This window comes from Bradyrhizobium sp. A11, assembly GCF_042077125.1.
GTDB lineage: Bacteria > Pseudomonadota > Alphaproteobacteria > Rhizobiales > Xanthobacteraceae > Bradyrhizobium > Bradyrhizobium japonicum_B.
In genome coordinates this window covers 3,475,840-3,528,626 of sequence record NZ_CP149509.1, presented here as the reverse complement: position 1 = coordinate 3,528,626, position 52,787 = coordinate 3,475,840, and the positions used below count along the sequence as shown (strand labels likewise).

Genomic DNA, 52,787 nt, shown 5'->3' with positions numbered 1-52,787 from the left:
TAAGCAGCGAAGCCGAGGCCGACCGCAGCGCCATAGACCACGGTGTCCATCGGGTTGGCAAAGGTCCGCCGCTTGGTCGAGGAGATCAGAACGATGGCGATCACCTTGACGGCTTCCTCAGGCAGCGCGACGCCGAAGATCGAATGCATGGCCAGCGCCGCCCAGGGGTCGTCGGGGGCGGCGACCATCTTGGCGAAGGGGGCCCGGGCAAGGCCAAGCAACGAGATGCTGGCCGCGCCCAACAGGAACGCGGTCCAGACCTGAGCGGGCGGGCCGGGTCGTTCTTCAGCGGCGATGACAAGCCACAGCATCAGCAGCGCCGGGGCGATGGCCGCAGTTCCGATGACGGTGGGCAACGCTTCGATCAGGTACATCGGCGCCGAAAATAGGTTCCCTTGATCCGCTAATCTACATTCAGCGATGCGACCATGTGTCATGCGCTCGCTGTCGGCTCACTTAACGCACGCGACAGCTGCCGTTCATCTGCCGCCGCCTGCCGGGCTGGAGAATGCAAGCGTAATCAATTGCATCCCAACACCTGTTCGTCAGCCATGGCAACGGCGATGTCTGACGGGATCGGAGCGCGTTGGCAAATCAGATCAATGATATGCGCAGGTTTCTTTGAGTCACCGGGCAGCTTGCTCCGGCTGTCGTGGCGGAGCGCAGAAACCAGGCTGGTCCCCAGATGGGACGGCCGGCAGGCCCTCTAGTTGCGGTTGGGGTCCCTGCGGGGCGGCGAGCCGGTCCGGTGCGACCGCGCCTGTTCCAGTTCCCAGAAGACGCGTACGAGGCACGTGCCGAGGCAGAACACGATGAGCATCAGCAGGAAGACTTGGTCGATGGCGGGGATGTGCATCATGACGATTATAAAGCAACGCCCATGTCATGCGTTCCCGCACCGGCCGGCGGTTTTCCGCCGTCAGTGGGTTGTGAACGGCGGCGGCGCTTCGGGGGCGACGTCGAAAGCACCGAGATGGAACTCGCCGCCCGGGGATGTGTCGGGGTCACCCGGCTGCGCCAGCAACGTGAACGCGGCCTGCGGGTAGAGCTTCCAGATCTCCAGATCGCCGGCGGTGATGGTGAGCCAGCCGAACGTGTACATGTAGCGTCCGGGCTCGGTGACCCGGCCGACCCTGTCCCAAGTGATCTTATCAACGGTGATCTTATCAACCGTGGTCTTGTTGACTGCCATCCGGTCCCCCGATCGCGAGTCCGCAAATGACGTCCGGCGTAAGGCACGGACCGTCGAAAGCTGATCCCGCAATGGGGCCGCGATAGGGCAGCGATGCGGAGGCGAGAGGGCCGGTCCGCCTCAAGCCGACTGCTGCAGCGGCGAGCGCGCAATGAGGTGGACTACGTCGTCACGCGCCTGCTTTTCGGCGAATTTGACCGCGAAGCCGTTGTCGAATTTGCGGATGACCCGCCCCACGCAGGCGCCGACGGCCAGCGCGGTTCCTACCGGCGGGTCGTACTCGCAGGATATGGCGACGCCGGCCGTGGAGACGTCGATGATGAAGCAGGGATGTGTGCTGCCGTCGGCGAGCGTCAGGAGGCTGTGCGAGACCTGGGGAACGAAGCGCGCATCGCGCCGCAGCTCCTGGATGCTGTCGTCCTTTTGCTTCTTCTCCAGCCAGGTCAGCTTTTCCGACATCCAGGCGCGCCGCGCCCGCGTCATGTCGAGCTCCATCAGGAAGCCGGCTTTCAGCGTCGCGCTGATGGTGCACTGGAATTCGCCGAAATCCTGGAAGTAGGACGTGAGCCGCTCGCCGACCTTGCCGACGACAGGCACGTCCACGATCATGCGGAAGGGCGAGACGCGCTTGGTGCGGCAGGCGAAGGTGCGCAGTTTGCCCTCGCAATCGTACCAGCGCGGCAGCGAGTAGCTGCCGTTCACGGCGACGTCCACTGCTCGTTGCCTGAGGAACTCTGTGACGGACATGCGCGCCAACCGTGTTTGGGATCGTTCCCGTAATTCCACGGTAGCGGTCAGATTCTAAGTAAATGATACCTGCGCTCAAAAGCGGGGGTAAATTTCCGGTAAACGCACGGCTCGGTCGCGCCGGAAAAAGCGCGGCATAAGGACCCGGTTTGTCGGAAGCTTTCTCACAACCTCGTCATTGCGGGCGCGGCGGTAAAAGCGCTGCCTAGGATGATCCGAACAGCACGAGCAAGGCCAATGCGCCGAAGGCCACGGCGAACTGGATCGTCATCCAGGTCAGGCCGTTCGGGCTGATCTCCCATCCCAGTTGCCGCAATGCGCGCCGCAATGCGAGTGCCGTGAATGCTTCGACGACGGCGAGCAGGAGGGCGATGCCGGCGAGGAAAGACCAGGAATCCGCCGGCGGCATCCACGGCGCGAGCCAGACAGGGACGGAGCCCTTCAAGGCGGCCAGCAACGCGAACCATCCGAACCAGAATGCGGAGCGCTTGACGATGTCTGCGCCGATCGTTTCGGGCTCGAGCCGGATACCGATCCTTGCCAGCGCGCTTTCAATGCGCCCGCCGTCGGTCAGGAGGATGAACGCCCCCAAATAGAGAGGGACGCGCGATTGGAAGAGCAGGGCGGCGACACCGAACAGGATGACGTGGCCGACGATATCGTCGAGGAGCTCCCGGGTGATCCGGCCTGAAGGCGCCGGCGCGGGCGGCGCGAGATCGGACTGCGGTCGGGCGCGGGCCATGTGCGCCAGCATCTTGGCGCGCAGGTCCGATGGAGGCGGGCGCGGATGGCCCAGCCACGGCGGAAGCTCCGGCGTCATTGCGGACGCGCCGGACGAACCATCAATTTCGGGGAAGTGCTGCGCCATGGGCCAAGACCGGTTCCAACCGACATTGGTCGGTGGCGAGCGGCGGGGAGGTTCATGCGGAAGCTGCGGAAATTGCCGTTCGACCGTGGCAGCCGAGGGGCTCATCGCCCGCGCACTGGCGCTCCCTAGCGGAATCGAACCGCTCTCTCCACCGTGAAAGGGTGGCGTCCTAACCGATAGACGAAGGGAGCAAACGCAGGGCCTTGCCGTTGTTTCCGGCACGGCCGCTGGCCGGCCGAACAGGGCCCGGCGGCTTGCAGCGGGCGAACGTATAGTGGCCTTTCCGCCTCCGGGCAAGCCGGTCGGGGCCGGTCTTTTGGCCCCGGTGGACAGCGCCGATCCGGCGATAATCGGCCGGCAATTGCAACGGTTTCTTAGGGGGCGCCGGGTAGCGCTGGACAGGGAGATCTCTCGCCGATGCCACCGCCGAAAAAGCGCGCAGCCCGCAAGCTGCTGTCGAAGCACGCCTGGATCACGCTCGACGGCGGCTTCGCCGCGCGGCATTGCCTGGTCCAGGACATCTCGGATTCCGGCGCCAAGATCACCCTGGATGAGGACGCCAGCCAGCTCCCGGGCGTGATCCGGCTCGCCTTCGCACGCGATTCGCGCACCGGGCGGAGCTGCCAGGTGGTCTGGCGCCGCGGCAAATCGGCCGGCATCAAGTTCATCTGATCGCGGGTGCGTCCGCCCCGATGGCGCGCTGCGCCGGTCCGGGCTAGAACGCCGCCATGCGCACCAAGCTCTTGATCCTGATCTCGCTGCTCGTCACGTCCGCCGCCGCGGCGGAGGCGCTGCGCCTGCCGCCTGCCGAGCGGCCCCAGGCGGGCGCGACCACCGCGCCGCTGAAGAGCACGGCCGGCAAGGCCCGAGCAGGCGCCTGCGCCTCCTATGGCCCGCGCTTCGTCATGGTCGAGGGCACTGGGACCTGCGTGAAGATCGAGGGCTCGAGCCGCATCGACACCACGGTCAGGCGCTAAAGGCCGATGTCGCCGGATCTCATCCGCCTCGACCTCATCGTTCCCGTCGTGATGTATTGCGCGCTGCTGTGGTGGGTCGGCCGCGGCCTGAGCTGGACGGCGCGGCTGGCGACCGCGGCGGTGACCCTGGTGCTGATCGTCTGCGTGCTGCTGGTCGAGCGCGGCTGGCGCTAGGCCCAAGACGAGCTAGGCCCATCAGACTAGGCCCAGGACAAAAAACGCGAAAACAACCCCATGCACAGTAGCCGTCAAGTGCCGAGCTGACGGCGGGGGCTTACGCCGCGCCGCCGGCTCACGACATCGGCGGTGCGACATGCTGTGCGAATCCGGGCCGTTTGCCGAGCTCGGCGAGCCAGCGCGTCAGGTGCGGCTGCGCCGGCCGGCTGATGCCCTCGACCCCGAGCCAGCGCCGCGCATAACAGCCGACCGCGATGTCGGCGAGCGTGAATGCATCGCCCTCCATGAACCGGCGTGAGGAGAGCAGGCGGTCGGCAATCGCCCAGACCTCGGCGGCGGCGTCGGCATCGCGCTGCACTTGGATCATGTCGCGCTCGGCGGGCGCCGTGCGCACGATGCCCCAGAACACCGGGCGGTCGACCGGCTGCACCGTCGACAGCGTCCAGTCCAGCCAGCGGTCGACCGAGGCGCGCTGCTTCGCCGCTTCGGGATAGATCGGCGTGCCGCTTCCATGCGCGAGGCAGAGGTAGCGCATGATCGAGTTGGATTCCCACAGCACGAAGTCGCCCTCGACCAGCGTCGGGATCCGCGCGTTGGGGTTCATCGCCAGATACTCGGCCTCGCGCGTCCTGCCGTAACTCATGCCGGCATCGATACGCTCATAGGGCAGATCGAGCTCGGTCAGGCACCACAGCACCTTCTGCACGTTGACCGAATTGGCGCGGCCCCAGATCGTCAGCTTGGTGTCAGGCATGAAACGTCTCCCGCGGCGTTGTTGCTTGTCGCGGGTGATAGCGGATTTCGCCGCCTTGAGCGATGCGCGATGCATCGCGCCTCTCATGCAAAAAGCTCCGCACAAGGCGGAGCTTTCATTGCAAACGTCAACCTGACGGTCAGCGGCCGAAGAACAGCCACAACAGAATGATCACCGGGATCGGCACGCCAAGCATCCAAAGCAACATGCCTCTTGCCATTGTATTCTCCTCCAATCGCATCACTGGAAGATGAACGCTGGCGGTAGCCACTTGTTCCCTGCCGCAACCTACCAATGGCCGGTGTTGGGCATCGACAGCCAGGGCTCCTGCGGCGGCTTCGGATCGCCCTTCTGCAACAGCTCGATCGAGTGCAGGTCCGGCGAGCGGACGAAGGCCATGTTGCCGTCGCGCGGGGGACGGTTGATGGTGACGCCGGCCTTCATCAGCTTCTCGCAAGTGGCGTAGATGTCGTCGACCTCATAGGCGAGATGGCCGAAGAAGCGATCCTCGCCGTAGGTCTCCTCGTCCCAATTGTAGGTGAGCTCGACCAGCGGCGCGCCGCGTGTCGGCGGCTGCTTCTTCAACGCCTCGAGATCGTCCGCCGAGCACAGGAACACCAGCGTGAACCGCCCCTTGTCGTTCTCGATCCGCCGCACCTCCTTCAAGCCCAGCGCATCCTGATAGAACTTCAGCGCAGCATCGAGATTGCGCACGCGCAGCATGGTGTGGAGATATCGCATGGTTGTTGCTCCCTGGAACGGACGGAGGGTTTTGTCTTGGGCCCGGACGGCGGGTAGGAAATAGCAGGAAACGGGCAGGAGGGGCAGGGGGCCGCGGCAAATGTGCGTGAAGGGCGCCGGTTCGGCTCGGACTGCATCACGTTCGAAGCAGTGCCGCCATCTCTTTCCAATGATAGATCCGCACCTTCTCGGTTTGATGCCGCGCGGCTTTGGCGATGGCGTGCGCGATGTCGTTGCCGGTGAGCCCGCGATAGCGGTCGGCCGGGCCAACGAGCAGCGGATTGAGCACGCCCCAGATCGCGATGATGAGGCGTTCACGCGGGCGGTCCTCGTCGCGCGCGCCCAGGATCATCGACGGGCGAAAAATATGCGTGTGCTCGAAATCGAGCGAGAGAATGTCGCGCTCCACGTCGCCCTTGGTCCTGAGATAGAACACGCTGGAAGCGGCGTTGGCGCCGACGGCCGTGACCAGAAACACCGACCGCGCGCCGTTCGCCCTGGCGATCTCGGCCGCCAACACCGGATAATCATGATCGATCTTGTAATACTCGGCCTCGTCAGGCGTGTGCTTTCCTGTCGTCCCCAGCGCGATGAAGATCTCGTCCGCAACCAATTGCGGCTTGAGGGCGGGCAGGGAAGCGAGATCGCCGATCAGCACCGTGAGCTTCGGATGGCTCACCGCCAGCGGCTTGCGGGCCACCGCGACAACCCGCGAATAGTCGGGGCTGTCCAGGAGGTCGCGCAGCAAATGCGAGCCGATGAAGCCGGTTGCGCCGAAGACAAGTGCGGTCTTCATTCAGGACACCGTTGTGCGTTGATTGCCTGATCGCTTGTTGAAAGTCGGGGGAGTGAGGCACGAGGGTTGCCGCCGAAGAACGTGCGTGAGCTCGCAGGACGAGCAGAGCACTTGCGAGACCCATCATGTTTCGTCACGCAACAAGGCCATCGATGGGTTTGGCTTCGCTCTACCCATCCTACGAGCTTGGTTCGGTAGCAGTAAAGCCGCTCAGAGCGCCTAGGCCGAGCCGAAGTGCTCTAATCGTCAGTCATAATCAAAACGCGAACCAGGCCAGCACCGCGATGACCGGGAGAATGGCCACGCCGAAAAGCAGCAGGGGTGCGGGTTCGTTGCCCGTGCGGTCGCTCATGATAGCCTCCTAAAGGACAGCCCCGCAGCGGCGGCGCCACGGGGCTGTCAGTGCCGACACACAGGGGGGAGAATGCCGGCACTGCTTAATCGGTGAATTCCGATTGGCCGGACTTGTTCCTAAGCGCGCTGTGCCGAGATCCGAGGGACGCTCCGATGTAAAAGGCCACGATCACTCTGGCTCGGCTTCGTCGTCACCGTTCTCGAGCTGCGCCCGATATTCCTGCGCAGCTTTCAACAGAGCTTCTCTGATTTCGCCATCCGCAGTTTGCGCGGCGAGAGCTTCCGCGCGGTCGGCCTGCTGCTTGAGGGAGTCCCTGGTCATGGCTGGCCAATTCGGCCGGCAGCTCACCAGTTCCTCACGCCGCCTTCTCGACACCCTTCGCAATGATCTCGACTTCGAAACAGCCCATCTCGCGGAGCTCGGCGGCCTTCTTCTCGGCCGCTTCCCTGGTGTCGCGTTTCAAGATGATCTGGCCCGCTCCGTCGCGGGCGCAAACGAAATAAGGCATTTTCGATTCCCAATTTCGTTTGCATACACACGGCACCGCATTTCGGCAATTCCCGCGCCTATTTGTCCAGCCCGGCCTTTTGCCGCATCTTGTCAATCAGCTCCGAGGCCTCGGCCTTGGTCAGTTCGTCCTCTGGCGGGCTCTCGTGTGCCTGCTCGGCGAGGGTCTTGAGGTAGGATTCCTGAGCTCCGGTTATCGGGTCCTCTCCGGAAACCCAGTCCTTCGGTTCCTTCCGGGTGTTGTCGGCCATCGCGCATCTCCTTTCTGTCTCCGTACAACGTCGGACTCGACTCTTCGTTCCTCTTTTGTTCTTATGAGCCAGCTCCAAAATTCGCGAGGCGGAACAATGCCGGACCTAGACTATGTCAGGCGGGAGATCGAACGGATGCGTATCCAGATGGGAAGGCACAGGAGGGAGATCCTCCAGCTGCAGCGGGCCGGCATCGGCACGGCCTCGGCCGAAGCGCTGCTGTCGCGGATGGAAGCGAAGGTCGAGAGTCTTTGCGCGCAGCGGGACGCGCTGAAGGCGGCGGAGCCGCGCGCGGCCAAGGGCAGGGTGCTCGGCGGGAGGACATGGTGAGCAGGCGATGGTTCGATGACGAGCGAGAGCTGTCGCCTTTTCTGACCGCGCTCGAGGACGTTCGCCGACGGGCAACGCGGGAAGGGTGGTGCTATGCCCACGTCCAGGCCATCATCGTGGCGATCGACCAGTACGCGGAAGCCGCGACCGGCAACCGCGAGTATTTTCTCAACAAGCCGGTCTCGATTGGTGACAGCCGGAAGGCCGGGGATATTCGGTGAGGAGATCGTGGGCAGCGGCTAAATTTAACCCGCCGTCGCCGAACCCCGGTTCCACCGGCGCGACCAATTCTATGCTGCAAGCCCTGCTCAGCGCGATCGTGGAAATTCTCCTGTCGGCCGCATGGAGTGCAGTCATCAGGTTCTTCGGCCTGGAAAATGCCGTCGAGATCGCGACGGCTGTCCTCGGCCTCGCCTGTATCGTGATCGGCTCTGCGGTGCTGCTGCTGGGGCACGGATGAGGAGAGCTTCGTGAAGGCGATCACGCTGCTTGCGGTGGCGGCCATGTTGCTGCTGGAGGCGTTCGGCCCGACGTCGAGCGTCGGCGGCTCGATGAGCTTCATGCTGGTCTTTGTCGTCGTGACGCTGGCGGTCGCGATCTACGAGGCGTGGTCGAACGAGCGCGGCGTGATGGGATGGATCGTCAATCTCTTCGCATCAATCGTGGGCGGCCTGACGGCGGTTGCCCTCATCGGAATGGGCATGGAGGCCGTGCTGCCTTACCTTCGCCTCGAAGGCTCGCTCGCCTCGTCGCAACAGCCGCTGAAGTACGCCGTCGTTGCGATCATCGCGATCTTGATGGTGCTGGGATCGTGGCTCCCCCTCCGGGTACTGAATCGGCTCCGTTGATAACACCCTCAGACGCCCCTGGGACGACAGCCGAGGCAGCCATCCCCGACGCCTGCAGCTAGGCCGCGATCCGTTGCTCGACCGGGGCCGTCAGCAGCTTGAGCGCTTGCGCATGTTGCAGGTCGGGGACCGCGATCGCCGTGTGGCTGTAGGCCGCGTGGCTCCCTGACCTTGCGATCCCATTTAGGATCTCGCTGCCCTTGATGACATGGAGGCCCATGCCGTCGTCGGCGGGGAAGATCGCCAGGACCACGTCATAGGCCGCGATGACGGCTTTGAGCGCTTCGGCCTTGTCCTCGGCGAGCTCGACAAAGACACGAACATCGGCCGCGAGTTCACGCAGCTCGTCAAAATCAAGCACTGTGGGATACTCCAACGCAACAAGACTGAATGGAGCTTGGCCGCGTTAGGTTACTGAAGCGTCAACAACGCGCGCCCGGCCACAAGTTTCACGACGAGGTGACGTCAGGCTCCAAAGCGCGACGCGACGAGAAATGAATCGCCGTCGCGCTTCAGGTTGTCGTTCAAGCATGATCGTTCCGGACCACCGCTGCGCAGTTTTCCGGATCATGCGTTAGCGCTTGGCATCCACCTTGCGCAGCCGGGCCTCCGCGGCCTCGTCCACGAGGCTCAAGGCGAGGCCGTCATAGCTCAGCTTGAGCCCGCGGCCGACGATCCAGGTCCATCCGTCGCGGTCCTTGATGGCTTGCGCGTTGAACTGGTCGGAGATCGATTTGACGGCAGCATCCTGCGGTCCCGGATTGTTCACCGTCGCATTGACGCGCCAGATCGGGCGGCTGGGATCAGCCTCGTCGCTGTCAACCGTGACCTTGGCGCCGTTGATATCGCATTCGAGGGTAGAGGAGTTGCGACCCTGACGGCAGAGATAATGGCGTCGACTGACGAGCTTGCTGGTCTCCTCGGATGTCATTCCGGGCGAGAAGCCGAAGATGTCGGACTTCTTCACGACGGCGAGGGACGCAGGTTTCAGGAAGCTCGGCTGGAGCGCGACGAGGGCGGCGACGGCCACGACGATCAAACCTGCGATGACGATAGCGACCTTCATGAGCACCCCGCGACAAACCCTCAAGCCATTATAGCAGCCGGAGACGTTCTGCCAGGCGCGCAAAGCGAAAACCCCGCCTGGGGGAAGCGGGGCTCTCTGGTGGGGTGAAGCTTGGGGACTTCAATGATAAGACGCGCCAGGGACAAAATGGTTCAAAACGAAAGTGGCAGGCCTGCGCCAGCTTACACAGGAAGTCGGGAACCCCGCTGAGCCGCAGCTTGCGTTTTCGGCTTCGATGGGTTCTAAGCCCGTCACTTCATGACCTCAGGCATGAAATCAGCCAGCGCGCCCCCCGCGCTTCAGGCCGCGTCCACAGCAAAAATTGCTCGCGCGCACAAAAGGAATTCAGAGATGGCGAAGATGACGAAAACCCAATTGATTGATGCGATTGCCGAGGGCACGCAGCTCTCGAAGAACGACGTGAAGTCGGTGATCGAATACATGGCCACCGTCGGCTACAAGGAGCTCAACGAGTCCGGCGAGTTCGTCATTCCCGGCTTCGTGAAGATGTCGGTCGTCAACAAGCCGGCGACCGAAGCCCGCATGGGCGTCAATCCCTTCACCAAGGAGCCGATGCAGTTTGCGGCCAAGCCCGCGAGCAAGTCGGTCAAGGCCTCGCCGCTCAAGGTGGCCAAGGACGCCGTCTAGGACGCTGGCGACATCGTTGCAGCGCGCTCTTTCGCAGGACGGCGCCGCGATCAAGGGCTGAAGACCAAAGTGGTGCTCGGCATCCGCGATGCCGAACATCGCCACGATGATCAGGACAAACAAGAAAACCCCGCGCTTTCGCACGGGGCTCTTCCGACTGACGACGTTGGGATTTCAGCGCCTGGCCGTCAGCCGTAGCTCAAACTTAAAGTTGAAAATCCAAAAATCAACAGCGCCGCGGGTGACGGAGTATGTTCGTTCACCGCGGCGCTGCCATATAACTGGGCGCTGAAATCCCCAGCTTCCATGGGTCCGCGCTGCGCCGAAAAGGTTCAAAGCGACGTGCCGGGAAAATCGCGCTGGACTTTTTGTTCCCTCTTTGTTCTAATGCGCCTCCTTTGGATCGACCGCAAGGAGGCGACTCATGACCGTCGAAAAGCAGCGCGAAGTGATCAGGCTCTGGAACGAGCTCAGGAGGCTCGAGGGTCCGGCCGCAGAAGAGCTCCGCATTCAGATCCTGGAATGCTTTTCGGAGAAGGGCAAAGCGAAGCGGGCGGCCTGATCTGCGCGCAGAAGCCGCCTGCGGGAACGACGTGCAGGAACGAAGCTGTGCCGTCAGCGTTCGGCCTGCATGACATGTCCGCGATGCGCCCAGCCGATGACGGCGGTCTCCGCCAACAGCTTTCGATGTGAGCCATGCCGCGAGATCGTCGTCGTGTTTGCGGCCGTCTCGAAATTCTTGCCGCCGAAGATCGTGCCGGGGAGTCTTGCGGCAGACGACTTTGCGGCGCGCGCTTTCATCGATCGTTAGGAATCGCGTCGCGCTGTTTTTCCGATTCCGATTCGTTCTTTGAGAACGAAAAGGAGTCGAAGCTGGAACGAAGCCGGTCGGCAAGCAGCGCTGTCGTAACTCTGCTTCGCATGAGGGAACGCAACGCGTCGCGATGGCAACGCAAGTTCCTAACGATCCTTTGCGCGGAAGCCGATAACCCTATTCGGTTAGGTTAAAAGCCCAATTGCGTTGCGCTTGTCGCCGCATCGGGTAGGTGTCTGGCAACGACAAGCAAGAAACGGCTTTGCAACAAGCAATTTTGTCATGACACCTTTTTCACAGCCTTCCTTTTACCAGGGCGACCGCCACACCTACCGGCGCGTCGCCATCGTCGGCACGCTGTTTTGTCTCGCATTCGTGGTGGTCAGCTTTTCGTTGCGGCCGCAGGTCGAGGACACGCGCGTTGCGGTCAAGGCCGACCGGCTGGTGCGCACGGCGGGCCAGCCGGCGCATGCCAATTGAGCGGCGCGCGCCAGAGAGAGTGTCGTACCCAATTAGCGCTCGTCGCTGTAGCTGCGATTGCCAGCCGGCACTTCCGGACATGTGGTGCCGCGCGAGGCGAGCGCCAGGAAGCCGGCATAGCCGGACAGGTTGAGCAGCACTTCGAGCCATGCGGGCATGTCGGCCTCTTCCGTTCTGCGTGAAGAGAGTTCAATGTCCGCGCGCAATCCCGGTTCCCTGCTTCCGCGGAATAGCAGCTCAAACCGGAGAGGAGGGGTCCAGGCGGCGGCCGAGGGTCGCAACGGATTCGCTCGACGGCTGCTCTTTCAGGAACTCGGCGATGGCCCGCGCCAGCTCGCGGTCACTCATCGGCGTCGGCGGCGGATGCAGCGCGCCATTACCGAAGTTGCGCACGATCTCGTCGTAATGCCGATCGTCGGATCTGGGAACCAGTTTACGGATGCGGGCCAGCAAAGCGGATAAGGGCAAATCTTCCTCCTCGGTCGTTCGCCCCGTTGGCAGCCATCGCCGTGTGCTGCCATCTGTTCCCGTGAAACTGAAAACCCCGCCGGCATCGTGGAGATGCCGACGGGGTCTTTCGTGCTGTCGCCTCAACCGGATGGCGGAGGCTCCCGCACTTGGAGAGGTAATGCGCGCCCGGCGATTTCGTTCCGGCCGACTGCATTTTGTTTGCAGCGGCCGGTTCCGCACCTGCGCGCAACTATCGCAGGCGCGCGTCGTTAATCCCGGCAAGACGCGAAGGAGGAGAGCATGAAGAAGACATTGGCAGTTCTGGCCACCGTCGCAGCCGTCGGCGTGACCGCGGTTGCAGCCCCTGCGCCGGCCGAGGCACGCGGGCGCGGCATCGGCCCGGGCCTCGCATTTGGCCTCGCCGCCGGCGCGATCACCGCGGGCGCAGTCGCAGCATCCCCGTACGGCTATTACGGCCCCCGCTACGGCTATTATGACCGCCCCGCCTATTATTACGAGCCTGGCCCCTACGGCTATTACGGCGGCGGACCGTACCACCGGCACCATCACCACTGGCGCCATTGGTAACACCCGACAAGCGAAAAGCCCGGAGCGATGCTCCGGGCTTTTTTCATGCGCAATGATCAGAGGCGCGTTACGGCCAAAGCGAGGGCCGTTCGACTTTGCGGGCATTCTCCAGCGTCGACACGAAATACTCCTCGCGCTCGCGCTTGAATTTTTCCTGCGTGGCACGGAAGGCGGCGACACGGGCGGCGATCTCGTCGCGCTCACGGGCTTTGCGTTCTTCGTCTTCGGTCATGGCCATCCCCTCGGGTTACTATTGAACTCAAGCACTGCCGCCGCATCATCTTGAGTCGCATTCACACATCCATTGATGCTCCCGAATGGGGCGTCAATGGGGAGGCGGCATTGCAGGATTGTGATATGCGAAGGCCGGAAAAAATTGCCGAGTGCATCGCGTTGGCGCTTGATAAGAGCGTCAATGATCTTGCCGCTTGCGCAGCGAGCTGCCAGGGCAAAAACGAATCGGGAGGCCGCGATTGATTGCATCGGATCTTCAAAGCGGCGTCGAACGGCTGGGCGACATGATCGCCGAGGCAAAGGTGATCGTGCCGTTCACCGGCGCCGGCATCTCGACCGAATGCGGCATTCCTGATTTTCGCTCGCCGGGCGGAATTTGGACGCGCTACCGTCCGATCGAGTTCGGCGAATTCGTCGCAAGCCAGTCGGCTCGCGACGAATCCTGGCGGCGCCGTTTCGCGATGGAGGAGGTGTTCGCGGCGGCGAAGCCCGGCCGTGGCCATCGCGCGCTGGCCTCGCTCTATCGCGCGGGCAAGGTTCCCGCCGTCATCACCCAGAACATCGACAATCTGCACCAGGCCTCCGGCTTCGCCGGCGAGCACGTGATTGAACTTCACGGCAACACCACTTATGCGCGTTGCATCGGATGCGGACAGGCCTATCCGCTCGACTGGGTGAAGCGCCGCTTCGACGAGGCCGGCGCCGCGCCCAACTGCACCGCCTGCGACGAGCCGGTGAAGACCGCCACGATCTCTTTCGGCCAGATGATGCCCGAGGACGAAATGCAGCGCGCGACCGCGCTGTCGCAAGCCTGCGACCTCTTCATCGCGATCGGTTCCTCGCTCGTGGTCTGGCCGGCGGCGGGCTTTCCGATGATGGCGAGGAACGCCGGTGCACGTCTGGTGATCATCAATCGCGAGCCGACCGAGCAGGACGACATTGCCGACCTCGTCATCCGTCACGACATCGGCGAAACGCTCGGGCCCTTTGTCGGCAATTGAGGCATCAATTTGATTCGCGGCTGTGCAAGCTGTTCATAGGTTCCGGCGAATCTCTTTTTTGTCTATGCCTCGCAACCGGGAGTGTTATCTTTTGAGTCGAAAGATTCGCGTCGCGTCCAATTGAGAACATTCTCTTAAGACGCGTGATTCGAGCGCCGCCGGTGGGCGGGTTGCATGGCAGCGTGGGGTCCGGGGTTATGGGGTCGTCGGACGGATTTGAGTCCAAGAAGCTCGGGGTTCCCGGGCAGGGAGTATCGTCCGGGCGGGGCACGCCGGGCGAACACGGCGGTGCCGGCCGCGACAGCGGCCTCAATCCCTTCAGCGGGTTGGGCGAGGCCAGCGCCAACCTCGTCGAAGTCCACGGCGTCATCAAATGGTTCGACGCCTCCAAGGGCTACGGCTTCATCGTTCCCGACAATGGCTGGCCGGACGTGCTCCTGCACGTTACCGTGCTTAGGCGCGACGGCTTCCAGACCGCCTATGAGGGCGCCCGCATCGTCGTCGAGTGCATCCAGCGCGCCAAGGGTTATCAGGCCTTCCGCGTCGTCTCGATGGACGAATCGACTGCGATCCATCCGGCGCAGATGCTGCCACCGCGCACCCATGTCACGGTCACTCCGACCAGCGGGCTGGAACGGGCCCAGGTCAAATGGTTCAACCGGCTGCGCGGCTTCGGCTTCCTGACCTGCGGCGAGGGTACGCCCGACATCTTCGTGCATATGGAGACACTGCGCCGCTTCGGCATGACCGAGCTCCGGCCCGGCCAGTATGTGCTGGTCCGCTTCGGGCCCGGCTCCAAGGGCATGATGGCGGCCGAGATCCATCCCGAGACCGGATCGCCGGGACTGCAGTCGCACTGAGCACGGTAAGACGTGCCGACCGGATCCGTTCGAGCCTTCAGGTCCCGCAATCGTGAGCAGAGGCGCGCCGGCAGGCCGGCGCGCCTCTGGCTTTTCCGGCGACCGCCGCTTAAGGACTGACTCCAGTCCCACGCCTCGAGTGTCCCCCATGAATCCTGATCGAAAGGCCGTCTGGTCCGCTCTGAAGGGCTGGCTCGCCGCCATCCTCATCGCCGCCGGCTGTGTCGTCGCCAACGCGCCCGCCGGCGCCGCCAGCTTCCAGCCGCTGGAGATCGTCACCAGGAACGGCGTGCAGGTGTTCTCGGTGGAGATGGCAACGACCGCGGAAGAGAAAGAGACCGGCCTGATGTACCGCAAGGAGCTGGCGGACGGCAAAGGCATGCTGTTCGACTTCAATCCCGAGCAGGAGATCTCGATGTGGATGAAGAACACCTATGTCTCGCTCGACATGATCTTCATCAGCGCCAACGGGCGCATCCTGCGCATCGCCGAGAACACCGAGCCGCTGTCGACCAAGATCATCTCGTCCCGGGGGCCGGCCCGGGCCGTGCTGGAGGTGGTGGCGGGAACGGTGCAGAAATACGGCATCCGCGTCGGCGACCGCGTCGGTCATCCGCTGTTCGGCAGCAAATAGGGCGGGCAGGCGAGGGGCATTGGCAGCCCTGCTGGCACCAGTTTGTGAGCTTGCTGGCGCCTTTGGAAGCGTGTATCGACGGGGCTTAGCCGGACATTCGGGGTATAGCGCAGCCTGGTAGCGCGGCAGTTTTGGGTACTGCAGGTCGTTGGTTCGAATCCAGCTGCCCCGACCAGTCCCGAGGTTGAATCCCTTTCATTTTCCTTGCGATTCTAACTCCGCCTCAGGCGAACCGGACCTGTACCGCGCAAGGCGGGCTGCAAGCCAATGGCCAGGCGGCGTCAGGCGCCGGCGTCGAGCGAAGCCGGTCAGAATGACCAAGACGTCATCGAACCTTGCTGGCGTCGCCGCAGACATATCGGTGTTGGGGATTTCAGCGCCCAACGTCTAAACGCAACGCCGCCAAGCGATGGATATTCCGCTTGCGCGGCGTTGCGCTTTTCAGACGGCTTGTCAGATCCGGCCGGTCAGCCCGCGGCGTACCAGCCGGCGGGAAACGGCACGAAGGGCCAGATCGTCTGGTTGTCGTTGGCGGCTTTCGGCGGTTCCGGGGTAACCGTCTCTGCGGCCGGCGCAGACCACGCCCAGCGCAGCACGACGCGCAAGCATGCATATTCCAGATTCATCGTGGTCGTCCCCGCCCGTCAATGATCTTCAAACATCCAACCCGTTACAAAGTTCGACGTCAGTTCAAAAATGCACCTGCGCGTAAGCCTGCGCTCGTTCTCAAATCGCGTGCAATTCTAGAAGAGCCGGCTGCGGCATTCAACCGACCGCGCAGCTTCATCCCAAGAAGTAAGGTTGATCGGTTAGGTTAAAGCCGAGCGGTTGTTGCGGCCGTTGTTCGGGCTGCTATCAGATCGGACCCGGCTCGCGATGTGCTGCCCTCCATTCCTGCGACACCGATCACGGCTCGTCGCGGCGCGCATCAGGTGAGTTCTGCGTCAGCGAGTTCTGCCCATGTCCTTCGATCGCAACCTCAAGACCGCCGGTCCGCAGTCGGGCTGGAACGAGATCTGGCACCTCTGGACCGTGATCGTGCCCCGCCGCTCGATCAATGGGCAGCTCGTGTACGGCAAGGTCTGGCGCCGCCATGACGGCCGCGATTGGATCTACAAGAAATTCACCGAGTTCGACAGCGAGGAAGCGGCCTGAAGCGCGATGAGCGGGGATTGACCGCTCATCACGCCCAGGATTCGTGCTGAGGCCGAGTGGCGTTCGCCAGCCTATCCCCGTGCCTGCACGCGCGGCAGCGGCAGTTTGAAGTGACGTTTCGCATAGGCGACGATTTCGGCGTCCGAGGGATGATCGGCCGCTTCCACCGCCGCAATCCGCTTGGCGAGATCGGGAGCGTTCGTGCGGATGTAGCTTGCGAGCTCCGTCTTGGCGCTGGCCGGACCGATGATGAGGATCTCGCCGGCATCGGCGATGGCCTTGCTCACTTCGGTGTAGAACGCCTTGTCAGGAGCGGCATGGCCGCTGCCGACCACGTTGGCCTTGTGATGGAGGTGACGCGTCGCGAGGTGCGGATGCAGCGTGACTTCGTCGGAGCCGCTCAGGCCGAGATGAAAAATCCTGGCTTGCGAATGGTCGATCCATACCACGGCGTGAAAATGAGAGGGCATGTGCTTTTGGCCTTGTCCGAGGGGAGGCCGCCGACATCGGAGCGGCGGCGCGTGTCGTGACGACATTATGCCGGCCGGCGCAGCCCCCGGTTGACCCAGGTCAATCGATGGCTCAAGCCGCCAAGGCGACCGCGCGCTCCGCGAACAGCGCGCCCCGAACGGCGGGGCGTTCCCGGCTCAGGCCCGCCTATGCCGCGCTTGCCGCCGGCTTGGGCGGCGGCTTCAGCGGCTTGTCCTGCTTCTTCGACCACGAGATGTAATAGGCCACCGTCGTCATGATCGCGATGCCGGCGACGCTGACGAAGATCTGCGCGAGCAGCGAGCCCGAGCTCATCGACAGCTCGAAATGGCCGACGAAGGACAGGAACACGCCGACGCAGAACACGGCCAGCGATTGCTGGCCGCAGACGATCAGCGGATCGAACACCTTCCATTCGAGCCCCGGCCATTCCTTCGGCACGAAGCGGATCACCAGGATCACGATCACGACGAAGTGGATGAAACGGTAGGGCGCGAGGTTGGTCTTGTCGTTCGGGTTGAAGGCCGAGAACAGCCATTCCGGGAACATGCCGCCGAACGTGGGGAAGCGGCCCGCCATGGTCATGACCAGGGCGAACACGAGATAGCCGAGACAGAGATAGAGCGTGATCGGCGCGTTGATCAGCGCCATCGAGCGCCGCGCGCCGCCCAGCGCACACCAGGCGCCGAACACGAACAGCACCTGCCAGGCGTACGGGTTGAAGTACCACTGGCCGGCCGGATAGGCGTTCAGATTCCAGCCGAAGTGGCGCGCCGTCAGCCACAGCACGATCGCCAGCACCATCGTCAGATCGGGCTTGCGCAGCATGAACCACAGCACCGGCGGAAACAGGCCCATCAGCACGATGTAGAGCGGCAGCACGTCGAGATTGAGCGGCTTGAAGCGCAGGAACAGGCCCTGGCGCAGCGTCTCGGTGGCGTTGTCGACGAGACCGGCGACGTTGAACTCGTTGATCATCTCGCTATCGCCGAAGCGCAGCGCCAGATAGCTGATTGAGGCGATATAGATCACGAACAGGATGATGTGGGCGACGTAGAGCTGCCAGACCCGCTTGGTCAGCCGGGTGGCCCCGACGATGAAGCCGCGCTCCAGCATCATCCGCGCATAGACGAAGGAGGCCGTGTAGCCGGAGATGAAGACGAACAGATCGGCGGCGTCGGAAAAGCCGTAATTGCGCGTCGTGATCCAGTTCACGACGTTGTCGGGGATGTGGTCGAGGAAGATCGCCCAGTTCGCGACGCCGCGAAACAGGTCGAGCCGGAGATCACGGCCCTTGTCGGGGAGGGTGGCGTTGACGTTCAGGAAGGCCATGCGAGGGCAGCTCTCGAAGGGGGCGGGCAGGCTGAGATCGGGGAGACAGTGCGGCCGGGCGGGATCCCGGCGCGGCAGGCGGGTACGCAATTGTCACGGTGCAGCATAATGACTATACCGTCGCAGGGGCCACGGGGGCCGGAATCACCAAGCAGTTCCCAACCGGTTTTCTCTATACTATCCCTGAGGTTTGCACCAACTGCCACCCTGACGCATCGAAATGAACGAAAGACGAAAAACGAGGCCCGGACCACCCATGACCGCACGCATTTTCAAGCCCGCCAAGAACGCGATGCAATCCGGCCGGTCCAAGACCAAGGAATGGCAGCTTGACTATGAGCCGGAGCAGCCGCGCGCGGTCGAGCCGTTGATGGGCTGGACCTCGTCGGGCGACATGAAGCAGCAGATCACGCTGCGCTTCCACAGCAAGGAGGAGGCGGTCGCCTATTGCGAGCGCAAGGGCATCGCCTACCAGGTCATCGAGCCGAAGGAATCGGTGCGGCGCCCGGTTGCCTATGCCGACAATTTCTCGTTCCGCCGCGGCGAGCCCTGGACGCACTGACCACTTGCCTCCGCGCACGCTGAATTCCTCATGCCCGGGCTTGTCCCGGGCATGAACGTTTTGGGGCCGATGAAAAAATGAAGATGGCGAGGGCAAGCCTGGCCATGACGCTGAGAGGTATTCTGCTTGTACTCGGGGGTGCCATGCGCAGCTCCAGCCCCTTGGCACCCCTTCCGCCGCGTGCTTCGCTGGTTCGCATGACACGACCATGGCGAGGTTAGGGGATGGCCGGGCGGGACCAGCTCGACAGCGTCGATTTGAAGATACTCTCCGAGCTGCAGCAGGACGGACGGGTGCGCAACAACGAGCTGGCGCTGCGCGTCGGGGTATCCGCGCCGAACTGCCTGCGGCGGCTCAAATCACTGTTCAGCCGCGGCGTGATCCGGGCGGTGCGGGCCGTGCTCGACGAGCGGCGGCTCGGCTATGAGGTGGTCTCGTTCGTCTCAATCCAGCTCGGCAGCCAGGCGCAGCCGGTGCTGGAGGCGTTCGAGAGCTCGATCGCCGCGATCCCGCGCATCCAGCAGTGCTGGCGGATTTCCGGCGATACCGACTATCTCCTGAAATGCGTGGCGCCGAGCGTCGAGAGCATGCGCCAGCAACTGCTGCATTTCGCGGCCATGCCCGACGTGAAGAACGTCCGCAGCTTCCCTGTGCTGGGCGTTGCCAAGGACGTGCCGCTGCCGCTGCAGGACGTTGCGGCAGCGTCTTCTTAGCGATACCGGCCGCGAAACTCGCGGGGGCTCGCGCCGGTCCAGGTGCGGAACGCGCGGGAGAAGCTCTTCTCGTTGCGGAATCCGGCGATCTCCGCGATCCGCTTGATCGGCGTGCGGCCCCGCATCAGTTCCTGTTTTGCCAGCTCGAACTTCGCCTCTTCCTTGAGGTCGCGCAGCGAGGTGGCCTCCTCGCGCAGGCGGCGATGCATGGTGCGGGTGGAGAGCGCAAGCTCGCTCGCGACGTCCTCGGCGCCGAGGCTGCGCCCGCGCGCATTGCGCAGCACGCGGCGGACCCGCTCGACCAGCAGCCGGTCGCGCCGATAGGGCAGCACGGTCAGCCTGAGCGCGCCCTTGAGCATGTTGTCGAGATCGACGGCGCTGCGCGTCAGCGGCAGCGACAGATAATGCTTGTCGAACACGATGCGGGCGCGATCGGCATCGAAGCGGATGTTCCGGCAAAAGATGGTCGGATAGACCGAGACATGGCCGGGCTCAGCGTGCGGGAATTCGGCCGCGCGCAGCGCGATCCTGGAATCGACGGCCCAGCAGGAGAAGCCGAGCACGTAGCGGAGCAGCGTGACCAGGCAGAATTCGCGCAAATCGCCGAGATTGCGCAGCTCCCGGATCGAGACCTCCGCGGTTTCCTCGCCGACCTCGAGATCGAGCAGCACGTCCTCGGTGAGCAGGCGGTGATGCCGGCACCAGCGCTTGAGCGCGACCTCCAGCGTCGGCGCCGTGATCGAAGCGCGGCACAGCATGCCGTAGGTGCCGAAGGGCAGGCGCCGCGAGAACCAGCCGAGCGCCTCGTCGTCGAGCTCGCGCATGGCATGGCCCGCCAGGGCCTCGAACTGGATGGCCGTGATCCGCCCGTCCGGAGAATTGACAAGGTCTGGCGCTATCTGAGCCCGCTGCAACGCTTCAGCCGGGTCCAGTCGGTAACGCGCATAGGCGGCAACCACGCCGCGAACGAAGGCGGCCGGAGTGACGGCGCGGCGCGGGACCGCAGTTGCGGCTTGGAAGGGCATGAGGAAAATCCTCGCCAAGTTTGGCGGAAAATGCAACCTTTTCGACCGCAAGAGGGCCCTGACCCCGCTAGGTTCGGTGCCCAAAACACGGAGGAATCGCTTTGAACATTCCGAGCATCGATTTCGACCTGGGCGAAGACATCACGATGCTGCGCGACACGTTGCGCGCCTTCGTGGAGGCGGAGATCACCCCCCGCGCCGCCGAGATCGAGAAGGCCAACCTGTTTCCGGCGGACCTGTGGAAGCGCTTTGGCGACCTCGGCCTGCTCGGCATGACCGCGCCGGAGCAATATGGCGGCTCCAACATGGGTTATCTCGCCCACGTCGTCGCCATGGAGGAGATTTCGCGCGGCTCGGCTGCGGTCGGGCTGTCCTATGGCGCCCATTCCAACCTCTGCGTCAACCAGATCCGTCGCAACGGCAACGACGCGCAGCGCCAGCGCTATCTGCCGAAGCTGATCTCCGGCGAATATGTCGGCGCGCTCGCGATGTCCGAGCCCGGGGCCGGCTCCGACGTGGTCTCGATGAAGCTGCGCGCCGACAAGCGCGGCGACCGCTACGTGCTCAACGGCTCCAAGATGTGGATCACCAATGGCGGCGATGCCGACGTGCTGGTGGTCTACGCCAAGACCGATCCGGAGGCCGGCCCGCGCGGCATGACCGCCTTCCTGATCGAGAAGGGCTTCAAGGGCTTCAGCCACGGCCAGCATCTCGACAAGCTCGGCATGCGTGGCTCCAACACCTATCCCTTGTTCTTCGACGAATGCGAGGTGCCGGAGGAGAACGTGATGGGCAAGGTCGGCGAGGGCGTCAAGGTGCTGATGTCCGGCCTCGACTATGAGCGCGCGGTGCTGTCCGGCGGCCCGCTCGGCATCATGGCCGCCTGCATGGACGCGGTGGTGCCCTACATGCACGAGCGCAAGCAGTTTGGTCAGCCGATCGGTGACTTCCAGCTGATGCAGGGCAAGCTCGCCGACATGTATTCGACCTGGCAGGCCACGCGCGCGTATGTCTATGCCGTGGGGAAGGCTTGCGACCGCGCCGACCACGCGCGTACCTTGCGCAAGGACGCGGCGGCCGCGATCCTCTATTCCGCGGAGAAGGCGACGTGGATGGCCGGCGAGGCGATCCAGGCGCTGGGCGGCGTCGGCTACACCAGCGAATTCCCCGTGGGGCGCCTCTGGCGCGACGCGAAACTCTACGAGATCGGCGCGGGGACGTCCGAAGTCCGCCGCATGCTGATCGGCCGCGAGCTGATGGCCGAGACGGCTTAAGTCTTTCACCCATTGGAATCAAAATGCCGCTTCATTCCAGCATCGATCCGTCTTTGTCAGATTTCGCGCGCAATGCCGAGGCGATGCGCACCCTCGTTGCGGATTTGCGCGAGAAGCTTGCCCAAGTCGCCGGCGGCGGCGGCGAGGTCTCGCGCAACCGCCACACCGCGCGCGGCAAGATGCTGGCGCGCCAGCGCGTCGACCTGCTGGTTGATCCCGGCACGTCGTTCCTGGAGCTGTCGCCGCTCGCGGCCTACGGACTCTACGGCGGGGACGTGCATTCGGCGAGTGTCGTGACCGGAGTAGGACGCGTTGCCGGGCGTGAATGCGTCATCGTCGCCAACGACGCCACCATCAAGGGCGGCACATATTATCCCATGACCGTGAAGAAGCACCTGCGCGCCCAGGACATCGCGCGGCAGAACAATCTTCCCTGCGTCTACATGGTCGATTCCGGCGGCGCCTTCCTGCCGCTGCAGGACGAGATTTTTCCCGACGAACGGCATTTCGGCCGCATCTTCTACAATCAGGCGCAGATGTCCTCGCAAGGCATTCCGCAGATCGCGATCGTGATGGGCTCCTGCACCGCCGGCGGCGCCTATGTGCCGGCGATGTCGGACGAGAGCATCATCGTGCGCAACCAGGGCACCATCTTCCTCGGCGGCCCGCCGCTGGTGAAGGCCGCGACCGGCGAGGTGGTCAGTGCCGAGGAGCTCGGCGGCGCCGACGTGCATTCGCGCCAGTCGGGCGTCACCGATCACTATGCCCAGAACGACGCCCATGCGATCGGCATCGCCCGGCGCATCGTCGGCACGCTGAAGCCTACCGCGCGACCGAACCTGAACATGCATAAGCCGCGCGATCCGCTGTTCCCGGCGGAGGAGATCTACGGCGTGGTCCCGGTCGACGGCCGCAAGCCGTTCGACGTGCGCGACATCATAGCGCGCGTGGTCGACGGCTCCGAGTTCGACGAGTTCAAGAAACTCTATGGCACGACGCTGGTGTGCGGCTTCGCCCATATCTGGGGCTATCCGGTCGGCATCATCGCCAACAACGGCATCCTGTTCAGCGAAAGCTCGCTGAAGGGGGCGCATTTCATCGAGCTGTGCTGCCAGCGCGGCATTCCGCTGGTGTTTTTGCAGAACATCACCGGCTTCATGGTCGGCAAGAAATACGAGGCCGGCGGCATCGCGCGCGACGGCGCCAAGCTGGTGACGGCGGTTGCGACCGCCTCGGTGCCGAAATTTACCGTTGTTATCGGTGGTTCCTACGGCGCCGGCAATTACGGCATGTGCGGCCGCGCCTACTCGCCGCGCTTCCTCTGGATGTGGCCGAACGCGCGCATCTCGGTGATGGGCGGCGAGCAGGCTTCGATGGTGCTGAGCCAGGTCCGCCGCGACAATATCGAGGCCAAGGGCGACAGCTGGTCGAAGGAAGAGGAAGACAAGTTCCGCGAGCCGATCCGCGCGCAATATGAGAGCCAGGGGCACCCGTACTACGCGACGGCGCGCCTGTGGGACGACGGCGTGATCGACCCGGCCGACACCCGCCTCGTGCTCGGCCTTGGCCTCTCGGCCGCATCGAATGCACCGATCGAACCGACGAAATTCGGCCTGTTCAGGATGTGATGCGATGGACCGCTCAAAGCTCTACCGGCGTTTTCGCACCCTCCTGATCGCCAATCGCGGCGAGATCGCCTGCCGCGTCATCCGCACCGCGCGCGCCATGGGCCTGCGCACCGTCGCGGTCTATTCCGAGGCCGACCGCGACGCGATGCATGTCGCGCTCGCTGACGAAGCCGTGCTGCTCGGGCCCGCGCGCGCCCGCGACAGCTATCTCAATGTCGAGCGCCTGATCGAGGCCGCGCGCAAGACCGGCGCCGAGGCCGTGCACCCCGGCTACGGCTTCCTGTCGGAGAATGCCGAGTTCGCGCAGGCCTGCTATGATGCAGGCCTGGTCTTCGTCGGCCCGACCGCCGACATGATGAATGCGATGGGCTCGAAATCAGGCTCGAAGGCGCTGATGGAAAAGGCCGGCGTGCCTCTGGTGCCCGGCTATCACGGCGAGGCCCAGGACGATGCGACGCTGGCGAAGGCGGCCGAGAAGGTCGGCTTTCCCATCCTGGTGAAGGCCTCCGCCGGCGGCGGCGGCCGCGGCATGCGTATCGTGCGCTCGGCGGACGAGCTTGGACCTGCGATCGTCAGCGCCAAGCGCGAGGCCAAGGCCGCGTTCGGTGACGATCGCATGCTGATCGAAAAATATGTCGACAATCCCCGGCATATCGAAGTGCAGGTGATCGGCGACAGCCACGGCAATCTGCTCTCGCTGTTCGAGCGCGAATGCACGCTGCAGCGCCGGCACCAGAAGGTGATCGAGGAGGCGCCGTCGCCGACGCTCAACGCCGCGCAGCGCGAGACGGTCTGCGCCGCCGCGCGAAAGGCAGCCGGCGCTGTAAACTATGTCGGCGCCGGCACCATCGAGTTCGTCTCCGACGGCAAGGACGTGTTCTTCATCGAGATGAACACGCGCCTCCAGGTCGAGCATCCCGTGACCGAGCTGATCACCGGAATCGACCTTGTCGAGTGGCAGCTCCGCGTCGCCTTCGGCGAAGCGCTGCCGCTGAAGCAGGACGAGATCCGGCTCAATGGCCATGCCGTCGAGGCGCGCGTCTATGCTGAGAACCCGACCAAGAATTTCATGCCCTCGGTCGGCAGGATCTCGACGTGGCGCCTGCCGGAGGAAACCGGCGGCTTGCGGATCGATGCCGGCTACCGCGAAGGCGATATGGTCTCGCCGTATTATGACGCCATGCTGGCCAAAATGATCGCATGGGCGCCGACGCGGGATGTCGCGGTCGAGCGGCTGAACCGCGGCCTGGAAGAGTCCGACGTTCGTGGCATCGTCACGAACATTCCGTTCCTGTCGGCGCTGATGACGCATCCGAAGGTACGGACCAATGCGATCGACACCGGTTTCATCGAGCGCGAACTGGCTGTGCTGACACAGGCCGCGCCGGCGCCGGGCGAGCTCGAGCTGTGCGCGGCGGTCGCTGCGATCGTCAACGGCGAGCGACGGATGGCGGAGGCGAATTCGCCCTGGCAAACCTTCGGCTGGCAGCCGGTCGGCCGCAGGCAGCGCAGCTTTGCCTTCCGCGTCGGGCACGGGCCGGAGCAGAAGATCATCCTGAACTACGGCAGCGGGCCATCGACGCTGGTGCTCGGCGATCGCGAGCTGGCGTTCGCGATTGCGCCACGGGACGGCGGCTTCGATCTGACGCTCGACGGCGTGAAATCGCATGTCGCGGCCGTGATCGACGGCCACGAGCTGTATTTGCGCACGCGCAACGGCCGCTTCGATCTGCACTGGGTCGATCCGTTCGGCGGCGAGAGCGAGGAGCATGTCGGCGAGGACAAGATCGCCGCCCCGTTGCCGGGGACGGTCGTTGCCGTGCTGGCCGAGGAGGGCGCCAAGCTCGACAAGGGCGCACCGATCCTCACGCTGGAAGTGATGAAGATGGAGCAGACGCTGCGCGCGCCCTATGCCGGCGTTCTGAAGTCGATCAAGTGCAAGGTCGGCGACATCGTGCAGGAGGGCGTCGAGCTCGCCGTGGTCGAGCCTGCGGGAGAGTGACATGAGCGATTCCGTCCGCATCATCGAAATGGGGCCGCGCGACGGGCTTCAGAACGAGAAGATTCCGGTCAGTGTCGAGGCCCGCATCGCCTTCATTGAGGCGCTGGTCGCGGCCGGCCTCGATACGGTCGAGGTCGGCGCCTTCGTCTCGCCCAAGGCGATCCCGCAGATGGCAAGCTCCGACGCCGTGCTGCGCGGCGTTGCCCATGTGACCGGCGCCGAATTCCACGTTCTGGTCCCGAACGAGAAGGGCTACGACGCCGCCCGCGCCGCCGGCGCGAGGGTCGTCTCGGTGTTTGCCGCAGCCTCGGAGGGCTTCTCGCGCGCCAACATCAATTGCACGGTCGCGGAGTCGATCGAGCGCTTCAAGCCGGTGTTGGCGCGCGCCAAGAACGATGGCGTCCCGGTTCGGGGCTATATCTCCTGCGTGCTGGGCTGCCCGTTCGACGGTGAGATCAAGCCGAAGGCGGTCGCCGATCTCGCCAGCACGCTATGGGAGCTCGGCTGCTACGAGATCTCGCTCGGGGACACGATCGGCGTCGGCACGCCGACCAGGGCCAAGGAGATGCTGCGCGCGGTTGCCGCCAACATTCCCGCAGCCAGGCTCGCAATGCATTTCCACGACACCTACGGCCAGGCGCTTGCCAATCTCTATGCCGGCTTGGAGGAGGGCGTCCGCGTCATCGACAGCGCTGCGGGCGGCCTCGGCGGCTGTCCCTATGCGCCAGGCGCGACCGGAAACGTCGCGACCGAGGACGTCGTCTACATGCTGGAGGGCATGGGCGTCAGGACGGGTGTCGACATGGACAAGCTGCTGGCGGCGACGAACGCGATGGCCGGTGTGCTAGGTAAGCCGCCGGTGAGCCGCGTGGCCTCGGCCCTGAACGCGAAGAAGAAGCGGGCGGCGACTTAGCTTCGTAGGGTGGGCAAAGGCGCGTAGCGCGTGCCCACGATCTTTCCGCGATCATTGGTAGGAGGTGGGCACGCTGCGCTTTGCCCACCCTACGGCAGCGCTATCTGCTTCCGTCCGGTCCCATCACCAGATCCGGCAGGCCGGTCGAGATCTCCGGCACGAGGCACAGCAGCAGCACTGCGAGCATCATCAAGAGCACGAAGGGCAGGGTGCCCCAGATCACCTCGCGCAGCGGGATGTCCGGCGCGACGTTGCGGATGACGAAGATGTTGAGGCCGACCGGTGGATGGATCAGCCCCATCTCCATCACGATGGTCATGACCACGCCGAACCAGATGATGTCGAAATTGGCGGCGCGGAGCGGCGGCAGGATGATCGGCGCGGTCATGAGAATAATTGAGACCGGAGGCAGGAAGAAGCCGAGCACGACAACCATGACCAGGATCGCGAACAGCAGCTCCCAGCGCGGCAGGTGCATCGCGACGATGGATTCGGCGACCGACTGCGAGATGTGCAGATAGCTCATCACGTAGGAATAGAGCAGCGACATGCCGATGATCATCATCAGCATGGTCGATTCCCGGATCGTCGATCTCATGATCGGGGCGAGATCGCTCGGCCGCCACACGCTGTAGATCGCCGCGATCAGCGCTAGTGCCAAGAGGCCGCCAAGCCCTGCGGTTTCCGACGGCGTGGCGTAGCCGCCATAGAGCGCGATCATCACGCCGGTGAGCAGCAGCACGAAGGGAATCACGCGCGGCAGCACGCTGAAGCGTTCGGCCAGCGTGTATTCGTCGCGGGCGAGGATCGGAGCTTCCGGGCCGCCGTTCTTGTAGATCGCTTCGGCTGCCGCATATTCCCGACGGAAACGGAACACGGCATAGAGGCCGAAGAGCAAGACCAGCAGCAACCCCGGCCCGATGCCGGCGAGAAACAGCCGTCCCAGCGACTTTTCAGCCGCGACCGCGAACAGGATCATGGTGATCGAGGGCGGCAGCAGGATGCCGAGCGTGCCGCCGGCGGCAATGATGCCGGCCGCAAAGCCGCCGGAATAGCCGCGCTTGCGCATCTCGGGAATGCCGGCCGAGCCGATCGCCGAGCAGGTCGCGGGCGAGGAGCCCGCCATCGCCGCGAACAACGCGCAGGCGAACACGTTGGCGACGCCGAGACCGCCGGGCACGCGGTGCAGCCAGGCATGCAAGGCCGAATAGAGATCCTGGCCGGCGCGCGACTTGCCGATCGCTGCGCCCTTCAGGATGAAGAGCGGGATCGACAGGAGCGTGATCGAGGCCATTTCCTCGTAGACGTTCTGCGTCACCGTATCGAGAGAGGCCGAGGGCATGTAAATGCCCATGAACACGACCGCGACCGCGCCGAGCGCGAACGCGATCGGCATTCCCGAGAACATCACCAGCAGCGTCGCAACGCCGTAAGCCACGCCGATACCGAACACGCTCATGAACGCTTGGCTCCGGTGAAGGGCAGCGCAAGCTGCACGAGGATCTGGATGCAGAGCAGGCTCATGCCGAGCGCCATCAGCGTGTAGGGAATGGCGAGCGGCGGCGACCACATCGAGTTCGAGACCTGGCCGTCGACATAGGCCTCATGGGCCAGCGTCCAGGACTTCCAGGTGAAGAAGGCGCAGAACAGGAACGTGGCAAGGTCGACCAGCCAGAGCCGGACTTTGTTGGCGAACGGCGACAACAGGCCGACGAAGGCCTCGATGCCGATGTGGCCGCGGTGCTGCTGTACATAGGCGGCGGTCATGAAGGTCGCGCCGACCAAGAGGAACACCGCAGCCTCGTCCTGCCAATAATTGGCGGCCTTGTACAGCGCGCGGCTGAGCACGCTGTAGCTCAGGATCGCGCAAGCGGCGACCAGCGCGATCGCCGCGAACACCACGATGACGGTATTGAGGATGGCAAGACCGCGATCGACCGCTGCCGCAAGGCCCGTCCTTGCGACAGCGTTGGCCGTGTCGTCACGATCCGGAAGCGGACCGTGGCTCATGCAGCGACGTCGTTGGCAAGCTTGAGCAGGTTTGCACAGGTCGCGGTCTTGGCGCTGTAGTCCTTCCAGGCGGTGTCGCGCGCGATGTCGCGCCACTTGCCGACGGTCGCGGCATCGAGCGCCGAGACCTTGGCGCCGGCCTTTTCGTAGACCTTGGCGACCTCGATGTCGTCATCCTGCGCACCCTTGCGCCCGAACGCTTCGAGTTCGGTTCCGACGGCGAGCAGGATGTCCTGATGGTTCTTGGGCAGCTTGTCGAAGATCGCCTTCGACATCATCAAAGGCTCGAGCATGAACCAATAGGAGGCGCCAGCGCCCGATGTCAGGGACTTCGCCACTTCTTCGAGGCGGAAGGAGATCAGGCTGGTCGAGGAGGTGATGCCGGCATCGCAGGCGCCGGTCTGCATCGCCGCGTAGATTTCGTTCGACGGCACCGACAGCACCGAGGCGCCGGCGGTCTGGAGCACCATGTCCATCTCGCGCGAGCCGCCGCGCACCTTCAGGCCCTTGGCGTCTTCCGGCGCGACGATCGCCTTGGAACGGCTGGCGACGCCACCAGCCTGCCAGACCCAGGTCAGCAGAATGATGCCCTTGTCGGCGAGGAAGTCCGTCAGCGCCTTGCCGACCGGCTCCTTCTTCCAGCGCAGGCCCTGGTCGTAGGTGGTCACGAGGCCCGGCATCAGGCCGATATTGGTCTCCGGCACCTCGCCGCCGGCATAGGGCATCGGATAGAGACTGATGTCGAGCGCGCCCTTGCGCATTGCCGAGAACTGAGCGTTGGTCTTGATCAGCGAGGAATTCGGATAGATCTCGGCCGCGATGTCGCCGTTGCTGCGCTTGGCCACTTCGGCGGCGAACATGCGGCAGAGCCGGTCGCGGAAATCGCCCTTGTCGATGGTGCCGCCCGGGAATTGATGCGAGATCTTCAGCGTGGTCGCGGCCTGGGCGGTGCCGGTGCCGAAGCGGAGGATGGCGGGTGCGGCGACGGCGGTCGCAATCAGATGGCGGCGCGTGAGCATGGTGTGATCCCCTGGAACGCTTCTTTGAATGATTCTTGTTTGAAGGTTTCTTGCTGGCGTGATTGGCGGGTCATGTGTGACCGGTGCGTAGGCCCATCCTAGCCGGTCTTTCACCCGATATCCTCTCAACTGATAGTTCGAGATGGAACGCCGCCGCAAGTGCCGGCTGTGCTGCGCTGCACACATCCGGTTGCTCTGAAACGACGGATCGCAGGCGGGCTCGCTGAAATTTATCGGCAGCCGCGTAACAACGCAGGCCTTCCATCCGTTGAGCTTGAATAGCGGCGCATGTGTCGCTGACAAACATGACCTCGAAGGGAAGATGATCCATGACCATTCGCACCCGCATCGCGCTCGGCGTCTCGGCTGCCGCTCTCTCGCTCGGCCTTGCGCTGTCGCCGGCCGCTTTTGCCCAGGACAAGATGGGCAAGGATGACGGCATGATGAAGAAGGACACGATGTCCAAGGACGGCATGATGAAAAAGGACACCATGTCCAAGGACGACGGCATGAAGAAGGATCACATGTCGAAGGACGGCATGAAGAAAGACGACGGGATGATGAAGAAGAACTGATCGTCGCCCGTTCGCGATCGAGGCGTTTGGCATAAGCAAACGCGCGCTCGAACGTTTGGGGCGGTCGGCTGGACCGCCCCAAATCATGTCTTGCCTCAATTTGAACTGAACGTGACCTGCGAAGGTCACGCGTCAAATGACTTGCGCTTGTTTACTTGCGCTTGGCCTTGCGGGCGGCGTAACGCGCGTCGCGCTTGGCCTTCTGCTCGGCTTCGAGAGCCGCGGCCTTTTCGGCAGCTTCCTGGGCCTCGCGCGCGAGCCGCGCAGCTTCGGCGGCCTTGGCCTCTTCCTCCAGACGCTTCTTCTCGGCCTTTTCGGCCTCGCGCGCAGCCTTCGCCTCGGCGCGCTTGGCCGCGAGTGCTTCACGCTCGGCGCGCTTCGCCGCCACCGCGGGATCATCAGGCCCCGGTTGGGATTTGAATTTGTTCAAAAGATTTTTGCGGGCTTCCTGCGCCGCCTTTTGCCGGTCTGTGAAGCCGGGTTCCCTGAATCCACTCATCGACGAGCCTTGTCTTCCTCGCTTTCGATCCTACATCACTGCCTGTTGGTACGTCGGCTGGGCATAGCAGGCGCCGCGCGACACAGAAGCGTGTACATCGCTGCGCGTCGCGAAGCCACCTATAATCGCAGCCGATCAGGTCGACGAAAATCGCCATCCCCCGACGATCCCTCGTAGCCCCGAAAAACTGCCGAATTGTGATGTCCCTCATAAGGGATCACGAGGGCGACGCCTAGCGTCCGCCGCGATACGGAGCACGGGTATGCCGATCTCGAGATTAACCCTGAAGACGCTCTCAATTGCGTTCGCCATGGCAGCCTTGGCTGGTGCCGTGCTGCTGCTCGCGCGGCCGCAGCCCATCGAGAGCGCCGTTCTGGGCACCGACTGGGAATGCACGCAGACCGCCTTCGTGCTCACGACTTGTGCACCGCGGGCGATCCCGGCGGTCGAAACCTTGCGCAAGGAGGCGGCCAGCGCGACCCGGGGCTGAGCCTCTGGAGCCGCGCAAGCGGCCCACCACGATGTGACGGGACGTCGCAGAGGTGATAAGCCGGCCTGCCCACGCGACCAGGTAGCCATGTCCACCTCCAAGCCCGATCCGGGCGAGAAGCCGAAATCCAGACCGAAACCTCCATCCGGCAACAACCGCCGCGGCGCGATCGCCGGCCTGGTCATTGCGATCGCGATCCTCGCGATCGGCTGGTGGCTCGCCCGGGACCTCACCGCGGCCAGCAAGATGCAGGACTGCCTGATGTCCGGGCGAAGCAATTGCAACGTGATCGAGCCGGCCCGCTAGAAGCTTCCAGCGGGGCTCTTCGCCGCCCGTTGGGGCCGAAAAATTGCCGTCATCTTAATGATTTGTAACGGGACTTCGCCGACCAAAGCAGGTCAGCTATATCAGCCGGCATCAAGCCCGGCGCGCTCCGAATCGTCGATCGCGCCAGGCACCACGGCAATTGCGAGAGCAATCGAAAGAGCAGGGGGTCAAGCACGCATGAGTGCGTCCAGCCGCATGAAGATCGTCATTCCCTTGGTTTCGGCCATGTCTTTGCTGGCGCTGCCTGCGCAGGCCCAGGACGCCAGGCCATCGAGGGACGCCGGCCAGCCTCCGGCCGGCCCCGCCGCCGGGGCGCCGCCTCCGAACAAGTCGGACGCGCGCAAAGGCCCGCAGCAGGCGGCGCGGCCCGCGCCGCAGTCCGGCGGTCAGCCCCATGCGATCCCGGGACCGCGCGCGGCCGGCGGCCCGCCGCCGGGACGCCATGTCGACCGCGGGCCGGCTCCGGCGCGTGACTGGGGCGGACATGCGTATCGCGGCCACCACGCCTGGGAGGGCGGGCGCTGGCGCCACGAGGTTCACAACGGCCGCTCCGGCTGGTGGTGGGATGTTGGCGGCGTCCGGTATTATTATCCGCAGCGCATGGCCGGTCCGCCCGCCTACATTTCCGAGGAGTACTACGACGACGTGCCGGTAGCCTATGCTCCGCCGCCGCCTCCGGTCGCCTATGCCCCGCCACCGCCGCCTCCGCCACCGGCTGATCCCGGCGCCAGCGCGCTTGGCGGCGCCATCGTCGGCGGCTTGCTGGGCGGGCTGATCTCGGGCAACGCAACGGGCGCTGCCGCCGGCGCGGTCCTCGGCGGCGCAACCGGCGCCATTACCGGCGCCGCCGCCGCTTCCCAGCCTGGCTATTACTGGGCACAGGGCAATTGCTACTACCGCTATCCGAGCGGCCAATATGTTCAGGCCGATCCCCGCGCCTGCTATTGAGCTGCCCTAACCGGATCGAGGCAAAGAGGCGGGCCCACGGCCCGCCTTTTTCGTGTGCGCCCGGCAATTGCATCCAATAGGCGCTGGCGCTCGTTGCCGCCTCACGCAAGTCTCAAAGAAAATTGTCGGGATGATTCGCGGGGACGGGGACATGCTGGATGCAATCCAGATCAGCTTGGCGCTTTGGGCCATGATCGTTTGCGGTGGGATCAAGCTTGGGCAGGCGCTGGACTGCCTGTTCTAGCAAAGGCCCGCTCGCGTTGCGTCAAGCGACGAGCCAGTTGAAGAACGCCATTGCGCCCCAGACCAGGCCGGCGATCCAGGCCAGCATCACGATGCCGATGGTCCCGAGATAGGCGATGCCGAGCAGGTCGCCCCTTTGTCGCCGCGTCCGGACGTTGGCTGAGGCTGCTGCGTCTTGTGTCATGACGGAAAACACCATCGATGCCTTCGCGCTCCTGGAAGCGTCGAGACATTATTAGCCGAGACGCCGGGCCAAGACTGTGATGCCGTTCACAGATCGTCGGAATGAATCCCAGCCTCATGGCTTCGCAATCAGCGCTTGCAATGGCGCCGCGGACCGGCGTCACCCCGCAATCATACGGACGAAATTGCCATGCGCTGGTCCAGATGGCGAGCTAGGGTCGGCCGCATGTGTACCAGGTACGATCCACAGCGTGAGGCCGAGGCCGCAATGAAGCGGGCCGCGGCGTCGGAAGGCGCCGACCGGCAACGCCTGATCCAACTCGCTTTGGCCTGGCATGAACTCGCGCGCGACCGGCGCGACGAGCGGGCGGACTGAAGACATTTCCAGCGAAATTGGCAGGGCTGGACGAGGTCGGTCGGCGCTCGATCTGCATGAGAAAGCCCCGTGCTCGGGGGGACAAGCACGGGGCCCTTCAAAGCCGATCGGGGCTGGCAGATCGGCACCACTTGATTTCCTGCCATCAACGCGCCGGTCGCGGTCTCGTTCCGCCCGACCACATCAGATTTGTTGGCCGTGATTGGATGCGCGAGGGAAGCCCGCTGCGCCGCGTTCAACGAGGGACATCCGTTCCTTGCGGCCGGACGCCGGTGACGTTGAATGCGTGAACGAGCGGGTTGGATGAAACGCGGCATTAAGAAATGCGCCGCGCTGATTTTTCCGGTTGCGATTCGTGCTGCGGGAACGGAGCGGAGTCGGACCGTGAACAAACAAAAAGCCCCCGAAGGGGCTTGAGGTTTAGGCGGCTTCCGACTTCGGGACCGCGTCGGCATTCACCGAAAGCTTGACGACATCGCCCTCGACGGCACCGACATATTTGGTGTCGATGTAATGGTGATGGTCCTTGTGGCCTTCCGGGCTGTCCTTTCGCGTCAGCTTGATCCGGTTGCCTTCGACGCGGTCGACGGTGCCGACATGGGCGCCGTCCTTGCCGATGATCTTCATGTGCTCTCTGATGTCAGCCATGTGGTCCTCCTTGCTGAGGTCTCAACTGCGAACATCGACGTTCGTTGCACCGGCGCGCGTTGGACCCAAGGCGGTTTCAGCACGTTGAGATCCGATTGGATCCGCCAAGAGGCGCATGGAGACCATTCAGGCCTATCTGGAACGCAAGCACAGGGAACTCGGGCTGTTGAACGACTGCCTGAGGCATCGGCTTGATTTGTCGCGTCCGCGATCGGTCGACGAGGTCATCAGCGCCAAATTCCAGCTCACGGCGGCGCTGAGGGCGGAGCACGAGCTGCACGAATGGAAGGCGACGGAGACGGCCTGGTCGCACACGGCCGATCCCGTCAGCGGACCTTTCGAATTCAGCTACGATTACCAGCGGGCCGATCTGACGGTGCGCGGTCCTTCCTTCTATGAGCTCGATTGCAGCCGCGCGAGCACGGCGATCTACACCGCGTCCGGCATGGCCGCGATCTCCGCCGTGCTGCTGGCCTCCGCGCAGATCGTCGAGAAGGCCGATATTCTGGTGCTTCCGGGCTCGTACGGCGAGACGCTGGAGCTGATCCGGGGCTTTGTCCCTCATTTGCGGCTGGTGGCGCTAGAACTGCCACTGGGCGATGCGCTTCCTCGGACGAATTCGCCGCGGATTCTTCTGTTGGATTCCTGCTCCGTCGCGGGCGCTTTCGAGGCGGTGCTACGTTGCAAGGGTTCCGGTCTCGATCTCCTGATCTGCGACACGACCTGCTTTGCGGGCAGGTCGGGCCGGATCCGTCGCGTCCGGAGGTGGGCCCGGCAATACGATATTCCGCTGGTGCTGGTGCGCAGCCATAACAAGCTCGATTCGCTCGGGGCGGAATATGGCCGCCTCGGCTCCGCGGTTTTCGTGGACGGCAATGAGCCACGGACGGAGCATCCCTGGGCGCGTCTAGCCTGCGAAACGCGCAACGCGGTGCGACTTCTCGGCGGCGCGGCGTTGCCGGCGCACTTCCCGCCCTTTGTCGGCAGCGCGGCCTATTGGGACCTTACGCAGCGGCGTGTTGCGGCGATCCTGCGCAACGGCCGCAGCATGGCGCGCCATTTTGCTGCGAAGCTCCCGGAGCTCTCGGCCGAGCTTCATTTCGCCCACGGTCTCTACGTCACCCTCCGGGCCAGGCGTCCCTTCGACGAGGCGAGCGCAAGGCAGGCCGCCGAGGACATGAGCAAGAACCTGCGCGCAGAAGGCTTCCCGATCCGCCATGCCGGCAGCTTCGGCTTCGATTTCGCCGCGACCGAGTGGTTTCACGACGCGACCACGGACCGGTACAGCGTCCGGGTGGCGGTCTCGGATTTGCCGACGGAGGTGTGGGGCGATCTCACCGTGGCCATCGCGCGGTGGTGGCGGGACCATCAGTCGGCGCGCGCCGGCGAAGAATGAATGTCTAGCCGACAAGCCCAGGAGGGCGCCTCGATCAGTCGAGCGCCAGGCAATGCTCGAGTTGCGGCTTCTCGTGGCCGCGGCGCGACCACTCCTGAACCGCGAAGGCCAGGTGATGATGGCCCATCCCGGCGCCAAAGATGGACGCCTGAGCCACCTTGATCGGCTTCGTAACCACGTTGGTGTTCACCAAGCCTGCGTCGACTGCCAGATACGACATCGCGGCGATCGCCACCGCAGATGCGATCGCCATTCTCGTTAATTCGGATTGCTGCATCAAGAAACCTGTCGGGCGCATTCTTGCCCGGCGCATAGATAGGAGTGATCGGCCCGGTGCAAAGGCCGGAGGATGGTTACCCACGCGTTCGTGAACAGCGGTTGATCTGGCAACGAGCTGGCGATCCCGGCAGGATTCGAACCTGCAACCCTCAGAGTAGAAATCTGATGCTCTATCCAGTTGAGCTACGGGACCCACTTCAGCCGCCCCGGTTTGGGGCTGGCTGTTCATCTAGCATGCCATTATGAAAAATATCGTCCTTCGCCAAGCCTGAACCGAACCGTTTTCCTGAATGCCGCGACAAAGCGAGACGGTGGCATGTCAGGGTGCCGGGTCGAGCGGCAGCGCAACGGACGATGGATCACATCGCCGGGAGCGCTGAAAAGCTTCCGGGACGTGGCCGCCGGACGACGGGTCGGGTATTGCGGCGCCCTTAGGACGGCGTGCGCGGCGGTATCTCGATCGGTCTCCTCTGGGCTTGCCCTATCATGGCGAATGCGACGATTTACAGCTTTGGTTCCATCGCCTTGAGTCCGTCACCTTTCCGCGCATCTCATGCTGCCTGCGGGCGGCTGTCCGCGATTTCCGGGAGTCCATCATGATCGGTCTTGTTCGCGCCGTCACACTCTGCGCCACGCTGGCGCTCGGCCTTTGCGTGGCGCAAGCCGCGGACAAGGCGTTCAAGCGCGACGACCTCGCCGATGCCGCGATCAAGCTGGAGGCCCAGATCAAGAGCGAGGCGGGACCGGTCGCCAGGACCAGCGCGACGCTGAAGACGGACGCCGACGCCGCTTTCCGGCGCAACGATTATCGCAGCGGGCTGTCGGTGCTCGGCCAGATCGCGGCCACCACGCCGGAGGACACCGGCAACTGGCTGCGACTCGCCAAGGTCATCTTTCAGATCTCGCCGAAGAGCTCGAGCGAGCAGACCTTCCTGCTGGAGCGCGCCTCGACCGCGGCCTACATCGCCTACATGCGCGCCGGCAATCCGGGCGAGGAGGCCGACGCGCTCGCCGTGCTCGGCAAGTCGCTGGCCGAGCGCAAGCTGTGGCGGCCGGCGCTGGATGCGCTGCGGCTGTCGCTCGACATGCGCGAGGTTGCCGACGTTCGCGGCCAATATGAGAAGATGCGCGACGAGCACGGCTTCCGGCTGCTCGATTATAGTGTGGACTCGGATTCGGCGAGCCCGCGCGCCTGCTTCCAGTTTTCCGAGGAGCTGGCCAAGCGCACCGACTTCGCACCGTTCCTGGCGCTGGCGGGGCAGGACAAGCCGGCGCTGTCGGCCGAGGGCAAGCAGCTCTGCGTCGACGGGCTCAAGCACGGTGAGCGCTACAACATCAATCTGCGCGCCGGCCTGCCGTCCACGGTGAAGGAAGGCCTGCCGAAATCGGCCGAGTTCAACATCTATGTGCGCGACCGCAAGCCGTTCGTGCGCTTCACCAGCCGGGCCTATGTGTTGCCGCGAACCGGGCAGCGCGGCATTCCCGTCGTCAGCGTCAACACGCCCGCGGTCAGCATCAGCGTATTCCGGATCGGTGACCGCAACCTGATCAACACGGTGATCGACAGCGACTTTCAGAGGATGCTGTCCAAGTATGAGCTCACAGGTCTCGGCGACGAGCGCGGCGTCAAGGTCTGGTCCGGTGAGCTCGCGACCGCGACGACGCTGAACCAGGACGTCACCACGGCATTCCCGGTCGATCAGGCGCTCGGCGAGCTTCAGCCGGGCGTCTACGTGATGACGGCCGCGGCCAAGGGCCCCAGCTCGGAGGATTATCAGCTCGCCACGCAATGGTTCATCGTCTCGGACCTCGGCGTGTCCGCCTATTCCGGCAATGACGGCATCCACGTCTTCGTCAACTCGCTGGCCTCGACCGATCCGGTCGGCAAGGCGGAGGTACGGCTGGTCGCCCGCAACAACGAGATCCTGGCGACCCGCAAGACCGACGACAGCGGCCATGTGCTGTTCGAGGCCGGCCTTGCGCGCGGCGAGGGCGGCCTGTCGCCGGCGATGCTGACGGTCACCGGCGAGAAGGCCGATTATGCCTTCCTCAGCCTGAAGTCCTCCGCCTTCGACCTGTCCGATCGCGGCGTCTCCGGCCGTGCGGCGCCCGCTGGCGCCGATGCCTTCGTCTATGCCGAGCGCGGTGTCTACCGCTCCAGCGAGACCGTCTATCTCACCGCGCTGTTGCGCGACGGGCAGGGCAATGCCGTCACCGGCGGGCCGATGACGCTGGTGATCGAACGCCCCGACGGTGTCGAATACCGCCGGGCCGCGTTGGCCGATCAGGGCGCCGGCGGCCGGACGCTGGCCGTGCCGCTCAACTCGGCCGTGCCGACCGGGACCTGGCGGGTGCGTGCGTTCACCGATCCGAAGGGCTCCTCGGTCGGCGAGACCACCTTCATGGTCGAGGATTACGTCCCCGACAGGATCGAATTCGACTTGTCCGCCAAGGACAAGCTGATCAAGGCTAACGCTCCAGTGGAGCTTAAGGCGGACGGCCATTTCCTCTATGGCGCGCCGGCCTCGGGGCTTGCGCTCGAAGGCGACATGCTGATCGCGCCCGCGGCCGAGCGCCCGGGCTTTGCCGGCTACCAGTTCGGCGTCGCCGACGAGGAGACCAATTCGAACGAGCGCACGCCGCTGGAGAACCTGCCCGAGGCCGACGCCAATGGCGTTGCGATCTTCCCGGTGACGCTGGACAAGCAGCCGGCCTCGACCCGGCCGCAGGAGGCCCAGATCTTCGTCCGCATGGTCGAGACCGGCGGCCGCGCCGTCGAGCGCAAGATCGTGCTGCCGGTCGCGCCCGGCGCGGCGCAGATCGGCGTCAAGCCGCTGTTCGGCGACAAGAACGTCACCGAGGGCGACAAGGCCGAGTTCGACGTGGTGTTCGTCTCGCCCGAGGGTGAGCGGCTGCGCCGCGACGGCCTGCGCTACGAGCTCCTGAAGATCGAGTCGCGCTACCAATGGTATCGCCAGAACAATTACTGGGAGTACGAGCCGGTCAAGTCGACCTCGCGCGTTGCCGACGGTGACGTGACCATTGCGGCCGACAAGCCCGCGCGGATTTCCCTTACCCCCCAGCCCGGCCGCTACCGGCTCGACGTGAAGTCGAGCGACGCCGACGGCCCGGTGACCTCGGTGCAGTTCGACGTCGGCTGGTATTCCGACGGCAGCGCCGACACCCCGGACCTGCTGGAGACCTCGATCGACAAGCCGCAATATTCCTCCGGCGACACCATGACGGTGTCGGTCAATGTCCGCAGCGCCGGCAAGCTGACCGTCAACGTGGTCGGCGATCGCCTGCTGACGACGCAGACCATCGACGTCAAGGAAGGCACCGCCCAGGTGAAGCTCCCGGTCGGCAAGGACTGGGGCACCGGCGCCTATGTGGTGGCGACGCTGCGCCGTCCGCTCAATGTCGCGGCTCAGCGCATGCCGGGCCGTGCCATCGGGCTGAAATGGTTCGGCATAGACAAGCAGGCCCGCACCGTGCAGGTGAAGCTGTCGCCGCCGGCGCTGGTCCGGCCGAATTCGGCGTTGAAGATTCCGGTCAAGCTCGAAGGGCTCAATCCGGGTGAGGACGCCAAGATCGTGATCGCCGCGGTCGACGTCGGCATCCTCAACCTGACCAATTACAAGCCGCCGGCTCCGGACGATTATTATCTCGGCCAGCGCCGCCTGAGCGCCGAGATCCGCGATCTCTACGGTCAGCTGATCGACGGCATGTCCGGCACGCGCGGCCAGATTAAGTCCGGCGGCGATGCCGGTGCCGGCGAATTGCAGGGCTCGCCGCCCACGCAAAAGCCGCTCGCGCTCTATTCCGGCATCGTGACCGTCGCCGCTGACGGCACCGCGGAAGTCAGCTTCGACATTCCGGAGTTCGCCGGCACCGCCCGCGTGATGGCGGTGGCGTGGACCGCCACCAAGCTCGGCCGCGCCAACACCGACGTCGTGATCCGCGACCCTGTCGTGCTGACCACGACCCTGCCGCGCTTCCTGCTCAGCGGCGACCACGGCACGGTCAACCTGGAGATCGACAATGTCGAGGGCCAGGCCGGCGACTACGTCATCAACGTCAAGACCGGCGGTCCGGTGAAGATGACGGGCAATCCAGCGACCACCGTCAAGCTCGCCGCCAAGCAGCGCAATGCGTTCTCGCTCGCGCTCGACGCCACCGCGGCCGGGCAGGCGACGCTCGACGTCGACATCAAGGGGCCGAACGGCCTGACGCTGGCGCGGCACTACGCGTTCGACGTCAAGGCGGCGACGCAGGTACTGGCGCGGCGCTCGATCCGGACGCTTGCGAAGGGCGAGAGCCTGACGTTGACCTCGGACATGTTCTCCGACCTCGTTCCGGGCACCGGCAGCGTCTCGGTCTCGGCGAGCCTGTCGACCGCGCTCGACGCCGCGACGATCCTCAAGGCGCTCGACCGCTACCCTCACGGCTGCTCGGAGCAGATCACGAGCCGCGCCATGCCGCTGCTCTATGTCAATGACCTTGCGGCCGGCGCGCATCTCGCCATGGACACCGAGGTCGACCAGCGCATCCGCGACGCGATCGAGCGGCTGCTGGCGCGTCAGGGCTCCAACGGCTCGTTCGGCCTCTGGTTCGCCGGCGGCGATGACGCCTGGCTCGACGCTTATGTCACGGACTTCCTGACCCGCGCCCGCGAGAAGGGTTTTGCGGTGCCCGACGTGCCGTTCAAGAGCGCGCTCGACCGCATCCGCAACTCCGTCGTCAATGCGAACGAGCCGGAGAAGGACGGAGGGCGCGAGCTCGCCTACGGCCTCTACGTGCTCGCGCGCAACGGGGCCGCGCCGATCGGCGATCTCCGCTATCTCGCCGACACCAAGCTGGCCAATCTCGCCACGCCGATCGCGAAGTCGCAGCTCGCGGCGGCGCTCGCCCTGGTCGGCGACCGCAACCGCGCGGAGCGGGTCTATGGCGCCGCGCTCGACAGCCTCGCGCCGAAGCCCGTCCTGGAGTTCGGACGCACCGATTACGGCTCGCAGCTTCGCGATGCCGCGGCTTTGGTGTCGCTTGCCAGCGAAGGCAACGCGCCGAAGGCGACGCTGACGCAGGCGGTGTCGCGGGTCGAGACCGCGCGCGGGCTGACGCCCTACACTTCCACGCAGGAGAATGCGTGGCTGGTGCTGGCGGCGCGCGCGCTGGCCAAGGAGAACCTGTCCATGGAAGTGGACGGCCAGCCGGTCAAGACCGCGCTCTATCGCAGCTACAAGGCGGATGCGTTGAGCGGCAAGCCACTGAAGATCACCAACACCGGCGATGCGCCGGTGCAGGCCGTGGTGTCGGTCTCGGGCTCGCCGGTCACGCCGGAGCCGGCGGCGTCGAACGGCTTCAAGATCGAGCGCAATTACTTCACGCTCGACGGCAAGCCGGCCGACATCAGCAAGGTCAAGCAGAACCAGCGCTTCGCGGTGGTCCTGAAGATCACCGAGGCCAAGCCGGAGTACGGCCACATCATGGTGTCGGATTATCTGCCGGCTGGCCTGGAGATCGACAATCCGAAGCTGGTCTCGTCCGGCGACAGCGGCACGCTGGACTGGATCGAGGACGGCGAGGAGCCCGAAAACACCGAGTTCCGCGACGACCGCTTCACGGCGGCGGTCGACCGGGCCTCGGACTCCAAGTCGGTCTTCACCGTCGCCTATGTCGTGCGCGCGGTCTCGCCGGGCAAATACGTGCTGCCGCAGGCCTATGTCGAGGACATGTACAATCCCTCGCGCTATGGTCGGACGGGCACGGGCAACGTCGAGGTGCGGGCGGCGAAGTGAGTGAGATGAGCGAGGTGACGCCGCGTACACAATCGTCATGCCCGGGCTTGTCCCGGGCATCCACGAACTTTGCTGCGGCTGGCGAGAACGTGGATGGCCGGGACAGGCCCGGCCATGACGGAGTGCGGGGCTGGGGCCATCGCGTCCTCTCCGTCCTCGCGTTCACCTTCATCCTCGCCATCATCGGCTTCGTCGGCTGGGTCTACTCCCTCGGTCCGCTCCCGCTCGACGAGGCCCGGCAGGTCTCCACCACCATCGTCGACCGCAACGGCAAGCTGCTGCGTGCCTATGCGATGGCGGATGGCCGCTGGAGGCTGCCGGTCGATGCCAGGTCCAACGTCGATCCGACCTATCTCAAGCTGCTGCTCGCCTACGAAGATCAGCGCTTCCACGCCCATGACGGCGTCGATCCGTTGGCGCTGGGGCGCGCTGCGCTGCAGCTCGCAACGCGCGGCCACATCGTCTCGGGCGGCTCGACGATCAGCATGCAGCTGGCCCGGCTGATGGAGCCGCGCCGGCAGCGCTCGCTCTATGCCAAGCTGCGGCAGATGGTGCGCGCGATCGAGATCGAGCGAACCCTGAGCAAGGAGCAGATCCTCGACCTCTATCTGGCGCTGGCGCCGTATGGCGGCAATCTCGAAGGCATCCGCGCCGCCTCGATCGGCTATCTCGGCAAGGAGCCGAAGCGGCTGTCGCTGGCGGAAGCCGCGCTGCTGGTGGCGCTGCCGCAATCGCCGGAGACGCGCCGGCTCGACCGCCATCCCGAGGCCGCGCGCAAGGCGCGCGACCGCGTGCTCGACCGCATGGTCGAGGAGCAAGTGGTCAGCGCAGAGGACGCACGCCAGGCCAAGGCCGTGCCCGTGCCAAGACTGCGCAAGCCGATGCCGATCCTGGCGCCGCATGCTTCCGACACTGCGCTGTCGACGGTCAAGGACACCTCAGTCGTCAAGCTCACGCTCGATGCCAACCTGCAAAAGATGCTGGAGCCGCTGGCGCGCGACCGCGCCATTGCGCTCGGGCCGAACATCTCGGTCGGCATCATCGTGGTCGACAACGAGAGCGGGGACGTGCTCGCCCGCGTCGGTTCGGCCGATTATTTCGATGAGAGCCGGGCAGGGCAGGTCGACATGACCCGTGCGATCCGCTCGCCAGGCTCGACGCTGAAACCCTTCATCTACGGGCTCGCCTTCGAGGACGGCTTCATTCATCCGGACAGCCTGATCGACGATCGTCCGGTTCGCTTCGGCTCTTATGCGCCGGAGAATTTCGACATGACCTTCCAGGGCACGGTGCCGGTGCGGAAGGCGCTGCAATTGTCCTTGAACGTGCCTGCGATCGTGCTGCTCGACCGGGTCGGCTCTAGCCGGCTCGCCTCGCGGCTGCGGCAGGCCGGCGGCAATCTGGTTCTGCCCAAGGACGAAGCGCCGGGGCTCGCCATGGGTCTCGGCGGCGTCGGCGTGACGCTGCAGGACCTGGCCCAGCTCTATGCGGGCTTTGCCCGTCTCGGCACCACCAAGCCGCTGCGCGAGGTCGTGGCGGACAAGGACGACCGCGAGCCGCTCCGGCTGCTGGACCAGGTCGCGGCCTGGCAGGTCGGCAACGTGCTTCTGGGAACGCCGCCGCCGGAGAATGCCGCTCACAACCGCATCGCCTTCAAGACCGGGACCTCCTACGGCTATCGCGACGCGTGGTCGGTCGGGTTCGACGGCCGGATGACCATCGGCGTCTGGGTCGGCCGGCCCGACGGCGCGCCGGTTCCAGGCCTGATCGGGCGCGTCGCCGCCGCACCGATCCTGTTCGATGCGTTCGCGCGCAGCGGCAGGACGCTGGCTCCGCTGCCGAAGCCGCCCAAGGGAACCCTGGTTGCCAGCAACGCCAAGCTGCCGTTGCCGTTGAAGCGGTTCCGCCCCGTCGGGGAGCTGGTGCGGACGGGCCGCGATCAGGCCCTGCACATCCAGTTTCCGCTGAACGGCTCGCGGATCGATGTCGATCGCTCCGGCGGGCAGGAGAGCGCGGCGATGCCGGTCAAGGTCGCCGGCGGCGCTTTGCCGATGACCGTGATGGTTAACGGCACCGCGCGTGGCGAGATCGACGGCCGCCGCCAGCGCCTGATCGATCCGCCCGGTCCGGGCTTTGCACGGCTCACCGTGATCGATGCCACGGGCGCCGCGGACACAGTCGTCATTCGAATTCAATGAGCCTGCCTTAAGCGGTTGTGGCGATGGCGGTTTCAGCGTAAGCGGAACCAATGGCCGAGACCTACCCAGCCCCCCGTTTTGGAGCCCCCCGCGAACCGAAATCGCCTGCAAATCCGGGCAGCGGACTCGTGCGGATGCTCGATGTCGTCACGGCCAGCCATGCCCGCGCCGTCGCCTTCCTGCTGCTATGCGCGCTGCTGCTGTTCCTGCCGGGCTTCTTCACGATCCCACCGATCGATCGCGACGAGGCGCGGTTCGCCCAGGCCACCAAGCAGATGGTCGAGAGCGGCGACTATGTCGACATCCGCTTCCAGGAGGACGTCCGCTACAAGAAGCCGATCGGCATCTACTGGTTGCAATCGGCGACGGTGGAAGCCGCCTCGATGCTCAAGCTGCCGAAGGCCGAGTTGCGGATCTGGGTCTACCGGCTGCCGTCGCTGTTCGGGGCGATCGGCGCCGTGCTCATGACCTATTGGGCCGCGCTCGGCTTCGTCACGCGGCGCGCCGCGGTGCTGGCGGCGCTGATGATGTGCGCCTCGGTGCTGCTCGGCGTCGAGGCGCGGCTCGCCAAGACCGATGCGATGCTGCTGCTCTGCGTGGTCGCCGCGATGGGGGCGATGGCGCGGGCCTATCTGTCGTGGCAGCGCGCCGAGGACGAGACGCATCCGCCCTGGAGCTGGCCCGCGATCTTCTGGACCGCGCTTGCGGTCGGCATCCTGATCAAGGGCCCGCTGATCCTGATGTTCGCCGGGCTGACCATCGTTGCGCTAGCGATCCAGGACCGCGATGCCTCCTGGCTGTGGAAGCTGCGCCCGGTCTGGGGCCTGATGTGGATGCTGGTGCTGGTGCTGCCCTGGTTCGTCGCGATCTTCTGGCGCGCGGGCGAGGCCTTCTTTGCGGACTCCGTCGGCGGCGACATGCTGAGCAAGTTGGGCGCCCAGGAATCCCATGGCGCGCCGCCCGGACTTTACCTGGCGCTGTTCTGGGTCACGTTCTGGCCCGGCGCGCCGCTCGCGGCGATGGCGGCGCCCGCGGTGTGGCGGGCGCGGCGTGAGCCCGGCGCGCAGTTTCTGCTGGCCTGGCTGATCCCGTCCTGGATCGTGTTCGAGGCGGTGCTGACCAAGCTGCCGCATTACGTGCTGCCGCTCTATCCGGCGATCGCCATTCTCACCGCCGGTGCGGTGGAGCGGCGCGTGCTGTCGCGCTCCTGGCTGATGCGCGGTTCGGCCTGGTGGTTCGCGATCCCTGCGGCCACCTCGATCATCGCGGTGGTCGGCGCGGTGATCTTGACGCGGCAGCCCGCCTTCGTGGCCTGGCCGTTCATCGCGGCGTCGCTGATCTTCGGCCTGTTCGCCTGGTGGCTCTACGACAACAACCGCGCCGAACGCTCGCTGCTCAACGCGCTGGTCGCGGCCCTGATGCTGGCTGTGATCGTGTATGGGATCGTGTTGCCGTCGCTGACGCCGCTGTTCCCGAGCATCGAGGTCGCGCGCGCGCTCCGCAACGTCACCTGCGTCGGGCCGAAGGCGGCTGCGGCCGGCTATCATGAGCCCAGCCTCGTGTTCCTGACGGGCACCCAGACCGTGCTCACCGACGGCTCGGGAGCGGCGGATTTCCTGCGGCAAGGCAGCTGCCGTTTTGCGCTGATCGAGCAGCGCTCGGAGCGCAGCTTCGTGCAGCGCGCCGAGGCGATCGGGCTGCGCTACAAGGTCGGGACCCGCATCGACGGCTACAATTTCTCGCAAGGCCGCGCGATCTCGATTTCGATCTTCCGGTCGGAAGGCACCGAGTAGGATGCCGGCCCCGACCAGCCCCGCGCCGCGTCCGGGCTACCCCGCGCAATTGCTCGCCGTGTCGAGGCGCGCGCTGGCGCAGCTCGTCCGCACGCCCTCGCATTCACGCCGCGCCGAGGCCGCGCGCAAGCTGGCGCGGCATTCGCTGTGGCTCAGCGCGGCGGGCGCGGCCCTCGTCATCGTGCTGATGGTCGCGTTCGACCAGACCGAGATCCAGCTGATGCCCCCTCGCGGCACGCCCAGCCTGTGGCCGATCCGCATCCTGACCGATTTCGGCAAGGACGAGTATCTGCTCTCGGTGCTCGGGGCTGCGCTGGTGGTGTTGGCGTTCGTCGCGGCAGGGCTTCACGGAACGCGCCGCGCGCTGCTGCTCGGTCTCGGCACGCGGCTGCAGTTCGTGTTTTTGTCGATTGCCGTGTCGGCATTCGTCGCCGAGATCCTGAAATATTGCATCGGCCGCGGACGTCCGTTTGTCGGCGGCAAGGCCAATCCGTTCAACTTCGTTCCGTTCGAGGGGACGGGGGCGTATGCCAGCCTGCCGTCAGGCCATGCCGTGGCCGCGTTCGCCCTGGCGTTTGCGGTATCGGCATTGTGGCCGCGCCTGCGCGTGTTCATGTTCACTTACGCAATCGTGATCCTGCTGACGCGGCTGGTGCTGGTCGCGCATCACCCGAGCGACGTCGTGGCCGGCGCCCTGGTCGGCACGATCGGCGCCATGGCGGTCCGCTACTGGTTCGCGGCCCGAAGGCTGGGCTTCGCCATCCGCGCCGACGGCACCATCGTGCCGCTTGCCGGGGCTGTCTCGGGCCGCCTCAAAAGGGTTGCCCACGAGGCATCCGCCCCATAAAAGCGGCTGCCTGCCGGGACCGCCGGTTCCAATGGCAGGCCAATTCCAACCACGAGCCTCACTTGTCGACGTCCCAGCCTTCGGTTTCCCAGCCTTCGGTTTCCATCGTCGTTCCCGTGCGCAACGAAGCCGACAATATCGCGCCGTTGATCGCGGAGATCGGCGCGGCGCTCGACGGCCGCTGGGACTACGAGATCATCTACGTCAACGACGGCTCGACCGATGCGACCGGCGAACGGATCACGTCGCTGATGGCGCAGCGGGACAATCTGCGCCAGCTCCGCCATGCCAGATCGGGCGGCCAATCCGCGGCGGTGCGCAGCGGGGTGCGCGCGGCGCGCGGCGTGATCGTGGCGACGCTCGACGGCGACGGCCAGAACAATCCGGCCTTCCTGCCCGACCTCATCGCGGCGGTCGAGAAGGGAGCAGGGCGCGTCGGCCTCGCTGCGGGGCAGCGCGTCGGACGCAAGGATACCGGCTTCAAGAAATTCCAGTCGCGCGTGGCCAACGGCGTCCGCAACGCCATCCTCAAGGACGGCACGCGGGATACCGGCTGCGGATTGAAGGCGTTCCGGCGCGAGGTCTTCCTGATGATGCCCTATTTCGACGGGCTGCATCGCTTCCTGCCGGCGCTGGTCCGCCGCGAGGGCTACGATATCGCCTATGTCGACGTGATCGACCGGCCGCGCCATTCCGGCGTGTCGAATTACGGTTTCTTCGACCGGCTCTGGATCGGCATCATGGATCTCGCCGGCGTGTGGTGGCTGATCCGCCGCAAGAAGCCGACACCAGACGTGACTGAGGTGACCGCATGATCATCCAATACGGTCAGGCGCTGAGCAATTATCTCTACGACGTCTTCGTCGCCAAATTCGATTTCTGGCTGGCATTCGGCCTCGTCGCGCAGCTGTTCTTCACCGCGCGGTTCCTGGTGCAGTGGATCGCGAGCGAGCGCGCCGGCAACAGCGTGGTGCCGATGGCGTTCTGGTTCTGCTCGATGGGCGGCGGCCTGATGACGCTGGTCTACGGCGTGGTGAAGCGCGAGCCGATCATCATCCTCGGACAATCGCTCGCGACCATTATCTACATTCGCAACATCATGCTGATCCTCAAGAACCGCGGCAAGGCGTCGAAGACGCTGGAGCGCTGATCCGGAACTTGGCTCGGGACGTCTCCTAAAGCCGTGTGAAATGTGACCCAATCGACTCTTGCTATTTCAAGACCGATCGGTTCATATATCAATTATGCGTCGCCCCGCCCCAGTACAGCTGCCCCGTGGCCGCCCCCGAAGTTTCGACACGGAAGCCGCTGTCGAACGCGCGATGAACGTGTTCTGGTCGCGCGGCTATCACGCCACGGCGCTGCCGGACCTTCTTCGTGCGACCAAGCTCTCGCGTGGCAGCCTTTACGCTGCTTTTGGTGACAAGCACTCGTTGTTCTTGCGAGCGCTCGATCGCTACATCGCCATTGCCCTGACGCGGATGGATACCGAACTCGACCACGCCAGAGAGCCGGTCGACGGCCTGAGGGCCTATCTTGCTGGCTACGTCGACCGCAACAGCGGTGCCAATGGTCGGCGCGGTTGCCTGCTGGTCGCCACAGCCATGGAACTGGCTGGCCGCGACACTGAGGTCGATCGTCGCATCGGGAATTTCTTCAAAGCCATGGAGGCTCGGGTGGCCGATGCGTTTTCCCGTGCGAAGGCAGCGGGCCAACTCGCCGATGGTGTCGAGCCTTCGAGCGCCGCCCGAATTCTCGTCTGTTTCGTCGAAGGGCTGCGGGTGGTCGGCAAGACGGCACCGACACGGATCATTTCGCAAGCCACCGTCGACGCTCTTCTCGACCGCTTCATCAGGTAGACAAACCATGGACCTTCCCGCTGTTCGCAGGCCAATATCTGGACCGAATGGTCTTGAAAAGAGCGATGCCATGTCCGTTCTCCAGATTGTCTGCGCGGTGGTGGTTCCCTTGCTCTGGGGCTATCAATTCGTGGTCATCAAAGTGGGCGTGACGGAGTTTCCGCCGCTCTTCTTCCTCGCACTTCGCTTCCTGGCAATCGCGCTGCTGCTCGTTCCGTTCGTCGAAAGGCCGACGCGGCGGCAGCTCGGGCCTGTCGCAGTCATTTCGCTTTTCCTGGGTGGATTGAACTTCGGCCTGTTCTACGTGGGTCTCGGCCTCGGCTCGGGAAGCATGTCGGCCGTCGCCTATCAACTCGCTCCGCCCTTCACCGTCCTTTTGGCCTGGCCACTGCTCGCGGAGAGGCCGTCTCTCACCACGTCCGCCGGCGTGGTACTTGCGTTCGTCGGCGTGGTCGTGCTGGCGGCGGGGCCTGGCCTGTCGGCGAACGCGCTTCCGCTGCTGCTCGTGGTCGGGGCGGCTTTCGCATTTGCGGTGTCGAACGTCTTGACGAAGCGTTATGGCCCTTTTGATCCCCTGATGTTGATGGGCTGGTCGTCTCTGCTCACGGTGCCGCAGGTCATGCTGATGTCGTTGCTGCTCGAATCCGGACAAATGGCGAGTCTTGTCACGGCAGACGAACGAGGCTGGCTGGCGCTCGCCTATACGATCTTCGTCGGCGGAATCGTCGGGTTTGGCCTTTGGTTCTGGCTGATCGCCCGTTGCTCAATGGTGCGCGTTGCGCCCTTCGGTCTGCTGCTTCCGGTGTTCGCATTGACTTGCAGCGTTGTCTTCCTTGACGAACGCATGAGCCCAAAGCTGATCGTCGGCGGGCTGCTCGCGATCTCGGGCGTCGCCATAACGCAGATGCGCCCGCGCGCCCGACCTGCCTGATTGTCGAGCCTCGCGTCGTGCCGACTTCAGTCGGCGCCCGTCCGCCTAGCGCGGCACCGCCGACGCCGCGCCTGAGGCGGGCAGGGCGGCCGTCTCCGCCTCGGTCCTGCGATAGGGCTCGCCGGCCGCGTCCAGCACAGGGTAGGCGACCGAGCAGATATGCGAGTGGATGCGCCTGAGGTCGCGCAGCACGTCGAGATGCAGTGACGTCGTTTCGATGGTTTCGGGGCGGCCCTCGCGCAGGCGATCGAGATGCCGCTCGACCGCGGCAAGCTCGGTGTTGCGCAGCGCGGTTTTCTCCACCAGCAGCTTGCGCGCCTCGTTGGCGTCGCCCGACATGAAGACGCCGAACGCGATCCGCAGCGAGTCCATTGTCCGCTTGTGGAAGGCGGCGAGCTCGTCCGCCCCTTCCGCCGAGAACTGGAAGCGCCGCTTGATCTTCTTTGTGGCGAGCTCGCTCAGGCTCTTGTCGATGATGTCGCCGATGTGTTCGAGGTTGATGGCGAAGGAGATGATCTCCATCGCGCGCCGTCCTTCGCTCTCGTCGAGGCTACCCCGCATCAGCTTGGTCACGTAGAGCTTGATGGCCTCGTCGAGACCGTCGACGAGATTGTCCATCTTGGAGACCTGGTCGACCAGCGCACGATCGCCCGTCATCATCGCGGCCATCACCTTGCGCAGCATGACCTCGACGAGATCGCCCATGCGCAACGTCTCGCGGGCGGCGTCGGCGAGTGCCAGCGACGGGGTCTCCAGCGCGGTCTCGTCGAGATAGCGCGGCCGGGCCGGGTCGGCCTCCTGAACGCGATCCGGAAAAAGACGAGTGAGCAGGCGCGACATGGCGTCGAGCAGGCCGATGAAGACGATTGCCGTGCCGACATTGAAGGCGATGTGGAAGGCCGCCGTCATCTTGGCGAGATCCGGCTGCCAGGCGTGCATGTGCTCGGCGATCCCGCCCAGGAAGGGCAGGACCAGGGCAATGCCGATCACGCGGTTGACGAGATTGCCGACCGGCAGGCGATAGCTCGCAGGATTGTCACGCCTGGCGCCCTCGAACACGGGATTGATGGCGCTGCCGAGATTGGCCCCGAGCACCAACGCCAGCGCCGCGTAGGGCGTGATGAACTGCGAATAGGCCAGCGACATGATCAGGAGCACGCTGGCGACGCTCGAATGCACCGTCCAGGTGACGAGGGCGGCGATGACGATGCACAGGATGGGATCGCCTGTGATGGCCGACATCACGACGCGGACTCCGGGCGCGTTCTCGGCCGGCGCCAGCGTGTCGAGCAGGATATGCAGCGAGAGCAGCATCAGGCCAAGGCCGATGCAGACGCGGCCGATGTCCTTGATCCGCGAACGCGGGCCGGAGCGGAACGCGACGAGGCCGAGCACGAACAGGACCGGCGCAACGGCTGCGATGTTGAACGACAGCACCTGCACGATCAGCGTCGTTCCGACATTGGCGCCCAACATGATGGCGAGCGCGGCGGCGAGGCTGACAAGGCCTTCGGCCGCGAACGAGCTCGTGATCAAGGCGGTCGCCGTGCTGCTCTGGAGCAGGGCGGTAAGCCCGAGGCCGGCGGCAAAGGCGTTGACGCGGCTGCCCAGCGCCTTGCCCAGCAGGCGCCTGAGGTCCGGACCGAAGGCGCGCAGAATCCCACTGTGGACCATGTGCAGGCCCCACAGCAACAGCGCCACGCCGCCCATGAGGTCGAGCAGAACCAACGTTCCCATTCTCCGTGTCCGGATTGGAGTCGATTGGTGAGGCTAGCGCCAAACGGCAGTGGATCAAATCATTTGTTGGCGCGTCGTCGTTAACGTTTACGACACTTGCACGTTCCCGCACGTCATGCGTCCGCCGCGGCGCACGTTGCGCGTCGGCCGCGTCGCGCCTGGCGCGTCAGCAGGCGCAATGCCCTGTGAGCAGGCTCACATTGCCGCTTTGAGGGCAGCAAAGCCGCGATCGAGATCGGCCTTGAGATCGTCGGTGCTCTCGAGCCCGATGTGCAGACGCAGCGTCGGGCCGCCGGGCGCCCATTTGGTCGCGGTGCGATAGGCGTCGCAATCGAAGGGAATCGCAAGGCTCTCGAAGCCGCCCCAGGAAAAACCCATGCCGAACAGCTTGAGCGTGTTGAGCATGGCGTCGACGGCCTGCTGCGGCGCCGGCTTCAGCACGATGCTGAACAGGCCGGATGCGCCGGTGAAGTCGCGCTTCCAGATGGCGTGACCGGGATCGGTCTCCAGGCCCGGATGCAGCACGCGAGCAACCTCGGACCTGGCAGCGAGCCAGCGCGCCATGTCGAGACCGGAGCGATGATGCTGCGCCAGCCGGACCGACAGCGTGCGCAGGCCGCGCAGCGCGAGGAACACGTCGTCGGGACCGGCGCAGACCCCGAGCAGGCGGATGCCTTCGGCAACGATCGGCCAGGCCTTGGCATTGGCCGAGATCGTGCCGAACATGATGTCGGAATGGCCGCCGATATATTTGGTGGCGGCCTGCATGCTGACGTCGACGCCCTGTTCGAGCGAGCGGTGATAGAGCGGCGTTGCCCAGGTGTTGTCGTCGATGACGAGCGCGCCCTTCGCATGCGCGACCTCGGCGATGGCGCGGATGTCCGGCATCTCGAACGATTGCGAGCCCGGCGCCTCCACCAGCACCGCGCGGGTGTTCGGCTTGAACAGCTTGTCGATGCCGGCACCGATCAGCGGATCAAAGTACGTGGTCTCGACGCCGTAGCGGGCGAGCATGCCGTTGCAGAAATTGCGCGAGGGGCGGTAGACGTTGTCGACGACCAGAATGTGGTCGCCGGCCTTCAGCAGCGCGAGCAGGGTAGTGGAGATCGCCGACAATCCCGACGGCACGATGCCGACGCCGGCGCATTGCGGCCCCTCCAATGCCATCAGCGTCTCCTGGAACGCCTTGGTGGTGGGGGAACCGTGGCGGCCATAGGTGAACTCGCCGCGATGGGCGTGCAGGTCCTCGGCGGTCGCATAGAGCACGGTCGAGCCGTGGAAAACCGGCGGATTGACGAACCCCTTCTGCGCCTTGGTGTCGCGGCCGGAGGTGACCAGCCGGGTCTCGGCCTTCTGCTCTTGGGGGTGCGAGGAATCCATGCGTCTGCTTTCAAAACCGCGTTTCCGGTCGGGGCTGGGCGCCCGACGGGCCGGCCGAAAGGCCGCTGTCGTTAATAACAGAACACAGAAGAGTCCCGTCAACCCCTTGACCCGGCACGCCAGTCGTTCTGTGATGCGCAGGTGCTATTCAGTCGCCGCATGTTGAGGGGCCTGCCGCGACCTTCGATCCATCGTCTGACCGAACTTTGCGCACAGCCCATAGCGGCGGGCGCCAGCGGCGGGGATTAAGGTATGGCCTCCCGGGATCGGCGAGTGTTCGGCAAGGTTTTCCAGCATGACTCTTGCAAGGCTGGTCTTGATATGCCCGGCCCGGCAGGGATGATCCTGAGACAACGTTCCTTGAGACGACTTTGAAAGGCCCAAAGCCCATGAAACGCGTAACCCTGGCTCTCACTCTTGCTCTCGCCGCCGGTCTCTCCGTCCAAGCTGCCGATGCGCAAACGCTCAAGACGGTCAAGGACCGGGGCATGCTGTCCTGCGGCGTCAGCCAGGGCCTGCCCGGCTTCTCCTCGCCCGACGACAAGGGCAACTGGACCGGCATCGACGTCGACGTCTGCCGCGCCATCGCTGGCGCGATCTTCAACGATCCGACCAAGGTCAAGTTCGTGCCGCTGTCCGCCAAGGACCGCTTCACCGCGCTGCAGTCCGGCGAGATCGACGTGCTCTCGCGCAACACCACCTGGACCATCTCGCGCGACACCTCGCTCGGCGCCAATTTTACCGGCGTGACCTATTATGACGGGCAGGGCTTCATGGTGAAGAAGTCGCTCAAGGTGAACTCGGCGCTCGAGCTCAACAGCGCCTCGGTCTGCGTGCAGA

63 protein-coding genes and 3 tRNA genes (2 of these 66 only partly in view) are annotated in these 52,787 nt (G+C 64.9%); 36 read left to right on the top strand and 30 right to left on the bottom strand.

Going from position 1 to position 52,787, the window contains the following annotated elements; genetic code table 11:
- From WI560_RS16355 to WI560_RS16335, 5 genes are all read right to left on the bottom strand, one after another.
- Window positions 1-374 carry the 5' end (the start) of a PrsW family glutamic-type intramembrane protease gene (locus WI560_RS16355; protein WP_375160220.1) on the bottom strand. Its footprint begins 667 nt before the window's first position, so only the first 374 of its 1,041 coding nucleotides appear in the window; the start codon lies at window positions 372-374; the stop codon falls past the left edge of the window.
- Between the two features lie 545 nt (window positions 375-919).
- Complete coding sequence (locus tag WI560_RS16350) at window positions 920-1,192, bottom strand: hypothetical protein (RefSeq protein ID WP_257179596.1); 273 nt, start codon at window positions 1,190-1,192, stop codon at window positions 920-922.
- A 120-nt stretch (window positions 1,193-1,312) separates the two neighbouring features.
- Entirely contained in the window at window positions 1,313-1,939 is a 627-nt protein-coding gene (locus tag WI560_RS16345; protein WP_028136587.1) for a pilus assembly protein PilZ, read from the bottom strand.
- 205 nt (window positions 1,940-2,144) lie between these two features.
- Entirely contained in the window at window positions 2,145-2,807 is a 663-nt protein-coding gene (locus tag WI560_RS16340) for a hypothetical protein (RefSeq protein ID WP_375304025.1), read from the bottom strand.
- Between the two features lie 116 nt (window positions 2,808-2,923).
- Window positions 2,924-2,998: transfer RNA gene (locus WI560_RS16335), tRNA-Glu, on the bottom strand.
- A 226-nt stretch (window positions 2,999-3,224) separates the two neighbouring features.
- Between WI560_RS16335 and WI560_RS16330 the strand changes: the two genes are divergently transcribed.
- Genes WI560_RS16330 through WI560_RS16320 form a run of 3 tightly spaced genes read left to right on the top strand, consistent with a single transcriptional unit; the run spans window position 3,225 to window position 3,958 of the window.
- Window positions 3,225-3,479 carry a PilZ domain-containing protein gene (locus tag WI560_RS16330; RefSeq protein WP_028136585.1) on the top strand — a complete coding sequence of 85 codons (255 nt, stop codon included), beginning with the start codon at window positions 3,225-3,227 and terminating at the stop codon, window positions 3,477-3,479.
- 56 nt (window positions 3,480-3,535) lie between these two features.
- Complete coding sequence (locus WI560_RS16325) at window positions 3,536-3,784, top strand: hypothetical protein (protein ID WP_375304024.1); 249 nt, start codon at window positions 3,536-3,538, stop codon at window positions 3,782-3,784.
- Between the two features lie 6 nt (window positions 3,785-3,790).
- Window positions 3,791-3,958: a hypothetical protein gene (locus WI560_RS16320; protein ID WP_063831427.1), complete on the top strand. Its 168-nt coding sequence runs from the start codon at window positions 3,791-3,793 to the stop codon at window positions 3,956-3,958.
- Window positions 3,959-4,076: 118 nt separating this feature from the next.
- Here WI560_RS16320 and WI560_RS16315 read toward each other — a convergent pair whose 3' ends face one another.
- From WI560_RS16315 to WI560_RS16290, 6 genes are all read right to left on the bottom strand, one after another.
- On the bottom strand, window positions 4,077-4,715 hold the full coding sequence (locus tag WI560_RS16315) for a glutathione S-transferase family protein (RefSeq protein WP_375304023.1): 639 nt from the start codon (window positions 4,713-4,715) through the stop codon (window positions 4,077-4,079).
- Window positions 4,716-5,003: 288 nt separating this feature from the next.
- Complete coding sequence (locus WI560_RS16310) at window positions 5,004-5,456, bottom strand: VOC family protein (protein ID WP_375304022.1); 453 nt, start codon at window positions 5,454-5,456, stop codon at window positions 5,004-5,006.
- Window positions 5,457-5,592: 136 nt separating this feature from the next.
- Complete coding sequence (locus tag WI560_RS16305) at window positions 5,593-6,252, bottom strand: oxidoreductase (RefSeq protein WP_375304021.1); 660 nt, start codon at window positions 6,250-6,252, stop codon at window positions 5,593-5,595.
- A 523-nt stretch (window positions 6,253-6,775) separates the two neighbouring features.
- Window positions 6,776-6,928, bottom strand: a complete 153-nt coding sequence (locus WI560_RS16300; protein ID WP_375304020.1) for a hypothetical protein — start codon at window positions 6,926-6,928, stop codon at window positions 6,776-6,778.
- A gap of 34 nt (window positions 6,929-6,962) precedes the next feature.
- Window positions 6,963-7,115 (bottom strand): hypothetical protein, encoded by a 153-nt coding sequence (locus WI560_RS16295; protein WP_257194568.1) that lies wholly within the window; start codon window positions 7,113-7,115, stop codon window positions 6,963-6,965.
- Window positions 7,116-7,173: 58 nt separating this feature from the next.
- Window positions 7,174-7,365, bottom strand: a complete 192-nt coding sequence (locus tag WI560_RS16290) for a DUF3072 domain-containing protein (RefSeq protein WP_375304019.1) — start codon at window positions 7,363-7,365, stop codon at window positions 7,174-7,176.
- Between the two features lie 96 nt (window positions 7,366-7,461).
- On the opposite strand from WI560_RS16290, the gene WI560_RS16285 reads away from it, so the two are divergent.
- The 4 genes from WI560_RS16285 to WI560_RS16270 all read left to right on the top strand — a co-directional run bounded on the left by WI560_RS16285 (window position 7,462) and on the right by WI560_RS16270 (window position 8,543).
- Window positions 7,462-7,695 carry a hypothetical protein gene (locus tag WI560_RS16285; protein ID WP_257179608.1) on the top strand — a complete coding sequence of 78 codons (234 nt, stop codon included), beginning with the start codon at window positions 7,462-7,464 and terminating at the stop codon, window positions 7,693-7,695.
- The gene (locus WI560_RS16280; protein WP_028136577.1) at window positions 7,689-7,916 is read left to right on the top strand and encodes a hypothetical protein; all 228 of its coding nucleotides are present in this window, start codon (window positions 7,689-7,691) and stop codon (window positions 7,914-7,916) included. The genes WI560_RS16285 and WI560_RS16280 overlap by 7 nt, the downstream gene beginning before the upstream one ends.
- 71 nt (window positions 7,917-7,987) lie before the next feature.
- On the top strand, window positions 7,988-8,155 hold the full coding sequence (locus WI560_RS16275) for a hypothetical protein (RefSeq protein ID WP_257194571.1): 168 nt from the start codon (window positions 7,988-7,990) through the stop codon (window positions 8,153-8,155).
- 10 nt (window positions 8,156-8,165) lie between these two features.
- Window positions 8,166-8,543 carry a hypothetical protein gene (locus tag WI560_RS16270; RefSeq protein ID WP_375304018.1) on the top strand — a complete coding sequence of 126 codons (378 nt, stop codon included), beginning with the start codon at window positions 8,166-8,168 and terminating at the stop codon, window positions 8,541-8,543.
- 58 nt (window positions 8,544-8,601) lie between these two features.
- On the opposite strand, the gene WI560_RS16265 is transcribed toward WI560_RS16270, so the two are convergent.
- Both WI560_RS16265 and WI560_RS16260 read right to left on the bottom strand, forming a co-directional pair.
- Window positions 8,602-8,904: a hypothetical protein gene (locus WI560_RS16265; protein WP_028136575.1), complete on the bottom strand. Its 303-nt coding sequence runs from the start codon at window positions 8,902-8,904 to the stop codon at window positions 8,602-8,604.
- Window positions 8,905-9,117: 213 nt separating this feature from the next.
- Entirely contained in the window at window positions 9,118-9,609 is a 492-nt protein-coding gene (locus tag WI560_RS16260; protein WP_375304017.1) for a hypothetical protein, read from the bottom strand.
- A gap of 351 nt (window positions 9,610-9,960) precedes the next feature.
- Between WI560_RS16260 and WI560_RS16255 the strand changes: the two genes are divergently transcribed.
- The 3 genes from WI560_RS16255 (at window position 9,961) to WI560_RS16245 (ending at window position 11,551) form a co-directional block, all read left to right on the top strand.
- A complete protein-coding gene (locus WI560_RS16255) occupies window positions 9,961-10,257 on the top strand; it encodes an HU family DNA-binding protein (RefSeq protein WP_018323108.1) in 297 nt (98 codons plus the stop codon).
- Window positions 10,258-10,681: 424 nt separating this feature from the next.
- Complete coding sequence (locus WI560_RS16250; protein WP_194402184.1) at window positions 10,682-10,819, top strand: hypothetical protein; 138 nt, start codon at window positions 10,682-10,684, stop codon at window positions 10,817-10,819.
- Window positions 10,820-11,353: 534 nt separating this feature from the next.
- Window positions 11,354-11,551: a hypothetical protein gene (locus WI560_RS16245; RefSeq protein ID WP_028136572.1), complete on the top strand. Its 198-nt coding sequence runs from the start codon at window positions 11,354-11,356 to the stop codon at window positions 11,549-11,551.
- Window positions 11,552-11,583: 32 nt separating this feature from the next.
- On the opposite strand, the gene WI560_RS16240 is transcribed toward WI560_RS16245, so the two are convergent.
- Together WI560_RS16240 and WI560_RS16235 are read right to left on the bottom strand one after the other, a co-directional pair.
- Window positions 11,584-11,709: a hypothetical protein gene (locus WI560_RS16240; RefSeq protein WP_375304016.1), complete on the bottom strand. Its 126-nt coding sequence runs from the start codon at window positions 11,707-11,709 to the stop codon at window positions 11,584-11,586.
- A 79-nt stretch (window positions 11,710-11,788) separates the two neighbouring features.
- The gene (locus tag WI560_RS16235) at window positions 11,789-12,019 is read right to left on the bottom strand and encodes a hypothetical protein (RefSeq protein ID WP_028136571.1); all 231 of its coding nucleotides are present in this window, start codon (window positions 12,017-12,019) and stop codon (window positions 11,789-11,791) included.
- Between the two features lie 282 nt (window positions 12,020-12,301).
- Here WI560_RS16235 and WI560_RS16230 point away from each other — a divergent pair, with 282 nt between their 5' ends.
- The gene (locus tag WI560_RS16230) at window positions 12,302-12,589 is read left to right on the top strand and encodes a hypothetical protein (RefSeq protein ID WP_375304015.1); all 288 of its coding nucleotides are present in this window, start codon (window positions 12,302-12,304) and stop codon (window positions 12,587-12,589) included.
- 67 nt (window positions 12,590-12,656) lie between these two features.
- Here WI560_RS16230 and WI560_RS16225 read toward each other — a convergent pair whose 3' ends face one another.
- Window positions 12,657-12,821 carry a hypothetical protein gene (locus WI560_RS16225; RefSeq protein WP_162832225.1) on the bottom strand — a complete coding sequence of 55 codons (165 nt, stop codon included), beginning with the start codon at window positions 12,819-12,821 and terminating at the stop codon, window positions 12,657-12,659.
- A gap of 241 nt (window positions 12,822-13,062) precedes the next feature.
- On the opposite strand from WI560_RS16225, the gene WI560_RS16220 reads away from it, so the two are divergent.
- The 4 genes from WI560_RS16220 (at window position 13,063) to WI560_RS16205 (ending at window position 15,493) form a co-directional block, all read left to right on the top strand.
- Entirely contained in the window at window positions 13,063-13,824 is a 762-nt protein-coding gene (locus tag WI560_RS16220) for an NAD-dependent protein deacetylase (protein ID WP_375304014.1), read from the top strand.
- A gap of 197 nt (window positions 13,825-14,021) precedes the next feature.
- Window positions 14,022-14,684, top strand: a complete 663-nt coding sequence (locus WI560_RS16215) for a cold-shock protein (RefSeq protein WP_375304013.1) — start codon at window positions 14,022-14,024, stop codon at window positions 14,682-14,684.
- A 148-nt stretch (window positions 14,685-14,832) separates the two neighbouring features.
- Window positions 14,833-15,318: a DUF192 domain-containing protein gene (locus tag WI560_RS16210; RefSeq protein ID WP_375304012.1), complete on the top strand. Its 486-nt coding sequence runs from the start codon at window positions 14,833-14,835 to the stop codon at window positions 15,316-15,318.
- Window positions 15,319-15,416: 98 nt separating this feature from the next.
- Window positions 15,417-15,493: transfer RNA gene (locus WI560_RS16205), tRNA-Pro, on the top strand.
- Window positions 15,494-15,785: 292 nt separating this feature from the next.
- On the opposite strand, the gene WI560_RS16200 is transcribed toward WI560_RS16205, so the two are convergent.
- Complete coding sequence (locus tag WI560_RS16200; protein ID WP_375304011.1) at window positions 15,786-15,944, bottom strand: hypothetical protein; 159 nt, start codon at window positions 15,942-15,944, stop codon at window positions 15,786-15,788.
- A gap of 334 nt (window positions 15,945-16,278) precedes the next feature.
- Between WI560_RS16200 and WI560_RS16195 the strand changes: the two genes are divergently transcribed.
- On the top strand, window positions 16,279-16,473 hold the full coding sequence (locus WI560_RS16195) for a hypothetical protein (RefSeq protein WP_257179626.1): 195 nt from the start codon (window positions 16,279-16,281) through the stop codon (window positions 16,471-16,473).
- A gap of 71 nt (window positions 16,474-16,544) precedes the next feature.
- On the opposite strand, the gene WI560_RS16190 is transcribed toward WI560_RS16195, so the two are convergent.
- Complete coding sequence (locus WI560_RS16190; protein WP_375304010.1) at window positions 16,545-16,943, bottom strand: translational machinery protein; 399 nt, start codon at window positions 16,941-16,943, stop codon at window positions 16,545-16,547.
- 187 nt (window positions 16,944-17,130) lie between these two features.
- Entirely contained in the window at window positions 17,131-18,294 is a 1,164-nt protein-coding gene (locus WI560_RS16185) for an OpgC domain-containing protein (protein WP_028136564.1), read from the bottom strand.
- A 256-nt stretch (window positions 18,295-18,550) separates the two neighbouring features.
- Between WI560_RS16185 and WI560_RS16180 the strand changes: the two genes are divergently transcribed.
- Both WI560_RS16180 and WI560_RS16175 read left to right on the top strand, forming a co-directional pair.
- Window positions 18,551-18,856: an ETC complex I subunit gene (locus WI560_RS16180; RefSeq protein ID WP_028136563.1), complete on the top strand. Its 306-nt coding sequence runs from the start codon at window positions 18,551-18,553 to the stop codon at window positions 18,854-18,856.
- 224 nt (window positions 18,857-19,080) lie between these two features.
- On the top strand, window positions 19,081-19,569 hold the full coding sequence (locus WI560_RS16175) for an Lrp/AsnC family transcriptional regulator (protein ID WP_028136562.1): 489 nt from the start codon (window positions 19,081-19,083) through the stop codon (window positions 19,567-19,569).
- Here the strand turns inward: WI560_RS16175 and WI560_RS16170 are convergent.
- Window positions 19,566-20,594 carry an AraC family transcriptional regulator gene (locus WI560_RS16170; protein ID WP_375304009.1) on the bottom strand — a complete coding sequence of 343 codons (1,029 nt, stop codon included), beginning with the start codon at window positions 20,592-20,594 and terminating at the stop codon, window positions 19,566-19,568. The two genes, WI560_RS16175 and WI560_RS16170, sit on opposite strands and share 4 nt — an antisense overlap.
- 101 nt (window positions 20,595-20,695) lie before the next feature.
- Here WI560_RS16170 and WI560_RS16165 point away from each other — a divergent pair, with 101 nt between their 5' ends.
- The 4 genes from WI560_RS16165 to WI560_RS16150 are packed head-to-tail and all read left to right on the top strand — an operon-like array spanning window position 20,696 to window position 26,411.
- Window positions 20,696-21,868 (top strand): isovaleryl-CoA dehydrogenase, encoded by a 1,173-nt coding sequence (locus WI560_RS16165; RefSeq protein ID WP_257179629.1) that lies wholly within the window; start codon window positions 20,696-20,698, stop codon window positions 21,866-21,868.
- A 23-nt stretch (window positions 21,869-21,891) separates the two neighbouring features.
- Window positions 21,892-23,496 carry a carboxyl transferase domain-containing protein gene (locus tag WI560_RS16160; RefSeq protein WP_375304008.1) on the top strand — a complete coding sequence of 535 codons (1,605 nt, stop codon included), beginning with the start codon at window positions 21,892-21,894 and terminating at the stop codon, window positions 23,494-23,496.
- 4 nt (window positions 23,497-23,500) lie between these two features.
- Complete coding sequence (locus WI560_RS16155) at window positions 23,501-25,498, top strand: acetyl/propionyl/methylcrotonyl-CoA carboxylase subunit alpha (protein WP_375304007.1); 1,998 nt, start codon at window positions 23,501-23,503, stop codon at window positions 25,496-25,498.
- 1 nt (window position 25,499) lies between these two features.
- On the top strand, window positions 25,500-26,411 hold the full coding sequence (locus WI560_RS16150; RefSeq protein WP_375304006.1) for a hydroxymethylglutaryl-CoA lyase: 912 nt from the start codon (window positions 25,500-25,502) through the stop codon (window positions 26,409-26,411).
- 100 nt (window positions 26,412-26,511) lie between these two features.
- Here WI560_RS16150 and WI560_RS16145 read toward each other — a convergent pair whose 3' ends face one another.
- From WI560_RS16145 to dctP, 3 genes are read right to left on the bottom strand one after another with little or no spacing between them, the layout of a single operon-like run.
- Window positions 26,512-27,870: a TRAP transporter large permease gene (locus tag WI560_RS16145; RefSeq protein ID WP_257179633.1), complete on the bottom strand. Its 1,359-nt coding sequence runs from the start codon at window positions 27,868-27,870 to the stop codon at window positions 26,512-26,514.
- Window positions 27,867-28,421 (bottom strand): TRAP transporter small permease, encoded by a 555-nt coding sequence (locus WI560_RS16140; protein WP_375304005.1) that lies wholly within the window; start codon window positions 28,419-28,421, stop codon window positions 27,867-27,869. Before WI560_RS16140 ends, WI560_RS16145 begins: the two co-directional genes overlap by 4 nt.
- Window positions 28,418-29,440, bottom strand: coding sequence for a TRAP transporter substrate-binding protein DctP (gene dctP / locus WI560_RS16135; RefSeq protein ID WP_375304004.1), 1,023 nt, complete (start codon window positions 29,438-29,440; stop codon window positions 28,418-28,420). The genes WI560_RS16140 and dctP overlap by 4 nt, the downstream gene beginning before the upstream one ends.
- Window positions 29,441-29,769: 329 nt before the next feature.
- On the opposite strand from dctP, the gene WI560_RS16130 reads away from it, so the two are divergent.
- On the top strand, window positions 29,770-30,015 hold the full coding sequence (locus WI560_RS16130) for a pentapeptide MXKDX repeat protein (RefSeq protein WP_028136553.1): 246 nt from the start codon (window positions 29,770-29,772) through the stop codon (window positions 30,013-30,015).
- 151 nt (window positions 30,016-30,166) lie between these two features.
- Here the strand turns inward: WI560_RS16130 and WI560_RS16125 are convergent, their stop codons facing one another.
- A complete protein-coding gene (locus WI560_RS16125; RefSeq protein WP_028136552.1) occupies window positions 30,167-30,514 on the bottom strand; it encodes a DUF6481 family protein in 348 nt (115 codons plus the stop codon).
- Window positions 30,515-30,776: 262 nt separating this feature from the next.
- Between WI560_RS16125 and WI560_RS16120 the strand changes: the two genes are divergently transcribed.
- The 3 genes from WI560_RS16120 to WI560_RS16110 all read left to right on the top strand — a co-directional run bounded on the left by WI560_RS16120 (window position 30,777) and on the right by WI560_RS16110 (window position 32,279).
- Window positions 30,777-31,004, top strand: coding sequence for a hypothetical protein (locus WI560_RS16120; RefSeq protein WP_375304003.1), 228 nt, complete (start codon window positions 30,777-30,779; stop codon window positions 31,002-31,004).
- Between the two features lie 87 nt (window positions 31,005-31,091).
- A complete protein-coding gene (locus WI560_RS16115; RefSeq protein ID WP_375304002.1) occupies window positions 31,092-31,310 on the top strand; it encodes a DUF2273 domain-containing protein in 219 nt (72 codons plus the stop codon).
- Window positions 31,311-31,508: 198 nt separating this feature from the next.
- A complete protein-coding gene (locus WI560_RS16110) occupies window positions 31,509-32,279 on the top strand; it encodes a hypothetical protein (RefSeq protein ID WP_375304001.1) in 771 nt (256 codons plus the stop codon).
- A 265-nt stretch (window positions 32,280-32,544) separates the two neighbouring features.
- Here WI560_RS16110 and WI560_RS16105 read toward each other — a convergent pair whose 3' ends face one another.
- Both WI560_RS16105 and WI560_RS16100 read right to left on the bottom strand, forming a co-directional pair.
- Window positions 32,545-32,706, bottom strand: coding sequence for a hypothetical protein (locus WI560_RS16105; protein ID WP_028136548.1), 162 nt, complete (start codon window positions 32,704-32,706; stop codon window positions 32,545-32,547).
- Window positions 32,707-33,501: 795 nt separating this feature from the next.
- Window positions 33,502-33,729, bottom strand: coding sequence for a DUF2171 domain-containing protein (locus WI560_RS16100; RefSeq protein ID WP_028136547.1), 228 nt, complete (start codon window positions 33,727-33,729; stop codon window positions 33,502-33,504).
- A gap of 115 nt (window positions 33,730-33,844) precedes the next feature.
- On the opposite strand from WI560_RS16100, the gene WI560_RS16095 reads away from it, so the two are divergent.
- Entirely contained in the window at window positions 33,845-35,125 is a 1,281-nt protein-coding gene (locus WI560_RS16095) for a hypothetical protein (RefSeq protein ID WP_375304000.1), read from the top strand.
- A gap of 34 nt (window positions 35,126-35,159) precedes the next feature.
- Here the strand turns inward: WI560_RS16095 and WI560_RS16090 are convergent, their stop codons facing one another.
- On the bottom strand, window positions 35,160-35,378 hold the full coding sequence (locus WI560_RS16090) for a hypothetical protein (RefSeq protein ID WP_245269415.1): 219 nt from the start codon (window positions 35,376-35,378) through the stop codon (window positions 35,160-35,162).
- 142 nt (window positions 35,379-35,520) lie between these two features.
- Window positions 35,521-35,597: transfer RNA gene (locus WI560_RS16085), tRNA-Arg, on the bottom strand.
- 403 nt (window positions 35,598-36,000) lie between these two features.
- On the opposite strand from WI560_RS16085, the gene WI560_RS16080 reads away from it, so the two are divergent.
- The 8 genes from WI560_RS16080 to WI560_RS16045 all read left to right on the top strand — a co-directional run bounded on the left by WI560_RS16080 (window position 36,001) and on the right by WI560_RS16045 (window position 48,830).
- Window positions 36,001-41,202: an alpha-2-macroglobulin gene (locus WI560_RS16080; protein ID WP_375303999.1), complete on the top strand. Its 5,202-nt coding sequence runs from the start codon at window positions 36,001-36,003 to the stop codon at window positions 41,200-41,202.
- Window positions 41,203-41,291: 89 nt separating this feature from the next.
- Window positions 41,292-43,400 (top strand): penicillin-binding protein 1C, encoded by a 2,109-nt coding sequence (gene pbpC / locus WI560_RS16075; RefSeq protein WP_375303998.1) that lies wholly within the window; start codon window positions 41,292-41,294, stop codon window positions 43,398-43,400.
- 50 nt (window positions 43,401-43,450) lie between these two features.
- The gene (locus WI560_RS16070) at window positions 43,451-45,193 is read left to right on the top strand and encodes an ArnT family glycosyltransferase (RefSeq protein WP_375303997.1); all 1,743 of its coding nucleotides are present in this window, start codon (window positions 43,451-43,453) and stop codon (window positions 45,191-45,193) included.
- A gap of 1 nt (window position 45,194) precedes the next feature.
- Window positions 45,195-46,040, top strand: a complete 846-nt coding sequence (locus WI560_RS16065; RefSeq protein WP_375303996.1) for a phosphatase PAP2 family protein — start codon at window positions 45,195-45,197, stop codon at window positions 46,038-46,040.
- A 62-nt stretch (window positions 46,041-46,102) separates the two neighbouring features.
- On the top strand, window positions 46,103-46,855 hold the full coding sequence (locus WI560_RS16060) for a glycosyltransferase family 2 protein (RefSeq protein WP_375303995.1): 753 nt from the start codon (window positions 46,103-46,105) through the stop codon (window positions 46,853-46,855).
- Window positions 46,852-47,190 (top strand): lipid-A-disaccharide synthase N-terminal domain-containing protein, encoded by a 339-nt coding sequence (locus WI560_RS16055; RefSeq protein ID WP_375303994.1) that lies wholly within the window; start codon window positions 46,852-46,854, stop codon window positions 47,188-47,190. The genes WI560_RS16060 and WI560_RS16055 overlap by 4 nt, the downstream gene beginning before the upstream one ends.
- 172 nt (window positions 47,191-47,362) lie before the next feature.
- Window positions 47,363-47,899: a TetR/AcrR family transcriptional regulator gene (locus WI560_RS16050; RefSeq protein WP_375303993.1), complete on the top strand. Its 537-nt coding sequence runs from the start codon at window positions 47,363-47,365 to the stop codon at window positions 47,897-47,899.
- A 70-nt stretch (window positions 47,900-47,969) separates the two neighbouring features.
- On the top strand, window positions 47,970-48,830 hold the full coding sequence (locus WI560_RS16045) for a DMT family transporter (protein ID WP_375303992.1): 861 nt from the start codon (window positions 47,970-47,972) through the stop codon (window positions 48,828-48,830).
- A gap of 45 nt (window positions 48,831-48,875) precedes the next feature.
- On the opposite strand, the gene WI560_RS16040 is transcribed toward WI560_RS16045, so the two are convergent.
- Together WI560_RS16040 and metC are read right to left on the bottom strand one after the other, a co-directional pair.
- The gene (locus WI560_RS16040; protein WP_375303991.1) at window positions 48,876-50,567 is read right to left on the bottom strand and encodes a Na/Pi cotransporter family protein; all 1,692 of its coding nucleotides are present in this window, start codon (window positions 50,565-50,567) and stop codon (window positions 48,876-48,878) included.
- A gap of 195 nt (window positions 50,568-50,762) precedes the next feature.
- Entirely contained in the window at window positions 50,763-51,947 is a 1,185-nt protein-coding gene (gene metC / locus WI560_RS16035; RefSeq protein WP_375303990.1) for a cystathionine beta-lyase, read from the bottom strand.
- A 389-nt stretch (window positions 51,948-52,336) separates the two neighbouring features.
- On the opposite strand from metC, the gene WI560_RS16030 reads away from it, so the two are divergent.
- Window positions 52,337-52,787, top strand: partial view of an amino acid ABC transporter substrate-binding protein gene (locus tag WI560_RS16030; protein WP_257179654.1) — the 5' end (the start) only. The gene runs 566 nt beyond the window's last position; the window shows 451 of its 1,017 coding nt (coding positions 1-451); its start codon is at window positions 52,337-52,339; its stop codon lies off the right edge, out of view.

What these genes read in the sequence shown, in the direction of transcription:
- WI560_RS16350 (WP_257179596.1), bottom strand. Translation starts at nt 1,192, where the DNA reads ATGGCAGTCAACAAGACCACGGTTGATAAGATCACCGTTGATAAGATC.
- WI560_RS16345 (WP_028136587.1), bottom strand. Translation starts at nt 1,939, where the DNA reads ATGTCCGTCACAGAGTTCCTCAGGCAACGAGCAGTGGACGTCGCCGTG.
- WI560_RS16340 (WP_375304025.1), bottom strand. Translation starts at nt 2,807, where the DNA reads ATGGCGCAGCACTTCCCCGAAATTGATGGTTCGTCCGGCGCGTCCGCA.
- WI560_RS16330 (WP_028136585.1), top strand. Translation starts at nt 3,225, where the DNA reads ATGCCACCGCCGAAAAAGCGCGCAGCCCGCAAGCTGCTGTCGAAGCAC.
- WI560_RS16325 (WP_375304024.1), top strand. Translation starts at nt 3,536, where the DNA reads ATGCGCACCAAGCTCTTGATCCTGATCTCGCTGCTCGTCACGTCCGCC.
- WI560_RS16320 (WP_063831427.1), top strand. Translation starts at nt 3,791, where the DNA reads ATGTCGCCGGATCTCATCCGCCTCGACCTCATCGTTCCCGTCGTGATG.
- WI560_RS16315 (WP_375304023.1), bottom strand. Translation starts at nt 4,715, where the DNA reads ATGCCTGACACCAAGCTGACGATCTGGGGCCGCGCCAATTCGGTCAAC.
- WI560_RS16310 (WP_375304022.1), bottom strand. Translation starts at nt 5,456, where the DNA reads ATGCGATATCTCCACACCATGCTGCGCGTGCGCAATCTCGATGCTGCG.
- WI560_RS16305 (WP_375304021.1), bottom strand. Translation starts at nt 6,252, where the DNA reads ATGAAGACCGCACTTGTCTTCGGCGCAACCGGCTTCATCGGCTCGCAT.
- WI560_RS16300 (WP_375304020.1), bottom strand. Translation starts at nt 6,928, where the DNA reads ATGACCAGGGACTCCCTCAAGCAGCAGGCCGACCGCGCGGAAGCTCTC.
- WI560_RS16295 (WP_257194568.1), bottom strand. Translation starts at nt 7,115, where the DNA reads ATGCCTTATTTCGTTTGCGCCCGCGACGGAGCGGGCCAGATCATCTTG.
- WI560_RS16290 (WP_375304019.1), bottom strand. Translation starts at nt 7,365, where the DNA reads ATGGCCGACAACACCCGGAAGGAACCGAAGGACTGGGTTTCCGGAGAG.
- WI560_RS16285 (WP_257179608.1), top strand. Translation starts at nt 7,462, where the DNA reads ATGCCGGACCTAGACTATGTCAGGCGGGAGATCGAACGGATGCGTATC.
- WI560_RS16280 (WP_028136577.1), top strand. Translation starts at nt 7,689, where the DNA reads ATGGTGAGCAGGCGATGGTTCGATGACGAGCGAGAGCTGTCGCCTTTT.
- WI560_RS16275 (WP_257194571.1), top strand. Translation starts at nt 7,988, where the DNA reads ATGCTGCAAGCCCTGCTCAGCGCGATCGTGGAAATTCTCCTGTCGGCC.
- WI560_RS16260 (WP_375304017.1), bottom strand. Translation starts at nt 9,609, where the DNA reads ATGAAGGTCGCTATCGTCATCGCAGGTTTGATCGTCGTGGCCGTCGCC.
- WI560_RS16255 (WP_018323108.1), top strand. Translation starts at nt 9,961, where the DNA reads ATGGCGAAGATGACGAAAACCCAATTGATTGATGCGATTGCCGAGGGC.
- WI560_RS16250 (WP_194402184.1), top strand. Translation starts at nt 10,682, where the DNA reads ATGACCGTCGAAAAGCAGCGCGAAGTGATCAGGCTCTGGAACGAGCTC.
- WI560_RS16245 (WP_028136572.1), top strand. Translation starts at nt 11,354, where the DNA reads ATGACACCTTTTTCACAGCCTTCCTTTTACCAGGGCGACCGCCACACC.
- WI560_RS16240 (WP_375304016.1), bottom strand. Translation starts at nt 11,709, where the DNA reads ATGCCCGCATGGCTCGAAGTGCTGCTCAACCTGTCCGGCTATGCCGGC.
- WI560_RS16230 (WP_375304015.1), top strand. Translation starts at nt 12,302, where the DNA reads ATGAAGAAGACATTGGCAGTTCTGGCCACCGTCGCAGCCGTCGGCGTG.
- WI560_RS16225 (WP_162832225.1), bottom strand. Translation starts at nt 12,821, where the DNA reads ATGACCGAAGACGAAGAACGCAAAGCCCGTGAGCGCGACGAGATCGCC.
- WI560_RS16215 (WP_375304013.1), top strand. Translation starts at nt 14,022, where the DNA reads ATGGGGTCGTCGGACGGATTTGAGTCCAAGAAGCTCGGGGTTCCCGGG.
- WI560_RS16210 (WP_375304012.1), top strand. Translation starts at nt 14,833, where the DNA reads ATGAATCCTGATCGAAAGGCCGTCTGGTCCGCTCTGAAGGGCTGGCTC.
- WI560_RS16200 (WP_375304011.1), bottom strand. Translation starts at nt 15,944, where the DNA reads ATGAATCTGGAATATGCATGCTTGCGCGTCGTGCTGCGCTGGGCGTGG.
- WI560_RS16195 (WP_257179626.1), top strand. Translation starts at nt 16,279, where the DNA reads ATGTCCTTCGATCGCAACCTCAAGACCGCCGGTCCGCAGTCGGGCTGG.
- WI560_RS16190 (WP_375304010.1), bottom strand. Translation starts at nt 16,943, where the DNA reads ATGCCCTCTCATTTTCACGCCGTGGTATGGATCGACCATTCGCAAGCC.
- WI560_RS16185 (WP_028136564.1), bottom strand. Translation starts at nt 18,294, where the DNA reads ATGGCCTTCCTGAACGTCAACGCCACCCTCCCCGACAAGGGCCGTGAT.
- WI560_RS16180 (WP_028136563.1), top strand. Translation starts at nt 18,551, where the DNA reads ATGACCGCACGCATTTTCAAGCCCGCCAAGAACGCGATGCAATCCGGC.
- WI560_RS16175 (WP_028136562.1), top strand. Translation starts at nt 19,081, where the DNA reads ATGGCCGGGCGGGACCAGCTCGACAGCGTCGATTTGAAGATACTCTCC.
- WI560_RS16170 (WP_375304009.1), bottom strand. Translation starts at nt 20,594, where the DNA reads ATGCCCTTCCAAGCCGCAACTGCGGTCCCGCGCCGCGCCGTCACTCCG.
- WI560_RS16160 (WP_375304008.1), top strand. Translation starts at nt 21,892, where the DNA reads ATGCCGCTTCATTCCAGCATCGATCCGTCTTTGTCAGATTTCGCGCGC.
- WI560_RS16155 (WP_375304007.1), top strand. Translation starts at nt 23,501, where the DNA reads ATGGACCGCTCAAAGCTCTACCGGCGTTTTCGCACCCTCCTGATCGCC.
- WI560_RS16150 (WP_375304006.1), top strand. Translation starts at nt 25,500, where the DNA reads ATGAGCGATTCCGTCCGCATCATCGAAATGGGGCCGCGCGACGGGCTT.
- WI560_RS16145 (WP_257179633.1), bottom strand. Translation starts at nt 27,870, where the DNA reads ATGAGCGTGTTCGGTATCGGCGTGGCTTACGGCGTTGCGACGCTGCTG.
- WI560_RS16140 (WP_375304005.1), bottom strand. Translation starts at nt 28,421, where the DNA reads ATGAGCCACGGTCCGCTTCCGGATCGTGACGACACGGCCAACGCTGTC.
- dctP (WP_375304004.1), bottom strand. Translation starts at nt 29,440, where the DNA reads ATGCTCACGCGCCGCCATCTGATTGCGACCGCCGTCGCCGCACCCGCC.
- WI560_RS16130 (WP_028136553.1), top strand. Translation starts at nt 29,770, where the DNA reads ATGACCATTCGCACCCGCATCGCGCTCGGCGTCTCGGCTGCCGCTCTC.
- WI560_RS16125 (WP_028136552.1), bottom strand. Translation starts at nt 30,514, where the DNA reads ATGAGTGGATTCAGGGAACCCGGCTTCACAGACCGGCAAAAGGCGGCG.
- WI560_RS16120 (WP_375304003.1), top strand. Translation starts at nt 30,777, where the DNA reads ATGCCGATCTCGAGATTAACCCTGAAGACGCTCTCAATTGCGTTCGCC.
- WI560_RS16115 (WP_375304002.1), top strand. Translation starts at nt 31,092, where the DNA reads ATGTCCACCTCCAAGCCCGATCCGGGCGAGAAGCCGAAATCCAGACCG.
- WI560_RS16110 (WP_375304001.1), top strand. Translation starts at nt 31,509, where the DNA reads ATGAGTGCGTCCAGCCGCATGAAGATCGTCATTCCCTTGGTTTCGGCC.
- WI560_RS16105 (WP_028136548.1), bottom strand. Translation starts at nt 32,706, where the DNA reads ATGACACAAGACGCAGCAGCCTCAGCCAACGTCCGGACGCGGCGACAA.
- WI560_RS16100 (WP_028136547.1), bottom strand. Translation starts at nt 33,729, where the DNA reads ATGGCTGACATCAGAGAGCACATGAAGATCATCGGCAAGGACGGCGCC.
- WI560_RS16095 (WP_375304000.1), top strand. Translation starts at nt 33,845, where the DNA reads ATGGAGACCATTCAGGCCTATCTGGAACGCAAGCACAGGGAACTCGGG.
- WI560_RS16090 (WP_245269415.1), bottom strand. Translation starts at nt 35,378, where the DNA reads ATGGCGATCGCATCTGCGGTGGCGATCGCCGCGATGTCGTATCTGGCA.
- WI560_RS16080 (WP_375303999.1), top strand. Translation starts at nt 36,001, where the DNA reads ATGATCGGTCTTGTTCGCGCCGTCACACTCTGCGCCACGCTGGCGCTC.
- WI560_RS16070 (WP_375303997.1), top strand. Translation starts at nt 43,451, where the DNA reads ATGGCCGAGACCTACCCAGCCCCCCGTTTTGGAGCCCCCCGCGAACCG.
- WI560_RS16065 (WP_375303996.1), top strand. Translation starts at nt 45,195, where the DNA reads ATGCCGGCCCCGACCAGCCCCGCGCCGCGTCCGGGCTACCCCGCGCAA.
- WI560_RS16055 (WP_375303994.1), top strand. Translation starts at nt 46,852, where the DNA reads ATGATCATCCAATACGGTCAGGCGCTGAGCAATTATCTCTACGACGTC.
- WI560_RS16050 (WP_375303993.1), top strand. Translation starts at nt 47,363, where the DNA reads ATGAACGTGTTCTGGTCGCGCGGCTATCACGCCACGGCGCTGCCGGAC.
- WI560_RS16045 (WP_375303992.1), top strand. Translation starts at nt 47,970, where the DNA reads ATGTCCGTTCTCCAGATTGTCTGCGCGGTGGTGGTTCCCTTGCTCTGG.
- WI560_RS16040 (WP_375303991.1), bottom strand. Translation starts at nt 50,567, where the DNA reads ATGGGAACGTTGGTTCTGCTCGACCTCATGGGCGGCGTGGCGCTGTTG.
- metC (WP_375303990.1), bottom strand. Translation starts at nt 51,947, where the DNA reads ATGGATTCCTCGCACCCCCAAGAGCAGAAGGCCGAGACCCGGCTGGTC.